The organism is Fusobacterium sp. JB019 (genome assembly GCA_030673965.1).
Classification (GTDB): Bacteria; Fusobacteriota; Fusobacteriia; order Fusobacteriales; family Fusobacteriaceae; genus Fusobacterium_B.
The window spans coordinates 1-46904 of the sequence record JAUTCN010000017.1 but is presented as its reverse complement, the minus strand read 5'-3'; the positions used below and the strand labels follow the sequence as shown (position 1 = coordinate 46904).

Annotated in this window: 30 protein-coding genes and 1 pseudogene; 7 read left to right on the top strand and 24 right to left on the bottom strand. The window is 28.6% G+C overall.

The annotated features are described in order from the left end of the window. A partial coding sequence (locus Q7K47_08925; GenBank protein MDP0507321.1) for a hemagglutinin repeat-containing protein occupies positions 1–3245 on the top strand: 3245 nt, incomplete at its 5' end. A gap of 35 nt (positions 3246–3280) precedes the next feature. Here Q7K47_08925 and Q7K47_08920 read toward each other — a convergent pair. The 11 genes and pseudogenes from Q7K47_08920 to Q7K47_08870 form a co-directional block, all read right to left on the bottom strand. Next, positions 3281–3889 carry a copper homeostasis protein CutC gene (locus Q7K47_08920; GenBank protein MDP0507320.1) on the bottom strand — a complete coding sequence of 203 codons (609 nt, stop codon included), beginning with the start codon at positions 3887–3889 and terminating at the stop codon, positions 3281–3283. Positions 3890–4054: 165 nt separating this feature from the next. Beyond that, positions 4055–4585, bottom strand: a complete 531-nt coding sequence (locus Q7K47_08915; protein MDP0507319.1) for a transcription repressor NadR — start codon at positions 4583–4585, stop codon at positions 4055–4057. Positions 4586–4607: 22 nt separating this feature from the next. After that, a complete protein-coding gene (gene nadC, locus Q7K47_08910; GenBank protein MDP0507318.1) occupies positions 4608–5459 on the bottom strand; it encodes a carboxylating nicotinate-nucleotide diphosphorylase in 852 nt (283 codons plus the stop codon). 1 nt (position 5460) lies between these two features. After that, positions 5461–6675: an L-aspartate oxidase gene (locus Q7K47_08905; GenBank protein MDP0507317.1), complete on the bottom strand. Its 1215-nt coding sequence runs from the start codon at positions 6673–6675 to the stop codon at positions 5461–5463. Then, a pseudogene (gene nadA, locus Q7K47_08900) lies at positions 6658–7563 on the bottom strand (quinolinate synthase NadA). The gene Q7K47_08905 and the pseudogene nadA overlap by 18 nt, the downstream one beginning before the upstream one ends. A gap of 135 nt (positions 7564–7698) precedes the next feature. Beyond that, entirely contained in the window at positions 7699–8475 is a 777-nt protein-coding gene (locus tag Q7K47_08895; protein MDP0507316.1) for a carbon-nitrogen hydrolase family protein, read from the bottom strand. A gap of 9 nt (positions 8476–8484) precedes the next feature. After that, positions 8485–9498, bottom strand: a complete 1014-nt coding sequence (locus tag Q7K47_08890; GenBank protein ID MDP0507315.1) for a biotin-dependent carboxyltransferase family protein — start codon at positions 9496–9498, stop codon at positions 8485–8487. Beyond that, positions 9499–10182: a 5-oxoprolinase subunit PxpB gene (pxpB, locus tag Q7K47_08885; GenBank protein ID MDP0507314.1), complete on the bottom strand. Its 684-nt coding sequence runs from the start codon at positions 10180–10182 to the stop codon at positions 9499–9501. 9 nt (positions 10183–10191) lie between these two features. Then, positions 10192–11418: a divalent metal cation transporter gene (locus Q7K47_08880; GenBank protein ID MDP0507313.1), complete on the bottom strand. Its 1227-nt coding sequence runs from the start codon at positions 11416–11418 to the stop codon at positions 10192–10194. An 18-nt stretch (positions 11419–11436) separates the two neighbouring features. After that, a complete protein-coding gene (locus Q7K47_08875; GenBank protein MDP0507312.1) occupies positions 11437–12189 on the bottom strand; it encodes a 5-oxoprolinase subunit PxpA in 753 nt (250 codons plus the stop codon). Positions 12190–12388: 199 nt separating this feature from the next. Further along, a complete protein-coding gene (locus tag Q7K47_08870) occupies positions 12389–13069 on the bottom strand; it encodes a TetR family transcriptional regulator (GenBank protein MDP0507311.1) in 681 nt (226 codons plus the stop codon). Between the two features lie 253 nt (positions 13070–13322). On the opposite strand from Q7K47_08870, the gene Q7K47_08865 reads away from it, so the two are divergent. Genes Q7K47_08865 through gltS form a run of 3 tightly spaced genes read left to right on the top strand, consistent with a single transcriptional unit; the run spans position 13323 to position 16039 of the window. After that, positions 13323–13871: a HutD family protein gene (locus Q7K47_08865; GenBank protein MDP0507310.1), complete on the top strand. Its 549-nt coding sequence runs from the start codon at positions 13323–13325 to the stop codon at positions 13869–13871. Between the two features lie 20 nt (positions 13872–13891). Then, positions 13892–14788, top strand: a complete 897-nt coding sequence (gene hutG / locus Q7K47_08860) for a formimidoylglutamase (GenBank protein ID MDP0507309.1) — start codon at positions 13892–13894, stop codon at positions 14786–14788. Between the two features lie 27 nt (positions 14789–14815). After that, the gene (gene gltS / locus Q7K47_08855; protein MDP0507308.1) at positions 14816–16039 is read left to right on the top strand and encodes a sodium/glutamate symporter; all 1224 of its coding nucleotides are present in this window, start codon (positions 14816–14818) and stop codon (positions 16037–16039) included. A gap of 81 nt (positions 16040–16120) precedes the next feature. Here gltS and Q7K47_08850 read toward each other — a convergent pair whose 3' ends face one another. The 9 genes from Q7K47_08850 to hutG (Q7K47_08810) all read right to left on the bottom strand — a co-directional run bounded on the left by Q7K47_08850 (position 16121) and on the right by hutG (Q7K47_08810) (position 28077). Continuing rightward, positions 16121–17197, bottom strand: coding sequence for a BMP family ABC transporter substrate-binding protein (locus Q7K47_08850; GenBank protein ID MDP0507307.1), 1077 nt, complete (start codon positions 17195–17197; stop codon positions 16121–16123). Positions 17198–17225: 28 nt separating this feature from the next. Further along, a complete protein-coding gene (locus tag Q7K47_08845) occupies positions 17226–18179 on the bottom strand; it encodes an ABC transporter permease (GenBank protein ID MDP0507306.1) in 954 nt (317 codons plus the stop codon). 3 nt (positions 18180–18182) lie between these two features. Further along, the gene (locus Q7K47_08840; protein MDP0507305.1) at positions 18183–19241 is read right to left on the bottom strand and encodes an ABC transporter permease; all 1059 of its coding nucleotides are present in this window, start codon (positions 19239–19241) and stop codon (positions 18183–18185) included. After that, positions 19238–20770, bottom strand: coding sequence for an ABC transporter ATP-binding protein (locus Q7K47_08835; protein MDP0507304.1), 1533 nt, complete (start codon positions 20768–20770; stop codon positions 19238–19240). The genes Q7K47_08840 and Q7K47_08835 overlap by 4 nt, the downstream gene beginning before the upstream one ends. Before the next feature lie 118 nt (positions 20771–20888). Then, positions 20889–22151 carry an imidazolonepropionase gene (gene hutI / locus Q7K47_08830; GenBank protein ID MDP0507303.1) on the bottom strand — a complete coding sequence of 421 codons (1263 nt, stop codon included), beginning with the start codon at positions 22149–22151 and terminating at the stop codon, positions 20889–20891. A gap of 77 nt (positions 22152–22228) precedes the next feature. Then, on the bottom strand, positions 22229–24256 hold the full coding sequence (locus Q7K47_08825) for a urocanate hydratase (protein ID MDP0507302.1): 2028 nt from the start codon (positions 24254–24256) through the stop codon (positions 22229–22231). 16 nt (positions 24257–24272) lie between these two features. Continuing rightward, entirely contained in the window at positions 24273–25808 is a 1536-nt protein-coding gene (gene hutH / locus Q7K47_08820) for a histidine ammonia-lyase (protein MDP0507301.1), read from the bottom strand. A 28-nt stretch (positions 25809–25836) separates the two neighbouring features. Next, the gene (locus Q7K47_08815) at positions 25837–27141 is read right to left on the bottom strand and encodes an SLC13 family permease (GenBank protein ID MDP0507300.1); all 1305 of its coding nucleotides are present in this window, start codon (positions 27139–27141) and stop codon (positions 25837–25839) included. Positions 27142–27180: 39 nt separating this feature from the next. After that, positions 27181–28077: a formimidoylglutamase gene (gene hutG, locus Q7K47_08810; GenBank protein ID MDP0507299.1), complete on the bottom strand. Its 897-nt coding sequence runs from the start codon at positions 28075–28077 to the stop codon at positions 27181–27183. A gap of 260 nt (positions 28078–28337) precedes the next feature. Here hutG (Q7K47_08810) and Q7K47_08805 point away from each other — a divergent pair, with 260 nt between their 5' ends. The 3 genes from Q7K47_08805 to Q7K47_08795 all read left to right on the top strand — a co-directional run bounded on the left by Q7K47_08805 (position 28338) and on the right by Q7K47_08795 (position 31758). After that, positions 28338–29471, top strand: a complete 1134-nt coding sequence (locus tag Q7K47_08805) for an ROK family protein (GenBank protein MDP0507298.1) — start codon at positions 28338–28340, stop codon at positions 29469–29471. Positions 29472–29490: 19 nt separating this feature from the next. Next, positions 29491–30459, top strand: coding sequence for a low temperature requirement protein A (locus Q7K47_08800; protein MDP0507297.1), 969 nt, complete (start codon positions 29491–29493; stop codon positions 30457–30459). 243 nt (positions 30460–30702) lie between these two features. Next, on the top strand, positions 30703–31758 hold the full coding sequence (locus Q7K47_08795) for a hypothetical protein (protein ID MDP0507296.1): 1056 nt from the start codon (positions 30703–30705) through the stop codon (positions 31756–31758). A 60-nt stretch (positions 31759–31818) separates the two neighbouring features. Here the strand turns inward: Q7K47_08795 and Q7K47_08790 are convergent, their stop codons facing one another. From Q7K47_08790 to Q7K47_08775, 4 genes are all read right to left on the bottom strand, one after another. Then, the gene (locus Q7K47_08790) at positions 31819–35460 is read right to left on the bottom strand and encodes a hypothetical protein (GenBank protein ID MDP0507295.1); all 3642 of its coding nucleotides are present in this window, start codon (positions 35458–35460) and stop codon (positions 31819–31821) included. After that, positions 35460–40802 (bottom strand): hypothetical protein, encoded by a 5343-nt coding sequence (locus Q7K47_08785; GenBank protein MDP0507294.1) that lies wholly within the window; start codon positions 40800–40802, stop codon positions 35460–35462. The genes Q7K47_08790 and Q7K47_08785 overlap by 1 nt, the downstream gene beginning before the upstream one ends. Before the next feature lie 236 nt (positions 40803–41038). Next, on the bottom strand, positions 41039–41902 hold the full coding sequence (locus Q7K47_08780) for a hypothetical protein (protein MDP0507293.1): 864 nt from the start codon (positions 41900–41902) through the stop codon (positions 41039–41041). Positions 41903–41923: 21 nt separating this feature from the next. Further along, the coding region (locus Q7K47_08775) for a hypothetical protein (protein MDP0507292.1) at positions 41924–46904 on the bottom strand (4981 nt) is incomplete at its 5' end.

Here is a 46904-nt window from a genome sequence, read left to right as displayed (position 1 = left end):
TAGATGTTGGAAGTATGACAGTTTTAGCTAAAAAAGATGTTAACTTAGAATCTGTAAATATGGATGCTACTAATACTCTTAAATTTATGGCTAAAGAAGGAGATATCAATTCAACTTATGTTCAAGATGAAATTAAAACTTCTGCTGAGCAAGACACAATTTCTGTTGGAGCAGGAGTTAGTTACACTGCTGAAATTTTAAGTCTTGCAGAAACAGTAAAAAAACAAGTAGATTATACTAAAAACTCCGAATATTCTAGTTTTAATGATAAAAATGAATCTGCAACTGCAGGAGATAAAGCTGCTGAAATTGCTGCTAAAACTGCTGAAATGGGAGGTGCAATCTCTAAAGTAGTAGGAGGAAGTATTCTTAGTGGAAGTGTTTCTGTCGGTGTATCTTCAAGTCATTCAGAAAAAACAACTGAATCAAAGAAAGCTTTAGACTCTGAAATTAATGCAAAAAATATCATAATGTCAGCAGAAAAAGGAAAAGTTGACTTAAAAGGTATGCAAATGGAAGCTACTGAAAATTTAGGAATTAAAGCAAATGAATTTAATTTAGAAGCTTCAGAGAGTGAATATAATGAAAAAGAATCTGGATATCAATGGGATGTTACAGTTAGAGGTTTAGCATCTGTTAATGCTTCAAAAGGTGCTGATGTCGGTGCTGAAATAGGATTCTCATCAGCTACAAATAATGCTTATGTAAATTCAAAAACATATAACAATGCAACTCTTAAAGGTAAAAATGTAAACTTAGATATAACAAATAATGCTAATTTAAAAGGTGGAAACATTGAAGGAGAAAATGTAGCTGCAAATATTGGTGGAAATTTAAATATTGAAAGTGTTCAAGATACATTAGAACAAAGATTACATTCTACAAATGTTGATGTTATTACTGGTGTAAGTGTTGATATAACAGGAAAAGTTAGTGGTAGTGCACAAGTTGGTGCTACTTATGGTAATATTCATGAAGATAAGGCTTGGGTTAAAAAACAAGCAGGAATTACAGGTGGAAATGTAAAAGTTGACGTTAAAGGAAATACTAATTTAAAAGGTGGAGTAATTGCAGCAGATGATGGAAACTTAGATTTTTCTACAGGAAGTTTGTCATATGAAGATTTAAAAGATAAGCATGAAAGAGATGGCGGGTACGCTGGAGTTGGAGCTACTTTATCATTTGGAAAATCAGCAAAAGGATTTGAAAAAGGAATTGGAGGAGTAGACGTTAAAGGTGGAAGAGTAGAAGGATTCCATAAAGCTCAAACTGTAAAAGCAACAATAGGAGCAGGAAATGTAACAGTTGGAGGGAAAAAACTAGAAGATACAGGATCTGGAATTAACAGAGATACCGATAATTCTATAGTAACAACTCAAGATAAAAAACATTTTAAATTTGATCTTGATTATACAATTTCACCAAATGATTTTAGAAAAAGTAAAGATAGTAAAACATTAAGAAAAAGAAATGATGGTTCTGATAGTGGTATCGATTCTCCAAGAAACGTTAACCTAAAAAAATCTTCAACAACAACAGAAGTTTCACCTTATAAAATAATTAAAACAGAATCAAGAAAAACTGTTAAAGATATACCTACTAGTAAAACAGTTAGCACTAAAGAAATTTCTACTAGAGTAGGCACTAAAACAACTACTATAAAAAGAGAAGTTGCTGAAATAGGAAAACCAGAAATTGCAACAAAGAAAAATACTTTTATAAAAAAACCTGGAACTGAAAGAATTTTAGATCCTAAAACCGGAAAAGTTCTTACAGATAAAACTGGAAAAGAAATCACTCTAGGAACTTTAGAAAAAAATGCAAAAATTATAAAAGATCAAGAAAATAGAAGATGGAAAGAAACAACAGTTGAACTTAATGACGGAAGAAAATTAGCTTTTAAAGAAAAACAATTAAAAGTAAGTGAAGAAGCTAAGAAAGATGTTGGAGCTATAATCCCAAAAGATGGTTTTAAAACTGACTATAAACATGCTGTCATCCTAACTGAAAATAAAAAACCTATCATAAAAAAAGAGATAGTTGATATGCCTCCTATTTATACTGATAAAAAATCTAATAAGCAATTTACTACAAAAGATTTTGAATCTAAAAAATCATTTAATAAAGATTTAGGAAGAGAAGCTGTAGACATAGGAAGTCATAAATATCTTGTAAAAGATAGTAATTCTGATTTAAAGATAGTTAAAGTTAAGACTTCATTCAAAGATAAACAATATTTAGTTGATCCTAAAACTAAAAAGGAAGTAACTAAAAAAGATTTAGAAAAAGCACCTTATATTAAAGAAATCAATGGAAAAGGAATTAAAATATCAAAAGATAGATACTTCAAACTAAATGATAATAATGAAATTACTATCGTTCAAAAACAAAAAAGTTATTCTATTGAAGGAGAAAATTTTGATAAAAAATTAACTTCTAAAGAATTTAAAGCATTAAAAACTAATCCAGAATTAAATGGTAAGATTATGAAATTAGACAACGGTGATTTATTAGTTTTAAATAAAAATGGAAAAGGTTATGTAACAACTAGAGATACTTTAGAAAGAAAAATTATGAAAGATACCGTTGATACATTAATTAAAGATGCTTTAAATAAAAAAGATTCTACACAATTAAAGAAAATACTTGAATCAAATAAAGATAATTCTTTATTAAGTGAACAAACTAGAAAAGATTACGAGGCTTTATACAAAGGATCAAATAAAAAAGATTTCTTAGAAAAAGTTAAAAATTATGATGAATCTAAAAATTCTAAAAATTACATTGATGATGAAACTGGAAGAATTTTTGATTTAGAAAAAGATAAATTTGCAGAAACTAAAGAATTAAAAGAAGTTATAAGAAAAGATAGTCAAGATGAAGAAATTAGAAAAACTACATATAAAAAAGATAAAGATGGAAATTATCAAAAAATATATGATAGTGTTCCTGTTCACAAAAAATTTAATAAAGAAAAATCAAAAGAAACAAAAGAAACAATAGAAAAGAAAATTAATAAAAATGAAAAACTAGTTATAGATAAAGAAACTGGTGAAGTTAAATACTCCGAAGATAAAATGATTCCTCATTGGAATTTCTTTGAAGGAAAGAAAAACTGGGTAGTTGTTAAAGGTTTCCAAAAATTAATGGAAAAATTTAAAGGTAAAAATAAAAAAGAAGAAGCTTCTCATGAAGAAGTTAACAATATTTTAGTTAATGAAGAAACAGAAACTACTCATCTATAAAAAAAGTAAGACCTATTTATAATAGGTCTTATTTTTTATAATATTTTTCTTCCATGATATTCTGAAGATTTTATTTCCTTGCTAACCTCTTCAAAATTATCCTTTGTTATTTTCCCGCATACTATAATAGGCATATCTTTTCCTGCTGCCTGTATCATTTTATTTAGAATTTCTTTCCCTTCTAAAGCCGTTTCTCCCTTTCCAGAAGATAATATTCTTGAAACCCCAGCTGCCTTTAATTTTGGTATTTCCTTCACTGGATCTTCAATTTCATCAATAGCTTTATGAAAAGTTACCTCTAAAGGACTTGCTAATTCTATGAATTCCTTCAATGTGTCATAATCTATTTCATTTTCATTTTTTAATATTCCTATTACTATTCCATCTACTCCTAATCCCTTACAAAGTTTGATATCTTCTTTCATGATATCTATTTCGTAACAAGAATAAATGAAATCACCCCTCCTAGGTCTAATTAATGAAAAAACTGGAATCTTTAATGATTCTACACATTTTTTTATAGTACCATAAGATGCTGTTGTTCCCCCTTCATCTAGATGATCACAAAGTTCTATTCTGTCTGCTCCTCTACTTTCTGCCATTTTCCCCTGTAAGAAAGAGCCTACACAAACTTCTTTTAACATTGCACCCCCTCCTTAACTATATACGTTATAAATACGATTTCCTACTTCTATTTTACATTAAAATCTATATTTTTGCAATTTTTAAAATAAAAAAGATAAATCTTAGTTTGCCTTAGCATTCATTAGATTTATCTTTCTGTATGATTTTTATATCTTTATATCTTTCTAAAATTTTATTTTTTCTTCAGTTATCAAATATCCTTTTCTATCTAATTCTTCACAAATTAAATCCAAAGTTCCCTCATCCTTAGCTCTTATTGTATGAGAATGTCTTCCAAAAGTTAAGTTTTTAAGAGGTACTGCTTTTCCTGAATTTAATTCTTTTAAAAATTTTTGAACTTCCATTCTATTGCTTATATTTAACTCTGCTCTAAAATGTCCATAAACTTTATGATCAATAAAAACATCTTCCACTATTCCACCCATATCTACAACTGTATTAAGTTCATCTTCAATTTGAGCATCTGTATGGAATACATTTATAACTCTACCAGGTATATCTAAAATTAAATTATGAATCAAATAACCTCTTGAAGTTGAAATAATATTATAATCTAGTGCCCTTAAAAGAGCAATATCTTGGACAATTACTTGTCTACTAACTCCTAGTACTTTTGATAAATGTCCCCCTGATAAAGGCTTTTCAGTTCCTTTAATTAACTCTATTATTTTATCACGTCTTTCATTTCCACCCATAATATCTCCCAACCTTTTTTTACTATATTCTTTGAAGATTTTTTAAAGAAATATCCAGTATTTTAGCTGAATGAGTTAATGCTCCACTGGAAACAAAATCAACCCCACATTTAGCTATTTTCAATATATTTTCTCTTGTTATATTTCCTGAACATTCAGTTTTTGCTCTTCCATTTATAAGTCTTACTGCTTCTTCCATCATATCTTCATTCATATTATCTAACATCATAATATCAACACCAGCAGAAATAGCTTCTTTTACCATTTGTAAATTTTCCACTTCAACTTCTATTTTTTTCACAAAGGAAACATAGTTTCTTGCCATCTCAACTGCTTTTTGTATACTTCCAGCAACTGCAATATGATTATCCTTTATCAACACACCATCTGATAAATTATAACGATGATTATTTCCTCCACCTACTCTAACAGCATATTTTTCAAAAATTCTCATATTTGGAGTTGTCTTTCTAGTATCTAGCAATTTTATACTTGTCCCTTTTAATAATTGTACCATATCATTTGTGTAAGTTGCAATACCACTCATATGTTGTAAATAATTTAAAGCAACTCTTTCTCCTGATAAAATTATTCTTAAATCTCCTTTAATCTCTCCTATTATCTCACCTTTTTTAAGCTTATCTCCATCTTTGAAATTCATTTGAAACTCTATATTTTTATCAAGTAATTTAAAAACTCTTTTAAAAATTTCAATCCCTGCAAGAATACCATCTTCCTTTGCAATAAGTTCCCCTCTTCCTAAAAGATTTTCTCTAATTATTGAATTTGTAGTGATATCCTCAGAAGATATATCCTCTTTTAATGCAAGTAAAATAAGATCATCCACATTTAAATTTTCTGTAACTGTATCCATTCTATTCCCCTTCCCTTAATATTGTTTTATTTTCTATATCTTCCACTGCATTTTTTGAAAAAACTAAAGTTTCAAGCAAAGAATTACTAGCTAATCTATTAGCACCATGAACTCCATTACAACTAGTTTCACCAACTGCATATAAATTTTCCATAGAAGTTTTACTATTTAAATTAACTTCGATTCCTCCCATAAAATAATGTTGAGCTGGAACTACTGGAATCATTTCCTTGTTTGGATCATATCCTTCTTCTCTACATTTTTTTAATATATTTGGAAATCTTTCTTCTAAGCTTATCCCTCTTTTTTTAATAGGTCTCATATCTAACCACACATGTTTTGATCCATCTTTTTCCATTTGAGCAAGTATCTTTTTAGTAACATAATCTCTTGGTTTAAGTTCCTCTACAAATCTTTCACCATTAGCATTATAAAGTAGAGCTCCTTCCCCTCTAACAGATTCTGAAATTAAAAATCTTCTTCCCTTTTCTTCTGAATATAAAGTTGTAGGATGAACTTGAATATAATCTAGGTTCTTTAATCTTATATTATGTTTTTTAGCAATTTCAATCCCGTCTCCTGTTAAATGAGGATAGTTAGTTGAATTTTTAAAATTCCCTCCTATTCCGCCGCAAGCCAAAATAACATTTTTAGAATATACCCTTTGAATTTCACCATTACTATCCTTCATAACAATTCCATAACATATATTGTCTTTTGATATTAAATCAACTAAAGTTGTATTTTCTAATATAGTTGTATTTTTTCTATTTTTCACATTACCTAGTAATTTTCTAGTAATTTCTTTTCCTGTAATATCTTTATGATAAAGTATTCTAGATTTGGAATGAGCTCCCTCTCTAGTATATTTAAATTCATCATTATCTTTTTCAAAACTAACTCCATAAGAAACTAAATCTTCTATAATTTTAGGAGATTTTTTTATCATTTCCCTTACAGAATCCTTATTATTTTTATAATGCCCTGCCTTCATTGTATCTTCAAAAAAGCTATCAAAATCCTTTTCATCCCTAAGAACACAAATCCCTCCTTGGGCTAAATAAGAGTCACTTTCCTCTAATTTTGTCTTAGTAATCATAAGTACTTTCTTATCTTTATCTGCATTTAAAAGAGAAAAACAACCTCCTGCTCCTGTTCCAACAATTATTAAATCATATTCCTCTTTAAATTTATTTTTATCTCCTAATTCTAACATTTTTTCCAAAGAAGAAGATGCTTTTTCTATAATCTCTTTTTCTAATTTTACTTCTGTAGTATCATTTTCCAAAGTATTTAATAATTTATCTATTGTAATTTTTTTCATATTTCTACAATTAAAATCTTCCTTTGCTAAATAAAACTTTTTATTAGGAGCCTTTTCTTTTAATTTATATAATATTCCTGATTCTGTCCCTATAATAAATTCTTCAAAGGGAGAGTTTACAGCAAAATCTATAATTCCAGAAGTACTTCCTATATAATCTGCCAATTTTAAAATTTCATCTTCACATTCAGGATGAGCTAAAAATTTAGCATTAGGATATTTTTCTTTTGCTTGTAAAACCTGTTCTTTTTCTAGGCTTGCATGAACTATACAAAATCCTTTATTAAATATAAAATTCTTATCTGGTATTTTTTTAGATAAATGAGTTCCTAAATTCTTATCTGGTATGAAATATATATTTTTATTAGGTAGAGATTTAACTATCCCTTCTGCATTTGAAGAAGTTACACAAACATCCACTAAAGCCTTAGTTTCAGCTGTTGAATTTATATAAGAAACAACTGCTAAATCATCATATTCTTTTCTCATTCTTTCTATCTCTTGCAAATCTACCATATGTGCCATTGGGCAACTAGCATTTTTTTCTGGTATTAATATTTTTTTATCTGGACTAAGTATTTTTGCACTTTCTCCCATAAAATCAACACCACAAAATACTATTGTCTTTTCCTTTAAATTTTTAGCAACCTTGCTCAGGTAAAAAGAATCTCCTATATAATCTGCAATCTTTTGAATCTCTTCATCCACATAATAATGAGCTAATATTACAACATTTTTTTCTTCCCTTAACCTTCTGATTTTTTCAAGTTTACTTTCCATTTAATTTCTTCCCTCCACTTTATGTTTTAACTGACTATACACCTGTCTTGTCACATACTGAGTATAGCACATTTCTTTTTTTAAAGCAAAGAAAAAAGGAATGAATCTTAACTTAGATTCATCCCTTTACATTTACTATCCTATTGGAATTTCTTTTTTAATCTTATCAATATACTCTAAATCTATATGATAGTATAATATCCCCTCTTTTTCATCTAACATCTTTTCTATATTTCCCCAAGGAGAAGTTACTATAGAATGTCCATAAGAACAATATGAACTCTTTTCATCCCTTGCTGGAGCTGTTCCAACCATGAATATTTGATTATCTAAAGCTCTTCCCTTAAACAAAGTTTCCCAGTGAGCAGGACCTGTTGTCATATTAAAAGCTGCTGGAACAAAAATAACCTTGGCTCCTTCCTTTGCCATCAAAGAAGTTAACTCTTGAAATCTGATATCAAAACAAATCATTACACCCATTTTCCCAAACTTAGTTTGAAAAATAGTAGGAGTTTCTCCCTTTGTTAAGGTATCACTTTCTTTAAATTTTTGTCCCCCTTGAACATCAATATCAAAGAGATGAATCTTTCTATGCTTTCCTATTTTCAATCCTTCTGGAGAATAAATATATGATGTATTATATATTTTTCCATTTTCTCTTTCTGGCATTGATCCAGCTATTAAATAAACCTTATATTTTTTTGCTAAACTAGCTAAAAATCTATCACTTTTTCCATTTTCTTCCTCTGCATAAATGGGGAAATTTTTAGTTTCATAGGGGCAATTAAACATTTCAGGTAGCATGACCAAATCAACATTTTTACTCGCTGCTTCTTTTATTTTTAAAGCTGCTTTTTTCATATTATCATCTTTTTTTTCTAAAACTTTCATTTGAATCAATGCTACCTTCATACTCCACCTCTATTTAATTCTTTCTATTTCCACTTCACAAGTTTTACCATTTAAAATTATTGAAAAAGATTCTTTTTTGCTTCTTATTTCATAAGAGTCTTCAGAAAAAATAAGTTCTTTTTCTTCCCTCATTAATCTTATAGCCTCTTTTTCATCAACTTCTTTAAATTTAACCTTTGTTCCTGGCTTAGCTTGGGCTAATTTAGATAAATCAACTGTTATTACATTTCCAATTTTTGTATATCCACCAGTTGTTTGTCTATCTGCCATCATGATTATAGGTTGTCCGTTTCCTGGAATTTGTATAGCTCCAAAAGTTATTCCATCTGAAATTATATCTGCTCCATCAACATGCTCAACTTCTGGTCCTGAAAGTCTAATTCCCATTCTGTCACCATCTTTAGTAGTAGAATAAGTTTCTCTAAAGAAAGTTTCTATTCCAGCTTTTGTAAAATAATCCTGTTGTTGTCCAAGAATTACTCTTACTTCTATTTCACCTAAAGCTTTAGGAACAAATTCTTCCTTAAGCCCTTTAGTTTCTTTTTTTCCAAGAAGTTCAAATATAGAAAGAGTATCGTTAACCATTAATTTTCTTCCTGAAAATCCACCTATTTTTGCTTTTAAGTTTGTAGATCTACTATTCATTACAACTGGTACATCTATCCCCCCTGAAAAAGCAATATAGTTTCTAAGACCTGATTTACAAAATCCCATCTTTAATTTATCTCCAGCTTTAACTTCATAGGAATTCCATAATTTTATCTTCTCATCATTTAGGAAAACATCACAGTCTCCACCTGTCACTGAAATCAAAGTATCTTTTAAAAATTCTCCTGATATTCCTTTTAAAGTAGTCTCTATAACAGCAGCGTTTTCATCATTTCCAACTAAAAAATTTCCTATTTTAGCTGAATATTCATCCATAACTCCTGAACAAGAAACTCCATATCTTTGATATCCATATCTTCCTAAATCTTGAATGGAACTTAAAAGTCCACTATCTGTAATTTTAAAAGTTTCCATCTAAGCCTCCTTTCCTTTTAATTTTAAGTATTCTTCCTCTGTAATAGCCACAAATTTAATATATTGACCTGCCTTTAAAAGAAAAGGTTTTTCACTATTTGGATTAAAGAAATCTAGTGGTGATCTACCTAATAATTGCCATCCACCAGGACTTTCAATTGGATAAACTCCTGTTTGTTCCCCTGCTATTCCAACTGACCCTGCTGGAATTTTTGTTCTAGGTTCTTTTAGTCTAGGAGTTGCTATTTTCTTATCCATTCCTCCTAAATAAGGGAAACCTGGAGTAAATCCTAGCATGTATACTAAATATTCTCCTGAAGTATGAATTTTTATAACTTCTTCTGTAGTTAAATTGTTATGAGCAGCTATATTTTCCAAATCTGGTCCATATTCTCCACCATAAACAACTGGTATCTCAACTATTTCTTTTTCAATATTTTCTGTATTTTCATGTTCAAAATTACAATTTATTTCAACTATTTCTTTTATCTCTTCAAAAGAAACAATTAAAGGATTATAATAAACTATTATAGATCTATAAGTTGGTAATAAATCTTTAATCCCTTTTATATTTGCATTATCTAAAAATTCTGTTATTTTCTTTAATTTAAAATTGATTATAGGAAATATTTCATTTCCTAATTCTATAACCAAAGATGAATCCCCAGCCTTTAAAAATTTCATAAACTCCCCCTAGTTAAATATTTTCATTATATTTTGTAAAGATAACATTCCTGCATATCCACTAGCTACAACTACTATCCATCCAAGAACAGTTAATAGTTTTGAATGCTTATATTTTCCTACTATTTCTTCTTTTCTAGATCCTAAAAGTACAATTCCTAAAGTTAAAGGTAAGATCAATCCATTTAAAGATCCTGCAAGAATTAATAATACAACTGGTTTCCCAATAAATGCCATTACAACTGTAGAAAAAGCAATAAATCCAATTATAAATTTATTTTCATTTTCCATAACTGTTTTTGATAAAGTTTTTAAGAAAGAAACAGATGTATAAGCTGCTCCAACAATAGATGTTAATGCTGCTGAGAAAATTACTAGTCCAAATATTTTATATCCAACTATTCCTGCTCCTGCTCTAAATGCTGATGCAGGTGGATTAGATGGATCTAATTTAAATCCTGTTGAAACAACACCAAGAACTGCTAAGAACAGCATAACTCTGATTATTGCTGCAACTGATACTCCTAAGATAGAACTTTGATTAATTTTATCTAAATTCTCAATACCTTTTGTATTAGCATCAACAAGTCTATGAGCTCCTGCAAAAGTAATATATCCTCCAATTGTTCCTCCAAGTAAAGTTATTACAGAAAAGCTTAATGCTCCGTAACTTTCTGGTAAGATAGCATCATGTAATGCTCTTCCAACTGGTGGATTAGAAGATATTGCAACATAAGTCATAACAACTATCATCATAGCTCCTAAAACTTTTGTAAGTCTATCCATTATATTTCCCATATCTTTTTGTAAGAATACAAAAGCTCCTAAAGCTCCTGCTAATAACACTCCAACTGTCGTATTCATTCCAAATAATACATTTAATCCTAGAGCTGCTCCACCTATATTTCCTATATTGAAAGCAAGTCCTCCAAGAGCAACTAAAAAGGCTACAAAATATCCAAGTCCTGGAAATACTTTATTTGCAATATCTTGCCCTCTCATTCCTGAAACACAAATAACTCTCCATATATTTAACTGAACAATTATAGTAGCTATTGTAACCATTAATATTGCAAAGGCAAAATTAGAATTAAATCTCTCTGTAAATACCGCTGTTTGAGTTAAAAATCCTGGTCCTACCGCTGAAGTAGCCATAATAAATGCTGCTCCTATTATTGCTCCTTTATTTTTTTTATCCTTCGTTGCATCTATTTTAGCTGTGTTAGTTTTCGTCATTTGTATCCCCCCATTATTTTATAAAGATGATATTTCAATTCCTTCTTTCACAAGTGCTTCTCTTATATTTTTAGCAAATTCCAAAGCTTCTGGATTATCCCCATGGATACATATAGATTGTGGTACTAAATCAATATCTTTTCCATTAATACTTTCAACTTTTCCTTCTTTTACCATTCTAATAACTCTTGATATAGCTAAATCTTTATCATGAATTACTGCACCTTCTAATGCTCTTGAAACAAGAGTTCCATCATCATTATAGGCTCTATCTGCAAATACTTCATTTGCAACTTTAATCCCCACATCTTTTCCTGCTCTTATCATTTCACTATTTGCTAGCCCCATTAAGATTAAACTATCATCAACTTCTTTTATAGCTTCCGCTATAGCTAAAGCAAGATCATAATCCTTTGCAGCCATATTATACATAGCTCCATGAGGTTTAACATGTTGCATTTTTAATCCTTCACTTTTACTAAATGCAAGTAACGCCCCTACTTGATATTTAACATAAGATTTTAATTCCTTTGGTGAGACATTTAAAGTTCTCCTACCAAAACCTACTAAATCAGGAAATCCTGGATGAGCTCCAACTGCAACATTATTCTTTTTTGCTAACTCAACTGTTTTCCCCATAACAACTGAATCCCCAGCATGCCATCCGCAAGCAACATTGGCAGAAGAAATATATTTTAAAACTTCTTCATCCATACCAATTTTGTACACTCCAAAACTTTCTCCTAAATCACAATTTAAGTCAATTTTCATTTTGTAGCCTCCTCAATATTAAAATTTTTACACCCACATGGTTTAAGTATACCCCATGAATTGGATTTTCTGATAAATTTTTTAAGTATTATATCATATAATTTTTAAATAGCAACTCTTTTTTTTATTTTTTTTATATATATACCTTGAATAAAAAAACACCCTCTTTAATTTCAAAATTAAAGAAAGTGTTTGATATCTAAACTAATCTATAAGGAATAGAGAATATTTTTCCATCTGAATATGTTACATTTTTCAGATTAAAAATTATCTGTTCTTTTAAAGTTTGTACAAATTTTGAAGGATAATATCCAGTGGATGACTTTATAAAAGCCTCCTTTTGGATAGGATCTGGATTAGCTAGAGGATAAAATCCAATTATAAAGCATCCTAAAACTTCCATAAATTTCCTTATTTGTTTTATAGTTAACTCTGGAAAAGCTAATTTAATAATGGAAAATAATTCATCCATACAACTACTAAAATTTTCCTTAAATTCTATGAGCTTTTCTTCAGATGCATTCTTTTCAAGTACTGTATATAAAATAGAATACAACTTTAAAAACCTCACATGAGCATTAATTGTTTCTGCCATTATATCTGAAAATTTATCAACTTCTTTTGAAAATTTACGATCAATATTTGCTTTTAAATTTTCTAAAAGTTTTCTAAATTCATCAACTAAAACCAGCAAATAAATCTCTTCCTTAGAAGAAACATATTTATATAAATTTCCTCTTGTGAATTTAGTTTCTTTAGCTATTTCTGCAAGGGTAATATCCAAATATTTTCGTTTATCGAATATTTTTATAGCAGCATCCTTTATCTGCTGCACCCTTATTCTTCTTTGTTCTTCATTTTTAACTCTTTCAAAATCCATACATTACCCCTCGAATGTTTTTCTTATTATAAACTTTGTTTGTTATAATTATAGCATAAATCAGAAAATAAGCAAAACATGTTTCCTATTAATACATACCATTTATTTTTTATATGATAAATCCTCTTTTTCTACAAATTTCTCTTGTTTTTTTAAAAATAAAATGCTATCATAAATTATCTTAGTAACACGGTGTTACTTAGAAAGCTGAAAAATCTATATACAATATAAATTTTATAGAAAGGGTGGTTATATGCTTAAAATATTATCTGAAAACCAAGGAATAATTAGCAAATGGAGCGGTGGTATAACTAAACAACTATATATTTATCCTGAAAATTGCGACTTTAAAAAAAGAGACTTTAAATTCAGAATAAGTACTGCTACTACTGAGCTAGAGGAAAGTATATTTACAAAATTTGATAACATGAATAGGGTTATCTCAGTACTTAAAGGGAAAATGGAATTAAATCATCTGGATCATCATCATATTATATTAAATCCTTATGATATTGATCATTTTTCTGGAGACTGGACAACTAATTCTAAGGGAAAGGTCACTGATTTTAATTTAATTATAAACAATAAGGGCATTGGAGATTTTTATTTTAAAGAAATTGCTAATAATGAAATACATAATCTAAGCTTTAAAAATAGAATCTCTTTTATTTACGCCATATCTGGTGAAATTTTAATTAATGATTCTATTTTAAAAACTGGAGAAATTGCTATTTTTGATGAAGAAGAAATTAATTTTAAATCTGAAAAAGCAAAATTATTTTATGGATATGTAGAAATTTAAAATAAATGGGGGAGGACATTATGAATACATTATGGAATGGAAGATTCGATAGTAACGAAGAAATGGATTTAAGACTTTGGCAAATAATAAAAGATGCTAAAGATATGAAAGAAAACTCTGGTTATTGTTTTGTAGGATATGATACAGATGACGGAGTTAAAAGAAATTTAGGAAGACCTGGTGCTGAAGGTGGATCTGATTCCATTAGAAAAGCTATGCAATCTTTTCCAAAAATTGATGATTTAGAAATTTATGATTATTATAATCTTTCTAATAGAAAATTAGAAGAGGCACAAGAGGAATATTCTAACAAAATAGCTGATGTTATAAATAAAAAGAATTTTCCAATTGGACTAGGTGGAGGACACGATATAGCTTATGGTTCTTACATGGGAATAAGAAAAGCTTATCCTGATAAAAAACTTGGAATAATTAATTTTGATACTCATTTAGATATGAGGCCTTACGAAGATGGAGTTAGCTCTGGAACTTCATTTAAACAAATATTAGATTCTGACAAAAATGCTAAATATTCAATTATTGGATTCAAAAAACAAGGAAATACAAAACGTTTAATTGAAACAGCTAAAAAATATAATTCTTTAATTTTAGATGAAGAAGAAAAAGAAGAAATTATAATTAAAAAATTAAAAGAATATTGTGATAGTGTGGATATAATCTATATCACTTTCTGTATGGATGTGTTTGACGCAGTTTATGCACCTGGAGTTTCTGCTCCAACTATTTTAGGACTTGACCCTAGAAAGGGACAAAGAATTTTTCAAGAAATTCTAGAAACTAAAAAAGTTGTATGTGTTGACTTTGCTGAAGTTAATCCGAATTATGATATAGACATGAGAACTGCTAAATTAGTTGGGGTTTTAATATACAATATGATGTTAAATTCCAAAAAATAAATAATTTAAGTTTAGAGGAGGAAAAATATGAATTTTAGCTTTAATGACCTGGGAATACTTTTTAATTTCGACATGGTTGGAACTGTTGCCATTGGGCTTATATCACTTTACGTTGGAAAAGTTTTAAAGAAGAAACTTAACTTTTTACACAGATTTGGAGTGCCCGCTGCTGTTTTAGGTGGACTTTTATTTGCAATATTTCATTTACTTATAAGAACTACACATATTGGAAGCATCCAATATAACAATGCTTTCCAAACACCATTTATGGTAGTTTTCTTCACCACTATTGGTTTAGGATCTTCAATTGATGGTCTTAAAAAAGGTGGAAAACTTCTAATCTTCTTTTGGCTTTTAAGTGGATTCATGACTCTTATGCAAACAGTTATTGGTGTATCTGTTGCTAAGTTTACTGGAATTAATCCTCTTCTTGGAGTTCTTGCAGGATCTGTTTCAATGTCTGGAGGGCACGGAGCAGCTGGAGCTTTTGGACAAACAGTTGAAGGTTTAGGAGTTACCGGATCTCTTACAATGGCCCTTTCTTCCGCTACTTTTGGACTTGTAGCTGGTGGATTACTTGGAGCACCTTTAGCAATTAGTTTAATAAAAAAATATAAATTAAAACCTAAAGATGTTGTAAATGAAAATGAAGTTGGACTTAAAATAGATATTGATAAAAAAGAAATAAATCTTAATTCTATGTTAAGACATATATCAATGCTTGCTATTATTATGACTGTTGGGATTTCTCTTAGTAATCTTTTAAAACATAGTTTTAACTTAGCTTTACCTTCTTATGTTGGAGCAATGTTTTGTGCAATAATATTCAATAACTTAAATATTAAACATCAGTGGTTTGATATGGATAGAAATTTAATAAATATAATCGGAGAAACTTCTCTAAACATATTCCTTTCAATGGCTTTAATCTCTTTAAAACTTTGGGAATTAGCAGCTTTAGCAGTTCCTATGATTATAATTCTACTTTGCCAAGTTACATTTATGTTCCTTTATACAAGATTTATTGTGTTTAGAGCTATGGGTAGTGATTATGACGCTGCAGTTATGGTATCAGGAATGTGTGGATCTGGACTTGGAGCTACTACAAATGCAATGATTAACATGGGAGAAGTTAGTGGAAGATATGGATATACTGTAAATCCTTATTTAATAATTCCTCTTACTGGGGCATTTCTAATTGATATTTTCCAAATGCCAATCATTATCACTGCAATTAATCTATTTAAATAACTTTAGTATTACCCCTAAGTTGTACTAAAAAATCTCCTTGGATTATTCCAAGGAGATTTCTATTTATATATAAATATCTTTTTATTTAACTAATTCAACTTGTACTTTGTCTACTTTTAAACCTGTTACTTCAGGAATTAAATTTGTTTGAATTTCAATTTCATTATTAGCTATTTTATCATATATCATATCATAATCATCTTTAGTAAATTTCTTAAATCTAGAAGTTTCCATTGGAAGACCTACGTTACCACTTTCAGCACCTAAACGTAACATTTGACCACCTGGGAATTCTCCTTTTTCATATAAATTAAGAATATCATGAACAGATTTTCCTAAATTTTTCATTGAAGAAGTTATTACAGATTCAGATTCACTTGATTGGTCAACGTCAACACCGATCATTGCTTTTCCTGCTGTTTCAGCAGCTTTCATTACAGAGTTTCCTGCTCCACCTGCACAAGCAAATATTACATCAGTATCTCCATTATACCAAGAAGCTGCCTTTGCCATATTTTCAGGAGAAGGTCCAAAACTTCCTAAATAAGTATATTTAATCTTAACATCATCAATTCCTAATTCTTTAGCTGCGTAATCTGCACCTTGAACATATCCATAACCAAAGTTTACAACTGGAGGAACTGCAATTCCACCCATAAATCCTAAATTTCTATATCCATCTTTAACTGCTGCATATCCTGCTAAGAAACCAGCTTGCTGGTCAGCATAGAAAACTGCAACTGTATTATCTTTAATATCATATTTATAGTTTCCTGAATGAGGAGCACCATCTAATATAATAAATTTAACATCTGGATATTCTTGTTGTAAATTCCAAACTGGATTTTCAAATAAGAACCCTGGACAAACAACAACCTTTGCACCACCCTTTATAGCAAGTCTCATACTTGTCATATAAGCTTCATCAGATTTTTCTATTGGCTTATAATATTTTGCTGGTAAATGTTTTTCTTTAGTATAAGCTTGAACACCTTCCCAAGCTCCTTGATTAAATGATTTATCATCTATTGTTCCAACATCTGTTACTAGAGCATATTCATAAACTTTTGTTTTAGAAGCTCCACCTTCTTCTTTTCCACCACAACCTACAAATACAACAGCTAAAATCATTGACATAAAACATAAGATTTTTTTCATACATTCCCCCTTTATATTTTTAATGTAATTAACGGCTTCCTTTATCATATGGTATACCTTCTGCTCTTGGTGCTTGAGATTTCTTAGAAAAGAAAACTAAAACAACTAAAGTAGCAATATAAGGTGCCATTTTATATATTTCATTTGGAATAGGTAAATCTTTTAATATAGGTATTCCTGAATATGTACTTGAAACTGTTTTCATTATCCCAAAGAAAAATGCAGCTATAAATATTTTATTACTTCTCCATTGACCAAATATTAAAACAGCTAAAGCTAAGAATCCATATCCTGCAACAGAGGCATCAAAATTAGTAGATGTTGGTATTACAAAGGCTATTCCTCCTATTCCAGCTAATATTCCTGAAATAAAAACACCTGCATATCTTATTTTATAAACATTTATACCAACAGAATCTGCTGCTTGAGGATGTTCCCCGCAGGATCTAAGTCTAAGACCAAATCTAGTATATTTAATTACAAATGCAGCTACTATAAATATTAAAAAACCAATATATGTAGTTATATAGGCATTTTGAAAAAATAATCTTCCCACTATAGGAATACTTCCAAGTACTGGAACCTTAACTATATGAAACTTATCCACAAATTGAATATACTGAGTTCCACCAAAAGTTCTTGCTATAAATATAGCAAAGGCTGGAGCAAACATATTAAGAGCAGTACCACTTATTACTTGATCTGCCTTTAAATTTATTGAAGCAAAAGCATGGAAAAGAGCAAATACTCCTCCAGAAAGTCCTGCCACAAGAACAGCTAATATTAATAATAATTGTGGATTCATAGCATCATTATAAGAAGATATAAAGAATACACTTACAAAAGCTCCCATTATCATTATTCCCTCTAGTGCGATATTAACAATACCACTTCTTTCTGAATACATTCCCCCTAAAGCCACTATTAAAAGAGGAATGGAAAAAAACATTGTTTGTTGAACTAAAAAATATAATATACTCATAATTTATTTCTTCTCCTCTCTTCTTGTAATTAGTCTCTTTAACACAGCTCTAAATAAAAGTGAAAATGCACCACAATATATAATTACAGAAATTATCATATCAATAACTTCAGGAACATAATTATAAAGTTGTAAATAATTTCCGCCAACTATAATATGAGCTATAAATATTCCAGAGAATAATATTCCAATTGGATTAGAAAGACCAAGTAGGGCAACTGATATCCCACTAAAACCTTCTGGGGCAATTATATCTACAACTTGTAAATATTTCCCACTACCTGCTAGATATAATAAAGCTCCACCAATTCCTGCAAGAGCACCTGCAATTGTCATTGAAAGGGCAATATTTCTTTTTGAATTAATTCCAGCATATTTAGCTGCGTCTTTATTCTGACCACAAGCCTTTAATTCATAACCAAAGGTTGTCTTTTCTAATAATATATACATAAGAATTACAAATAACAAAGCTATAAATATTCCTATATTTAAATTTCTTGCTCTAAACAAAGTATTAAGACCAGCTTTAGGTATTAAAGCTGTGCTTGCAACTGGTAAAGATTGATTTCTTCCAGAATCATATATATTTCTAAAAACTAACATATTAACAAAATACATTCCTATATAATTCATCATTATAGAAGAAATAACTTCATTTACATTAAATCTTGCCTTTAAAATTCCTGGAATAAATCCCCAAATAGCACCTGCTATCCCTGCAGCAATTAAAGCAACTACCCAGTGAACTGGTCCTAAAAAGCTTCCCTTTATTCCAATATAAACTGCAACAAAGGCTCCTAAAGTAAATTGACCAGAAGCTCCTATATTAAACAATCCTGTTTTAAAAGCAAAACCAACTGAAAGACCTGTCATTATTATAGGTGTTGCAAGATAAAGTACCTGCCCCACACCTGATATACCATTTGAAAGTCCTCCTGCTAAAATAGTTTGAAATCCTGCAATTGCATCTTGTGAATTTGTGATAAATAAAATTATTAATCCAAAAACCAAACCAGCAATAACAGCAAGAAGTGAAGAAGCAAAATTAACTAACTTTTTCATTTAACATCCTCCTCTCTTTTAGAACCTGCCATATAAAGTCCTAATTCATTTATTGTTGTTTCCTTTGGATTTTTATTTGCTACAATTTCCCCATCATGCATTACAAGTATCCTATCACTTACATTCATAATTTCATCAAGTTCCATGGAAATTAAAAGAACTGCTTTTCCATTATCCCTTTGTTCTATCAATTGTTTATGTACAAATTCTATGGCTCCAACATCTAAACCTCTCGTTGGTTGAACAGCTATAACAAGTTCTAATTCTCTACTTAATTCTCTAGCTATAATTGCCTTTTGTTGATTTCCACCAGACATTCCTCTAACTATAGATTTTTCTCTACTGCTAGATCTAATATCAAATTTATCAATAAGTTTAACAGCGTAATCTTTCATTCCTTTAAAATTTAAAAAACCATGACTTTGAAACTCTGGTTTATAATAACTTTGAAGGGCTAAATTTTCTTGTAAAGTATAATCTAAAACAAGACCATGTTTATGTCTATCCTCTGGTATATAAGATAACCCATGAAGATATCTTTCTCTAATACTTTTATGAGTTATATCAATATCTTTTAAATATATCTTCCCATTTTTAATTGGAAGTAAACCAGTAAGACCAAAAACAAGTTCCGATTGACCATTTCCGTCAACACCTGCTACACAAACAATTTCTCCTTTTTTAACAGAAAAATTCACATTTTTTACAACTAATTTTTCAGAAAGGCTTGATTTCATTGATAAGTCTTCTACCTTTAACACTGTTTCACCTAATGTTACTTCTTTTTTTTCAATATTAAAATCAACCTTTCTTCCAACCATCATTTCTGACATTTCTTCCTTAGTAGTAGAAGAAACATCTATTGTCCCAATATATTTACCCTTTCTAAGAACAGTACATCTGTCTGCCACTTCTTTTATTTCGTTTAGTTTGTGGGTAATAAATATTAAGGATTTCCCTTCACTTGTAAGTTGCTTCATAATTTTCATAAGTTCTTCTATTTCTTGGGGCATTAACACTGCTGTAGGTTCATCGAATATAAGTATATCATTATCTCTATAAAGCATCTTTAAAATTTCTACTCTTTGCTGCATTCCAACTGTTATATCTGAAATAAGATCATCTGGATTTATTTGAAGCTTATATTTTTCACTTAAAGCTATAATTTTTTTCTTAGCCTCTCCCATTTCTAATTTTCCATTTTTTACAGTCTCCATTCCTAAAACTATATTTTCTACAACTGTAAAATTATGAACTAATTTAAAATGTTGATGAACCATTCCAATACCCAGTCTATTTGCATCATTTGGATTGTTAATATTTACCTTTTCACCATTGATCTTTATTTCACCATATTCTGGCTGATATAGACCAAATAAAACACTCATAAGAGTTGATTTTCCTGCTCCATTTTCTCCCAAAAGAGCATGAATTTCTCCCTTTTCTACTTTTAAAGTTATATCATCATTAGCTTTAAAAGTTCCAAATATTTTAGTTATGTTATTCATCTCTATTACATATTTTGACAAATTTTTCACCTACCCTATCTGTTTTTTCCCTTCTAAGCTAATTATACCATATAAATAAAAGAATTTCTTTTCCTAAAAGAAAAAGAAATTCTTAAGTACGTATCTTTTTTGAAATTAATTAAGCATAGAAAATTTTTCCATCCTTCACAACCTGCTCTCCTAGCTTATACACATCTTTCACGTGATTAATTCCAATATTATAGAATATATAATTTAAGTTTTTCACATCAAAAATCACAAAGTCTGCATTTTTACCAACTTCCAAACTTCCTATAAATTCTTCTTTTCCTATTGCCTTTGCTCCGTTTATTGTTATCCCTTTAAATATTTCTAATGGAGTCATTTTTATTTGAGCTGAAGCAATATTCATAACAAGTTGAATATTTTCACATGGACAAGATCCAGGATTATAATCTGTAGAAAGAGCAACTGTAACTCCTGTATCTATCATTTTTCTAACTGGTGCGTAAGCTTTTCCTAAATTAAATGAAGTAGCTGGAAGTATATTAGCTATTACATTATTAACATGTAAATCCTTAATTCCTTGATCACTAACTGCCATTAAATGTTCTGCGGAAATTGCTCCTAATTCTCCTGCTAACTCAGCTCCCCCAAGAGAAACTATTTCATCAGCATGGATTTTCAGTTTAAATCCACATTTTTTTGCTTCATTTAATATATGTCTACTTTCTTCAACATTAAAAACACTATCCTCACAGAAAATATCACAAAATTCTGCTAAATTTTTCTCCTTTACAATAGGTAACATTTTTATAACTTCATCTATATATCCCTTTGGATTTTCCTTATATTCTTCAGGAACTGCGTGAGCTCCTAAAAAAGTTGAAATGACATCAATAGGATGATTTTCATTTAATCTTTTACTAGTTTCTAACTGTCTTAATTCTGTTTCTAAATTTAATCCATAACCACTTTTACTTTCAACAGTAGTAACACCAAAGGCAAGCATTCTATCTAAAACATCAAATGATTTTTTATATAACTGCTCATCTGTAGCTTCTCTGGTATGTCTTACTGTACTTAAGATTCCTCCCCCTTGTCTTAATATTTCCAAATAAGGAACACCTTTTATCTTAAGAGGTAATTCATTTTCTCTAGATCCATAATGAACTAAATGAGTGTGGGAATCTACTAACCCTGGAGTTACAACTTTTTTCTTAGCATCTATTAATTTTGTACTTTCTTCTATTAAAGTTTCAGGAGCATTTCCTTCCCCAAGATCTAAAATTTTTCCATCACGAACTGCTAAATAAGCATTGTGTAAAACTTCTATATTTTCCATATCTCCTATAGATTTTTTTTCAAGTTCCTTTGATGTAACCAAAGTCCCTATATTATATATAACTAAATCAGCTTTCATATATCCTCCTCCTATAATGGAATAAGAGGCAGAAATATTTCTGTCTCTTACCCCTGTAATTTTGGTTTATTCTATACCTATTTTATCTTTTCATCAACTAATTTTTTAATTAGTTCTTCATTTGCAATATAAGGAAGTGTAATATGATCTGTTCCTCTATTATCTTTATTGTATTCAATTGCAGTTTCGATAGAATGAATATTTCTAGCCCAAGCCCTTCTTGCAACTCCACCCATTACATCCCAAGGCATAGCTTGCATAAGAATTTCATCAACTCTATGACTTCCATCAAGAACCATTCCAAATCCACCATTTATTGATTTTCCAATTCCTACTCCTCCACCATTATGAAGAGCTATCATTGACATTCCACGAGCAGCGTTTCCTGCAAAACATTGAGTTGCCATGTCTGCCATAATATTACTTCCATCTTTAATGTTTGAAGTTTCTCTAAATGGAGAGTCAGTTCCTGATACATCATGATGATCTCTACCTAACATAACTGGTCCAATTTCTCCGTCTCTTACCATTTTGTTAAATGAAAGAGCTATTTTAGTTCTACTCATAGCATCTTGATAGAATATTCTTGCTTGAGTTCCAACTACTAGTCCATTTTTATCTGCATCATGTATCCAAATATAGTTATCTCTATCTTGATATCTTCTGTTTGGATCAACTAAATCAAGAGCTGCCTTATCTGTTTTTAATAGATCTTCTTTTTTACCAGATAAACATACCCATCTAAATGGTCCGTAACCATAGTCAAATAATTCAGGTCCTAATATATCTTCAACATACGAAGGATATATAAATCCACCCTTATCATCTCTACCATTTTTAGAAATTTCTTTTATTCCAACATCATATAAAGCTTTTAGGAAACTATTTCCATAGTCAAAGAAATATACTCCTTTACTAGTTAAATTTTTAATAACTGCATAATGTTTTTTCAAAGTTTCATTTACTAATTCATTAAATCTTTCTCTATCTTCTCCAAGTAACATTGTTCTTTCTTCAAAAGTCATTCCAACTGGACAATATCCTCCATCATAAACAGCGTGACAAGAAGTTTGATCTGACAATAAATCTATATGAACATTATTTTTATCTGCATATTCTAATAAATCAACTATATTTCCATGGAAAGCTATTGCATATGGAGTTCTTGATTCTTGTTTTTCCTTTGCAATTTTAAATGCATCCTCAGGACTTTCTGCTATTTCATCAACCCAACCTTGATCTAATCTAGTTTGGATTCTTGATCTATCAACTTCAGCTATGATTCCAACACCCTTTGCAATTACAGTAGCTTTTCCTTGAGCTCCGCTCATTCCTCCAAGTCCTGAAGTAACAAATAATTTACCTGCTAAATCTCCATCTTTTGGTACTCCACAGAAAAGTCTTGCAGCATTTAATATTGTTGAATATGTTCCGTGAACTATTCCTTGAGGTCCAATATACATCCAACCTCCAGCTGTCATTTGACCATAGTTTGCAACTCCTATTGCAGCTGCTCTAGCCCAGTTATTGTAGTCATCAAATTCTCCAACCATAAGAGCATTTGTCATAACACATCTTGGTGCTGTTGGTTTTGATCTAAATAGTCCTGTTGGATGCCCTGAAGCTACTACTAAAGTTTGATCTTGAGTTAAATTTTCTAAATATTTTTTTATTAATCTATACTGCATCCAGTTTTGACAAACTTGTCCAGTTTCACCATAAGTTACTAACTCATAAGGATATAATGCTATTTCAAAATCTAAGTTATTTTCTATCATAACTTGTATTGCTTTTCCTTCAACACATTTTCCATTATATTCATCAATAGGTTTACCATATATTCTTCCTTCTGGTCTAAATCTATATCCATAAATTCTTCCGTGTTCCATTAACTCATCTAAAAATTCAGGAGCTAATTTTTCATGATATTCTTCTGGAATATATCTTAAAGCATTTTTAAGTGCTAATTCTATTTCATCTTTTTCTAAATGTACAACTCTTTTTGGTGCTCTTCTATATTGTGGATCCATCTTAGGAATATAATCTGGAATATCTTTTGCCTCTAATTTAATTGTCATAGTTTTAAAAATTTCTTGGTTTATCATATTATTTCTCCCCCTTTTATATTTTTAATTCTCCAATTTCTTTTTCAACTGTTTCAACTATTTTATTTTCTTTTATTAATTCTTCAACTGCATCTATATCTATATGCATTACTCTATCTGTATCATAATGAGCAACTCTTTCTCTTACAAGTTTATAAGCTTCTTTTGTTCCTGCTCCAAGTCCAGATTCTGCTTTTCTTAAATCAATTCCTTGGCAAGCACTTAATATTTCCATTGAAATAACTTTTCTTGCATTTCCTAAAATTTCTCCAGCTTTTCTTGCTGCTATTGTTCCCATTGAAACATGATCTTCTTGGTTAGCTGAAGATGGAATTGAATCAACAGATGCTGGATGAGCTAATACTTTATTTTCTGATACTAAAGCTGCTGCTGCATATTGAACTATCATAAATCCTGAATTTACTCCACCTTTTTCAACTAAGAAAGCAGGTAAACCATAGTTTAAATTAGGATTTACTAATCTTTCAAGTCTTCTTTCAGCTACATTTGCCATTTCTGATATTGCTATTCCTAGGAAATCAAATGGAAGAGCCATTGGTTGACCATGGAAGTTTCCACCAGATATAACATCATCTGTATCACAGAAAATAATTGGATTATCTGTTACTGCGTCCATTTCTGTTTCAATTTTTTCTCTAACATATTCTAATGTATCTTTACTTGCTCCATGAATTTGAGGAATACATCTTAATGTATATGGATCTTGAACTCTTAATTCACCTTGTTTTGTAGTATTTTTACTTCCTTTTAATATTTCTCTAAAGTTTGCAGCTGTTCTTATTTGTCCTGCATGTCCTCTTACTTCATGTATTCTAGGATCATAAGCACAAGTTATTCCATTCAATGCTTCCATTGTTAGTGAACCTGCTAAATCTAAATGTTTCATTAAGTTTATTGCATCATAAGCTACGTGAGCTCCAACTGAAGTCATTACTTGAGTACCATTTATCAATGCTAATCCTTCCTTTGAAGAAAGTTCTGGAAGAATTGCAACTCCTGCCATTTCCATAGCCTTTTTACCTTCCATTAATTCACCATTGTAATATGCTTTTCCCATTCCAAGCATTACTAGAACCATATGTGCTAGAGGAGCCAAATCTCCTGACGCTCCAAGGGAACCTTTTTCTGGAATATAAGGTGTTACACCTTTATTTAACATTTCCACCAATGTGTCCACTGTTATTTTTCTTGCTCCTGAATATCCTTTAGATAAGTTTACTACTCTTAGTAACATAATTCCACGGGCCATATCAATTGATAATGGGTTTCCAACTCCACATGAGTGACTCATTATTAAATTCTTTTGTAATTGTCCTGTTTCTTCCTTTGATACAATTGTATCAGAAAATTTTCCAAACCCTGTAGTAATTCCATAAGATACTCTTTTTTCTTCAACATATCTATCTACTAAAGCTCTTGCTTTAGCTATTTTTGCGTAAGCTTCATCTGACAATTCTACTGTATATCCTTTTCTTGTTACATTAATAAGATCCTCTAGTGTTAATTTTCTTTCCCCTATTACTAATTTCATAAACTTATCCTCCTTAAATTTATATTATTTAAAAAATTAATGCTCCTATCATTCCTGCTATAAATAGTGGGATATTAAAGTGTAAGAATGTTGGTACACAAGTATCCCAAATATGTTGATGTTGTCCATCTACATTTAATCCTGAAGTTGGTCCTAAAGTTGAATCTGATGCTGGAGATCCTGCATCTCCTAAAGCTCCTGCTGTTGCTATTAATATAATAATTGAAGCTGGAGAGAATCCTAATTTTAAAGCTAGTGGACAATAAATAACTGCTAGAATTGGAATTGTTCCAAAAGAACTTCCTATTCCCATTGTTACAAATAATCCAACAAGTAACATTATGAAAGCACCTGCAACCTTACTAGTTCCTATTACAGCAACTACACTTTCAACTAAAGCTGGAATTGCATTAGTTTCTCTAATTACATTTCCATATCCTGCTGCAACTAACATTACAAAGGCAATTGCTCCCATTATTAAAACTCCACCATTTAATAATTCATCAATTCCATCCCATTTAATAACTCTAAATGCTGCCATTAATCCAAGAGCAACTATTGCTCCAAGAGGAAGTGAACCTGTACTTAATTGAACTACAAATGCTAAAGCTGCTGCAACTAATGTTATCCAATGTTTCTTTTCCATTTTTTCTGGAATTTCCTCTGCTTCTTCAAAACCTTTTAATGGTAAATCTTCATAATCTCTCGGTTTTCTATATGATAAAAATATTGCTATTGCAAGCCCTACAAACATTGCTATACCTAATATCCAGTTAGCTCTCCAAACTTGACCTAAAGTAACAGTATAACCATTGGCGTTTATTTGATCTTTTATTATTGTTTGGAAAATTAATCCAAATCCTACTGGTAAAACAATATAAGGAGTTTTTAAACCAAATGTCAAAGCACAAGCCATTGCTCTTCTATCTAATTTTAATTTATTCATTAATTTTAATAATGGTGGAATTAAAATTGGTATAAAAGCTATGTGAACTGGAATTAAGTTCTGTGAAAAACAAGTTATGAAAGCTATTAATAATAACAATACAACTTTTCTTCCACTTACTATTTGTGAAATTTTCTTAGACATTATTGCAGCAAGCCCTGTTTGATTTATTGCTACAGCTAATGTACCTAATAAAATATAACTAAGTGCAGTTTCTGAATTTCCGCCCATTCCTGAAATTAAAAATCCCATTGTTGCTGAAACCCCTAAACCAGACATCATTCCTGCTACTAAAGCTGCTAATATCATAGCTATCATTACATTTAATTTTAGTAAGCAAAGAATACTCATTACAACCACTGAAACGACTACTGGATTAAATAACATATGTACCTCCCTTTATTTTTTTAGCTTTCGCTAAGTTAACTAGCTACTTTTACTTTGAACAATTTCATAAATTATATTCCCTGCTAATTTTGCAGTTCTCATGTCTATATCATAATATGGATTAACTTCTGCAATATCTGTAATTTCTACTTTTTTTGTTTCTAAAATTTTTCTTAACATTTTTATTGCTCGCTTCCCTTCTAAGCCTAATATTGTTGGTGCTGAAACACCTGGTGCTATACTTGCATCAAATACATCCATACAAAATGTAACTTGTAATATGTCTACACTGTCAGCAAATTTTTGAATCTCTTCATATATATATTCATCTGAATATTCTTCCTTTATTATTATAACTCCTTTTTTTCTCGCTTCTTCCCTTAATCTTTCAGTATTTCCTATATCCTTATATCCTATTATCATATATTTTGCTTCTTTATCAGAATCTAATATTTGTTTAAAAGAAGTTCCTGAAGTTCCTCCCTTTGAATAATCTCTCATATCAAGGTGAGTATCAAAATTTATAACTCCAATTTTTTTATTAGGATAAGCTTTTCTAAGTCCTAGATAAGATCCATAAGCAATATCATGTCCCCCACCTAAACCAATTGGGAAATTTTTCTTATCTAAAACAATTTTTATCTTATCAGAATATTCTTCCTGAGCTTCTTCTAATTTTTTATTTTCTAAATTTCCAAAATCATACAATTTCACATTTTCAATAATTGGATAAGATTTCATAGCACTTCTAATTGAATTGGATCCTTTTTCTGCTCCAGGTCTTCCTAAATTTCTTTTTACCCCATCATCTGTATCATATCCAATAAAGCAAACTCCACTTTCCTCTTTCATTTCAAAGGCAGTGGTAACTATTTGCCAAAATCTTAAATCTTCTTTTTGGAAACTATCTAATCTTCCCTTCCAAATTTCCTTCATATATCTCCTCCAATTTTTAAAATGACTTTAAAAATTATCTAAAAAAAAACTTAAATTAATAATTTAAATAAAACCAATACTTTTTAAATTATTAAAGTCATTTTAATTTCTCTTAACAACCTAAGGATAGTTTTTTTGCTTTGAAAAATCAAATATAAGAAATATATGGATAACATTTATAATTTCAATGCTATTTTCATACATAATTTTTGTATGAATGTATATTTTATGCTATTATTAATAAAAAGGAGGAGATGCTTATGTACCAGAAAAAAGCACAAGAAAATAACGAGACCAATGCTTTTAGATATATCTTTTATTCCAAAAATAATTTTGTAATTAATGACATTTCTGAAAATTTAGACATTAGCTTTCCAACAGCAAAAAAGATAATCAATAATTTCTTAGAAAAAGATATTATCTTTGAAGAAAAAAAAGTTGGAAATGGAGTTGGAAGAAAAGCAATGGAATATTCCTTTAATAATTTTTTCTGTTATTCTATTGGAGTTAGACTAACTAAAAATAGAGCTACTATCCTTCTTACAAATGCTAAGGGAATTATGATTAGAGAAAAAACTGAATATTTTCTTGATAGTGAAGAAATACAAAATGAATTTTTAAATGTACTTAAAAGTTTCCTAAAAGAACTTCCTCTTAAAATCAAAAAAAAATTAATTGGTATTGGTATTTCAGTTCCTGGAATCGTCAGTACAGAAAATGAATTTATTGAATTTAGTTCTCAAACAAAGGTTCATCTTTCTTTTATTGATAAAATAAAAGAAGAACTGAATTTCCCTGTATTCATGGAAAACGAATCTAACTTAGCTTCCATAGCTGAAGGTTTTTTAACAAAGCATTCAGATTGTTCTCTTTTTACAGTACTTACAATTAATGATTATGTTGGAATCAGTAATTTTCAACAAGAAAATTTAAGCAAAGATTTCTATTTTAAAGCAGGTAGATTACATCATATGATAGTTGAGACTAATGGTAGAGATTGTGAGTGTGGATCAAAGGGATGTTGGGGATCTTATGTTTCAAATAGAAGTTTACTTTTAGACTTTAAGAAAGTGTTTCCTAATATTAAAAACTTTAATGAAATATTTTGTATGAAATATATGGATACGAAAAAAGGACAAGAAATATTAGACAACTATATAAAATATTTAGCTGTAGGGATTAAAAATATATTGTTTTTTTCAAATCCTGAAAAATTAATAATTTCAGGGAAAATTTGTTTTCATAAAGAAACTATTAAAAAAAGACTTTTAGATGAAATATATAAAGACCATATATTTTATAGAGGGCCAGAAACAATTGCTTTTTCTAGCTTTAATGATAACTCAATAGTTATAGGAGCTGCAATGTTTCCTATTATAGATACTTTATTTTAAAATTTAGGAAGTGGTGACTATGTTTAAAAAATACAAAGAAACCATCAAGCATTTAGAACACGATTCCTTAAGAACCGCTTCAAAACTTGAATTATTCTTTGACTTGGTTTATGTTGGATTAATTAAAGATTTATCTCATTTTTTCTTGCATGATGTGACTTTTACAAAATTTATATGGTTCATTTTATTATTTAGTGGGCTCTGGCTGAACTGGCTTAGTATGACCTATTATCATAATAGATTTGGAATAGCTCATATTAAAAATTACACCTTAACATTTATAAATATGCTTGCTATACTTGGAGTTGGAAGATTTGAATGTGCTTTTAAAAATCAAAATTTAATTGCTATTATCTTAAGTTTACTAGCAGCTAAAATATCTCTTTTAATTCTTTGGAGACAAGCTGCTAAGGACAATGCAATTCATAAAAGATATTTACATCACACTTTAGTTACACAAGATATCATAATTGTTTTAATATTTATATCTTTATTCCTTGAGTTTTCTTTGGCAGCTTTATTATTATCTTTAATTTTAATCATTGATTTTGTAAATCCATTGTTAACATTAGAAGAATATAAAAAACTTCCACTTATAGATGAAGAACATATGAATGAAAGATTTTCTTTACTTATGATTATTATTTTTGGAGAAGGAATTATAAGCCTTTTAAATTATTTAGTTAAATTAAAAACTATGAGTAGTTCCACTTTATTTTTTACATTTCTTATTCTTTTTTCAATATTTATTTTATGGTTATCTATTGAAAAATTTGTATATGAAAAATCATTTAGTTTAAAACCACTTTTCACTTGGATATGGTGGATGATTCAACTACCTTTAATGATATCAATAGTTTTATTTGAAAAAATTATAGTTGAGCTTTTTGAGCATCATTCAATTATAAATTATGCTCATCTAGGTATTATGCTTGGAATAATAATTACTTTAGTAGTAATTGAAAATAAGATAGGAGACATTGATTAATGTCTCCTATCTTTTATTAATTTTATTCTCCTTTCACAAAAAATATGTAATTTAAAATCACACACCTCCAAATCCCATCTGAAGACTTGTACAACATTTTCAACACATTGCATTATTATATTTTTAATTAAATTACAACTTCAAAAAGTTGACAGCGTTATAAAAAGGAGGTATACTCGGATTAAGTTAAGGGTGTAATTTATTAAGTAACTTATTTTAAATTTTTTAAAGGAAGGGATTATTATGAAAAAATTAACACTTTTGTTCGTGGCTTTAGTAGCCGCATCTGCAACTTATGCAAAGGAAGTTATGCCTGTAGTTGAACCTATGGAAATGGCTCCTAAACTAAAAGTAGAATCTATGGGTACTTTTATTAATTATTATGATTTAAATGCTGATATTAGTACTAACCAAAGATTTAATATTGACAAAGATTTAAAAAGAATCGAGTATGGAATCACAACTAATTTATCTTATGGTGATGATTGGACTTTTGATATTTTAGCTAGTGAAAATTATCTTAAAGGTCTTGGTGGATTAGTAGATTATATTAAGGGTTTTACTTCTGGTCTTAACAACGACTTCTCATCTTATTCTTCAAAACTTATTGTTGGAGCTTGGAGACATTATGATAATTTTGCAATAGGTGCCGAATGGGCTCATGGTAATAATTTAGGAGATTTTGAACTTTTATCTTCAGCAATTGGAGATGCTTGGAAACAAGATATATTATCATTAAGAGGTAAATATAGTTATCCATTAATGGATGGACATTTGTTAGGTTGGGCTGATTTGAAATATGGTATGGTCAATGATACAGTAATGAATCTTTTTGTTCCAATACCTAGTGAAGTTTCTAATAGCTATAAATATTATGAAATTGAAGGAATGCCTTTAGCTTATAAATATGGTCCTATTACTATTGGATATTATATGAAACATAGAGAATTTGATAATTTCTTAGATGCTAAAATGACAGAACAACAGTTAAAATTATGTGCTGACATATATTCTAATGAAAGACTTTCTATTTATGGAGAATATACATTTGGTTTAAGAATGAAAGCTGATATAGATGTGATAGATACTTATTTAGATGGTAAAGTTTTAGATGCTGGAGATAGACAAAAATTTGCCATTGGAGCAAAATATGCTATTAATGAAAGCTTAATGTTAAATGGTGATATTTCATATCAAGAACTAGAATATGAAACTGATGGTCCTCTTGCTCAAGCTCAAAATGTAGACAATAAGTTTAAAGAAACTAAACTTTGTGTTGGTTTAACTTATATGTTCTAATATAAATTATAATAAAATTCCAAAAAGCCCCTCAGTGTAATACTGAAGGGCTTTTCTCATTTAAAACTTTCCTATTAAATTAACAAACCAACCATTTGCCTTATAATCTAGAACTTCTAAATTATCGTCATAATTTGTGAAATTATAACCTATTCCTAATTTTACATTTGTATTGAAATCTTTATACATTCCTAATATAAATCCATCTTCTATATTATCTGATATTTCATCTTTCAATATATGATATTCTGCAAATATTTCATAGTTATATATTAAATCATAACTTGTTTTAAAAGCAAATAAATTATTTCTTGATTCTACATAAACACCTTTTGTTCTATTTATTCTTTCTTTTTCTTGACGAAGAGCATATTTTAAACTAAAATTCAATTTTTGATTTAATTGATATATACCTTCAATAGATACAACGTGAGCTTTTACTTCTCCATCATCTTTTGATTGCATTTCTGTACCTAAATCTTCTAAATACGTATAATTTGTCAGTACATTTAATTTATCCATATATATTGGTCTATATGCAAATCCTATTCCAAATTCCTTAAATGATGTATCTTCTTTTTTAGTAAAATCTGTAAAATAATAGTTTAATTTACCTGTAAATGTTAACTCATCATTTAAAACATATTTTCCTTTATTTAATATACCCCATTGATCTGTCGTCTCTTTTGGCTCTCTATCTTTTCTGTACTCTAGCTTATTTTTTAAATAAATTTTATCTTTTTCATATCTTGAATAGATACTTATTGAATCTCTTTTTATATCTCCAGTATCTTTTTCTATGAATCCTTTTTCATATGAAGTACCTAATGTTAAATAATCATTAGCTCCATAATTTATTCCATACACTTCTGTTGTTCCATCACCTTTAGTTGAATCTATAAATTGATTTTCATGATATAGTTTTGATTTATCATTTAATTTATAGGATTCCCCCATCGTTAATGTATTTTTATTTTCTGATACTTCATTAGAAGATGTATAACCTAAATACATGTCATGCTTTGGAGTTCTAGAATAATTTCCTTGAATTTTTCCATAGTCTCCTCTATCACCAGTTGAACCACTCATTGATACATTAACTTTATCATTTACTTTAATATCTGAACCTATAGTATATAAATTATTTGATGAATATTTATCATCTTTCCACAATTGTGTTTGAGCACTTGCATTTAAATTTACTCTATCATTTAATTCATATTCACCCTTTAGTCCAAACAAAGTAGCTTTTCCTATATAATCATCTGCATCTGGATTTGACATATTATTTTCTTCATATTTTGTTTCTCCTGTTATTGTTAGTTTATCATTAACAATATTTTTTAAAGCAATAGATCCATTAACTTTTCTATTATCACTTGTTGATGTTTTTTCATCATAATATTCGTATGAAGAAATTAAAGAAGTCTTATCAGAAATATTATATGTTCCTTTTAATCCATAGTTTTCATATTCTGTAGTACTTTCTTCTGAAACATTAGCAAATCCTTTTTCTTTTATTCTAGCCCATGTTTCTATTTTATCGTCTGATTTAAATTTACCATTTAAATCTTTTAAAGATAACATTCCTTTTAAATTATATGCATTTCCTGATGATTCTTTAGATAATATTTTATTATTTGTAAAATTAAGACCACCATCTAGTGATACTGTACTAGATAATGTTTGTTCTCCTTCTGACTTAACAGCCTCTAATTTTAAATAACTATTATCACTTAATTTTAAAGTGGTATTTACTCCCATCATTTCATAATCAGAAGCATCCCTATCTTCTCTTATATATGTTCCACCTAAAGCTACATTATCATTTATCCAATAATTTTGTGTTAATCCATAAGTTAAATTATCAAAATCATTTCCATAACTATAGTATTCATAATCTACATTTAAGTAATAGTTATAATCTCCATTTATATTACTTTTTATTACTTCATTTGTACTATCCTTAGCAATTTGAGAAAGAGGTTTTTCTAATATTAATCTTCCTAAAAAATTATCCAATTCATAATCCGTACCATTTTGTAGCTTTACTCTGCTTATTCTTCTACCTGTATTTTTATCCTTTACATCTAACCAAACTTGAGCTGATCCGCTTACTATATCTTTTTGATTTAGATAGTATAAACTACCCCCTGTTCCAAGAAATTCGTTATGATTATATAAAGTATTTGGCTCTGAAGCAAACATAACCAATTTATTTTTGCTATCTCCAAATTTATTATTTTTTAATGATTTATAATTTAAATAAGCACCGTATAAACTTCTATTATAATTAGAAAAATAATTTTCATTCAATTTAGTATCATAATTTCCCCAAATAGCCTTACTTTTATTTTTCTCTAATTTAATATAAACCTTTCCTTGAGTATCAATATCTGAATAAACTTTAGAATCATCACCATAGCTATCATAAATTTGGTAATCATCTATTCTTGTCAATACATTTTCCTGTTCTCTTCTTTCTAATCCATCAAGTACATTTTCGATCTTTTCATCTTTTGTATCAACATGAACTGTTAATTTCATATCTTTAGTTTTTTGCTTATGATAAATAGCTATTCTTCCACTATCAAAATGTCCAGATTCATAATTTTTATCATTTTTAGTTAAAGTATCATTTCCATCAACTTTATTTTGTCCTATACTTAAATCTACAAGACCTGTTGTAAAGTTATAACTATCCTTAACTTTAATATTAAAGTATTCTTGATAAACTTTATCATTTAAATCTAGAGCTAAAACTTGTATTTCTTTATCTCCTGAAGAATAGATATTTTCTAAAATAAAGCCTCCATTATTATCAGCAAACACTTCTAATTCTCCAACTTGAACTTTTTTGTTAGCTGGAAAATTCTTACCAATAACTTTTACTAAAGCTCCATTTATAAGAATATCTTGTTTCTTTAAGTTATTTGTATTGTCTATTTCTTGAATTTTAATATCTTTTAATTCTTTTAAAATCTCACCTTTTTTAGAATCTTCAAATATTTCTATTTTTCTAGGATTAGTTATATCAAAATTACCTTTTTTATCATAAACTTTTAATACATAAGTTAACGAATTTCCATCAATCATTTTTTTACTTAAGCTTACATTAATCGTTTCCTTATTTGGTAAAGTTTCTCCTTTTATAATTGATAAAGGTTTTACTAAATTAGTATCCTTTTCTCCATAAATTAATATCTCATATTTATTGATATAATTACGATAATTTGAATAAATATAGAAACTTAATGTAGTTTCGCTTCTTAACATTTTATCTTTTACAGATACTATATTTAATTTAGGAACTACATTAAAAGCATCTACTGTAGAATAAATATAGCCCCCATTTTCCATATAACCTGATGATTTATATTTTGTTTGATTAAATGCTTGAGCTTTTTTCTTGCTATACATCAATGGGTATTTTTTCTTTTTCTTAATTCTTTCTAAATCTTTTTTCTCTAAATTTTTAGAATAAGAAGAGACTTTATTTTCAGTAGCTTGAACTTTTAACATTTTTTGTTTCTTTCTCTCAGGAGAAACTATTTGAATGTTGCTCGAATCTTTCAATCCTTTTTCTTCGTAAAGATTATTTACATAATCTTCACTTGTATTAAAATAAAATTTCTGAGCTGCAGCAGGTGTTTGAAGTATTATCAATAGAGATAATATGTATAATTTTTGTTTTCTATTCATTACATGTCACCTCTCTTTCCTGATAATTGTTCATTTGGAACAACTACTCCAAAATTAAACTTTGAAATAGTTCTAGTTCTTCTCATTACCTTAGGATTTTCTGTTGTTATATATGTTCCCATAGGAAGACTATCTAAATCTAATTTAATTAAATAATTATTTGTTTTTTCTCCTTTTAAGACAGGAACATGAAATCTTCCATAATTATCAGTTTCTATAATCAATCCATCTATTGTCATTAATCTTGCTCCTGGAATCCCTTCTTCATTTTTACCTTCATTTTTTATTTCAATTCTTTCTAATCCATTTTTTGTTTTGATTCTATTAATGACTATCTTTTCTCCTGTTAATCCTCTTTTTTTATCTTTTATATGTTTTACTAAAGATTTTCCATTTGATTTTAAAATTAAATTTGTTCCAGCCTTAGTATTTAATTTTATTTCACTTAATAGATTAGTTCTATTTTTAAACTCTATAATTACTTTTTCACCTGGCTTTAATTCTTTTAAAACAAATTTAGGAGTTACTACTTTTCTAAACTTGTTTCTTGTTAAGCTTATTGGTGATTTACTTGGATTATCTATAACTACTTTAACTTCTTTAGCTATAGCACTATCTTGATAACCATCTTCATCAATATCGTTAAATACTTTTCCAATTATTGAACCTGAATCAAATAAAGGATCAGTTATTATATCTAATCTATAAGTTGCTATATTAGATACAACTTGATTAGAAAAAGATTTTACCATTGCTGTATTTATTGCTTTTCCATCTTTAACTCCTAAGCCCACTTTCAATATATAAGATATTTTTATAGTTTCTTTTGCTTTTATTTCCAAATTGCTTCCGTTTAAAGTATTAAAAGTTAAAGTATCTCTTCCTAATGGATGAATTTCTGCCTTTGTATTATCATTATCCGTAAGTAGTGAACTATCTTTCATATACTCAAATCCTGGAGGTAAAACATCTACTATTTTAATATCTTTCATTTGTACACTATTAGAATTATATATACTTAAAGTATATTTTACAAAGTTACCTCTTTTAGCTTCTGTTTTATTCGCCGTTTTGGTAACTACTATTCCTTCTTTATTAATTTTAGAAGTTGCTGTTGCTTCTTTTTTTATCTGAGTTAAATCTTCTGTTACATAAACTGTATTGCTAAAATTATCATCTATTATATCTTTATTAGTTAAACCAGTCACAGTAAATATAATTGAATCTCCAGATGCTAAATTTACATTCTGAGAACTTAAAATACTTAATGGAGAATTATCTGCTGGTCTTAAACTTGAATGAGCTGAGTCCACAGTCCATGTCCAATTTAAAAATACTTGTTCTTTTAAACCTGCTGAAGTATTTCCTTCAATTCCCAATATATTATCTTCTATTTTTAAATTTTTAGCTTCTGTACTACTATTATTTGTTATTTTAATTGTATAAGTTAAATTTTCTCCCATAGCCACATCTGCTCTATTAGCTGTTTTTTCTACTGTTAATTCTGGAATAACTATTGTTGGAGTTAATCTATGCTCAACAGCTTGAGCTGAATTATTTAAATAAGATTTTGAATCAATTATTATTTGTTCATTTTGAACAAATGAAGGTAAATCATTTGGTTTAGCTTTTATTTCAATAACTATAGTTTCATTTGCTAATATTTCTGGTAACTCTAATCTTCCATTAGTAAAACTTGTTGGCCAAGAAATTCCTGTTTTATTAACATTTGTTTCTTTATTATAAATTCTTGAAATTACAACATCTTTAAATGCTTTTTTATTTTTCGAATTTAAAGTATCCTCAATATCACTTAAAACTTTAACATTTAATAAATTTAAATTTGTTCCTTTATTTTTAACTTCTATATTATAAGTAAATTCTTCGTCTAACATAATTTTATTATTAGAAAGAGTTGTTACAACATTAGAAGTTATATCCATTCCCTGTATAACACCTGTTAAAGCATTTAAAATATGAGAATATGTATTCCCATTTACTGTAAATAAATTCGTAATAACTTCCCCATCACTAAAAGATATATTAGATTTAACTGTTGGTTTTATTTGAACATGAGCATCCTTTCCTGCTTGAATTTTGCTGATTACTATTTTTCCTTGAACTGCATTGTATGTAAATGGTATTGGAGTAGACGTTGTACTATCTACTATAGTTATTCTATCTGTTGTTAATGGCTTAAAGAAAACTAACTCATTTTTACTATTAACTATTTCTGTAATTTTATCAATAATTATAACATCATTAATATCTAAAGAAGAACTGTTAGTTATATCTATAGTATAAGTAACTCCTTCCCCTACTTCTATTATTTTGTCTGAATTATCAGTAGTTACATCAGTAGTTACAACTAAATCTGGAGAATCTACTGCTATACTTTGGGAAGCTGTCCCTATTTTCCCAAATATACTTACTGTATTTATTATATTTTCACCACTTGATAAAGTTATATCTGAACTTCCTTTAATATTTGCTCTAACTTTAATTTGAACTGTACTAGTCTTTGGTAACGTGAAAATAAGAGCATTTATATCTCCTGTATATATAACATCATTCACACCATTTTTTACTGAAATTAATTGTACATTTTCAAATACTTTCTCATTATTTGCATTTCTTATTTCTTCTATTTCATCAATTAACTTTAAATTTACGGCATCTGTTGTTGTACTTATATTTTGTATATCTATTGTATAATCTACTAAAGTTCCATAAGTTAAATTAGGAGTTGTAGATGACATACTTAAATTAATTTTAGAAAAATCAAATTTATTAACTGTTTCTAGAACATTTTTAGTTAATAACTGCCCTGATAATCTTAAAGCTTGAGCTTCTCCTTGAATATTTATGCTTCCATTATTAAAATTATCAGTTGTTATTACATGTGTCAAAGTAGAGGAAATAGCAATTTCATTAGGATTTATTTGTGTCTTATCTAAAGTTACACTATTTGTATTAGTCAAAGTATCTTTTAACTCTAAGCCTGATAAAACTCTATTTCCTATATTCTTTAACTCATAATGATATTTTAAGTTAATCCCTTGATTAGTAAAATTAGCTCCTTCTTCTATAACTACTTTCAATTCATAATCATCATTTAAATCTCCAGTAACTATACTATTTTCTATTTTTGCAATAGAATCAAAGCTTCCTACATCTCCCTTTATTAAAAAATCATAATTAACTTCTCCGTTATTTAAATCACTAGCTTCAATTATTCTAATATATTTATCTGTAGCTATTTGAGTGGTTCCTATATTTAATGCTGATATACCTAAATCTATCTCATTATTTGAATCAAGAGGATCAACTAATTTTAGATTCTTTATCGTTCTTTTACCTGTATTTTCTATTTGAAAACTATATTTTATTTTATCTCCTATAGTTGAATATTGATTTCCTGATATTAAAGAATCACTTGAGTTATAAACAAGAGGATTTACTGTTATTGAAATTTCTTTATTTAAAGATGTTTCATCTATTGAAATATTATTATTTTCTTGAACTGTATAAACATCTGATCCTATCTCACCTTTTAAAAATATTGTAGTATTTAAATTTCCTTCATCTATATCATCTTGAGTTACAGTATACTGAAAACTTCCCGTAGAAATTGCATCTTTTCCTAAAGAAGTAGGAGTAAAATTACTTACTAATCCTAGTTTAGTAGAAGAAGCTTTAACTCCTGCAAAAGTTCTATCATTAGCTGGTAAATTATTTAAATCTTTATTTCTAATAATTACCGCTTCTAAATTTCCTAAAGTTGATGATTTTATATTTTTTATAGTTAAAGAATAATTAACTATATTTCCTAAAGCTTGTATTTTTGTGTTGTCTGAACTTCCAGTAATTGTATTTGTAACATTTGTTTCCATAGCGGATACTTCACTTGAAACCGTTGCAAATGTTAAAGATTTTTCTAAATTTCCGCTATCATCTATTGCAATAGCATTAATAATTATCTCATTATTAAGACCATTGCTATTTTTTTCTGCATCAGTAAGTATATATTCATAAGTTATTTCTTTACTAGCTCCAACTGCTAAATTTCCAGAAATGTTTATTAAAGTACCTGGAGTCTTTGTGTTTTTATATGTTAAATTTTTTAGCTCTGTTCCACCTGTATTTTCAATTTTAAATTTATATGTATATTTTATAGTCCCATCAGATTCTATTGTAAATCCATCTTTTGGATCTGAGTAAGCTACTTCTGTTACTGTGTAATCCATTGGAGAGTATGTTACTCTAGATTCATAGGCATCTGTATATTCTGACTGTGAAGAAGTCCCATAACTAGTATATCCTTTTATAGAAGTAGTATTAATAATCTCAGTGTTAGTAACATCTGAAGAAGTCGCTGTTCTTGTTCCTGTTACAGTAACTGTTCCTCCTGCAGGAATAGTTAACCCTGTTTTTCTATAAATGTTTCCTGAATAATTAGTCCATCCATCTCCTGAAAAATCTATTCCTGTATTACTGCTTAAATCTAAATTACTTATTGTTTCTGTACCTCTATTTCCTATAGTAACAGTATACGTCAAGCTTGTTCCTAATCTATATTTACTAGGAGAAACTGTTTCTGTTATTGTTAAAGGATACTGGCTTTCTGGGATTGTTGCGTCTACTTGAATATTTCTTATTCCTTGTTTATTATATGATCCTCCTGTTGAAGCTGTATATCCAAAATAAGCCATATTTTGATGGTTTGCATCATTCCCTGTATTTATTTTAGCTAATAAATCTTCTCCTCCACCATTATAGCTTCCTGTTACCCCTTTAAGTGAGTAACTTAACGTTTTTGTAGAAGCATTCCAATTAATTATAATCGAATGCCATGCATTATCTTCTATATTTCCTAAATCTTTATCACTTATACCTACTGAACTTCCACTTTTAACAAAAGCAATATGATCTGTCGATATAGAATCTTTATCACTGTTATACCATGTATCTATTTCAAGACCAAAAGTATTTGGAAAATTAGCACTTTCATATCCTAATCCTCCTCCTGTATTACCTATTACATCATTTTTATCTTCATATGGTTTGAAAAAGAAAGTTACTCCATCTGCTCCATTAGCATCTTTATCACCCATATATAATTCTGCCTCTATTCTAAAATTCTTAGATAAATCTACCATTTTATTTGACCAAATTGCTCCAGCTTGATTTAATGAATTTTGAGTAAATATTAATTCATTTCCTTGCTTTGTCGAACTTCCATAATAGTTATAGTCACTAAAATTTCCACTTATAACTACATCTGCTGCTAAAATTCCTATTGTAAAAATCATAAATAAAAAAAACACCAATTTTTTTTTCATTTATTCCCTCCTTTTTTAAACCCAAACATTTTAAATTTCAATTAACTTTTTTATTTTATTTTTATTATCACAAAAATAATACTAATTGTATAGATTAATTAATTAACTAAACCTTTCGAAAGTAAAAAAAGTTTTTTGCTTGTTATTTAACCTTAATTAAGTAAAATAAGAAAAGCCCCTGATTAACAGGGACTTTCCTTATTTATGTTTGAGTTGCTTTTGGATGGCTTATTTTTTTAAAAGTTTTTTGATAACTCATTACCTGCTTTAAAAGCTTCCTCTTCTACAGGTTGTCTTCTATATTTTTTTAAGCTAACATCTCTTAGATACATTTTATTATTTATATAAAATATATCTGCTTGATCTTTTATTCCTTGAATAATAAAATCTTCTCTATTTTCTACAAACCTAGCTTGTTCTTGATGCGTTAATTCATGAATCAATGAATTTAATATATCTTTATTATTTTTCTCTCGTGAATGAAGAAAACTTAATGAAGGTTTTGAATATATTTTTATTAAATTTTTACTTTTATTATAATTTCCTTCATATTTATTAAATAATCCAATACCATCTTCTATTTCTAATCTAGTTTTAGGAACCTCCATGCCTGTTATTTCTTCAAATATTCCACGTTTGGTTCTCTCAACTATTTCAAATAATTCTGATATCTGCCTTCTATTTCCAGATAATTTTCTTTCCATTATTCTTTTAAATTCATAATTTGATTCTAATTTTTCTCTTAATGTATCATTTAATTCTTCTCTTAAAGATAGATAGTCTTCAGAAATTTTTTCATTTAATGCTTTAAATATTTTATCTAAAGATTTAGATTTTTTAGAAGTTATTTTTCCTAAATGCTGATGAGGCAATAATTTTTCACCTTCTTTTTGGCGATTTGAATATTCTAATAACTCTTCTCTATCTTTTTCTTTTTTAGATAAATCTAATAAAGCTTTTATTAAATGTTCTTTTGGTAATTCTTTTGCTCTTTTAGCTATATTTTCTAATCTCTTTTCTGGACTATCTATCCCTCTTGATTTTTCTTCTTTAACTTTTAAACTCTTTGATGATTTTAAAGTAATTTTTGATTTTTTCATTAAAGTTTTATCTAACTCTATTCATTTTTCATTTGAAGTTAAATCTCCCTCTAGCTTTATATCATCTAAATCAACTGGTTTCGGTATTTCTAATAAAGATTTAATTTTAGGACTTCTTTCTTTTAATTCTTTAATTTGTTTATCTAAATTTTCTAAAATTAATCTTTTGTCATTTTCACCAATTTCTCCTTCTAATCTTTTAAAGTCTTCAAAAGTTTTTAATATTTCATTTAATTCTTTTTTTTCTTTAGAAGATAACTTCTTTTGTAGATTTTCTTTTTCACTAACTTTATCAACCATATTTTCCATTTCATCTTTTGCTATTTTTGCATCAAATTTTTTGTTTTCAAATGGATTTTTGTCACCTTTAGATAATTCTTTAGGTCTATTTATTCCTACATAACCTATTTCTTCTCTAATGGCTTTTTCTAAATCTTCTTTTGTAATATCTTTTTCAGCCTTAGCTTCTTGATCTTTTGTAATTTCTTTTTTAGTATCTTCCAATTGATCCTTTGATTTTTCAATTCTAGTTAATAAATCTGTATCTAAAATTTTATCTCCTATTTGATCTAAACCTTTTTTGGTAACTCTTTCATTCTTTCTTGTATCTCTTTCTAAAAGACTAGCCTTATAATAATCTAAATTTTTAGAATCATAATTTTCACGATCATATTTAAAAGCATCATAATCTTGTTTTAAATCTGCATTTTCAGATAATTTTTTATCTTTATAAAGATTAGCTTGATATTTATGACCTATTTCATGATCCATTACTGCTAGTTTTCTGCTTATACCCAACTCTTCTGCTATTTTAACTTCATTTTTAACATTATTATGTAACCCATCTGCAGGACGATAACCTTCTTTAACTCTTTCTCTATTCATTTCTTCTGAAGGTATTATTTTTAAGTCTGCATTGTTAGATTTTCCTCTTTTAGATGCTTCATCAAATGCTTCTTGCTTTTTTATAGCAAAATCCTCTATTAATTCTGTTTCTTCTTTTTTAGTCATTCCTGTTAAAGCATCTATAACTCCTCCTTCTAAATCTGCTCCATCAGTTCTTTTCTTTAACATTTTAATTGCTTTAGGATCTTCCGCTATTTTTTGAATATATCTTACATTTGTTGCATCTTTTAATTTTTTCCAATTTTCTGAATTCTCCAGAGATGCAACTTTATCTATTTTTTTTTGCATCTCAGGAGTATTTGGTTTTTTTTCACCTTCTTCTTCATTTGCTACTGCTGAATGTCCATTATCTTTTTTTTTTTTAAATATATCTTTCATTTTTTGAATTAGACTTTGAGAAGATTTTTTTGATTCTGATTTTTCAGCCTCTTCTTTTGATTTTGGAATATTTACTTTAGATGCTTTTTTAGCTTCTTCTGATTTTGCATCCAAATAACCTTCACCTTTTTTTAGTGCTTCATTTGTTGTTTGTTCTTTTATTAATTTTTTAGGTTTTGATACTGAAATATCTGATTCTTTTTCAATTTTATAACCTTTTTTCTCCAAGCCTTTTTCTAATTTATCTTTTATTGCATTTTCACGAGAAAAAGCATCTTTTTCTATAGGATTTGTTCTATAGTTTATTAAGTCTTTAGAATCATTTAATTCTGATCCGTATTTCATTAATTTTCTATCGTCTTTCAATCCTAATCTTTCTGCTGCTGCTTTATCTCTTACTAATTCTGTTTGTTCCTTATGTGTTAATTCATGACTTAATGTTTTTAATCTCTGAATCGCACTATTTGAAGCTCCTTCTAAAGATGTTTTTGGAGATTCTTTAGTGTTAATTCTGATTTTATCATTTACTATTTCATCATCTTTTTTACCTAGTATTTTTTTATCTTTTAAAGCTTTTTTTATTTCTTCTGGTGTTTTCCCTTGTGCTTCTAAAGATTTTTTATACTTATTTGCTGCCTCTGTACTTATGAAAACTCCTCTTTCATTGTCTTTCTTACTTAGAGTTTTTTCTAAAGGACCTATCTTAACTTCTTTTTTAGGTTTAATTCCTGTAACTTTTTCAAATGCTTCCATTCTATATTTTACTATTTTCTCTGCATCTTCTGAAGTTATTCCTTTATCAGTTCCATCAGCTTTTTTGTATTTATTTCCTGCTAAAGTCTCTGCAAGTTTTTTATCAGCTAATACTCTTTTAGTAAATTCTTTGTCTATTTTTCTCTCTATTTCTTTATATTTTGCACTTGTTTCTATAGAGTTTTGTAAAGCACTTACTAACCATTTTTCAGTATCATCTAATTTTTTTGTTCTTGCTTTTTTCGTTAACTTTTTAAGTTCAGCTAATCTTTCTCCTTGAGTCAAATCTTTTAATTCTTTTCCGTACTCATTTTTAAATACATCATTTATCATCGCATCTTCAGCTTCTGCCTTAGTTTTTTGCTCTGATTTCATCTGGTCATCTGACTCTTTTATTTTTGACTTAACTTTATCCGCATTTAAATTTTTTCCTTGCATTTCATTAACTTCTACTTTTGTTTCTTCTGATTTTTTTTCTACTGGCTTTAATGCTGCTTTTGCCTTTGCCAATGTTTCAGGAGTTAATCCACCTGATTGTTGCGAAGTTAAAGATTCGGCTTCTTTTTCCAATATAAAGTATACAGGTTCATCTTTTTTTACAGTAGAATAATCATTATCACTAATAACTTTAGGAGTTACATCCTCACCTAATCTGTTATATGTACCATCTTCTGCTACTACTCTATCATAAGTATTATCTATAACTTTAGGAGTTGTATCCTCACCTAATCTATTATATGTACCATCTTCTTCTCCTAATCTATTATATGTATTATCATCACCTATTGTACTATAAATTGATTCTTCATCTGATGATATTTTTCTTGGTTGACCTTGATCTGGAGTTGCTGGTAATGGTCTTCCGTAATTAGGTCCTGCGCTTTCATATAAAGGATTATCTATCATTTCATCATCCGATTCTTCATTCACTTTTTTTATTTCAACTTTTTCTGAATCTATTTTTGTTTTTTTATTCCAAGGTAATCTACTCTTAATAGCATCTTTTAACTTAGTAAAAGTTGATTTTGTTTCTTTTTTAACAATATTCCCATCACCATCTATTGTACTATAAACTGATTCTTCATCTGATGATATTTTTCTTGGTTGACCTTGATCTGGAGTTGCTGGTAATGGTCTACCTGCATTAGCATCTTTTATTGTACTATATCCTGATTCGTCCTCATCTGTTGCTTCAGCTTTTCTCATTGCTGCTACTTCTGCGTCAGCTTTTGGATCTTTTTCTAGTACAAAGTAAGGATTTGTTTCTTCAGATTTTTGTTGTCTTTCTGCTGCTTCTCTTTCTGCTGTTTCTGCTGGAGTTTCTAATCTAAAGTATCCATTTTCTTCTCCACCATCTGTTGGTCTTTTTACTTCTGTTTCATCTGAATTAACTCTATTGTAAGTATTATCTACTACTTTTGGAGTTGTATCCTCACCTAATCTATTATATGTACCATCTTCTTCTCCTAATCTATTATATGTATTATCGCTTACTGTTTTAGGAGTTGTATCCTCACCTAGCCTATTATATGTATCATCATTATTTCTTGAAGTTGAACCTTCTTCAGTTGGAAGTGGTGGTAATGGTCTTCCTTCATTAGGATTTCTTGTAGAAGTTGCAGGTTCATCAGTTTTCACTTCTTTTTTACCAAACAACTTTTTACCTACTTTATAAACAAACCAGTCTTTTCTTCCTTCCCAAACATTCCAAGTAGTTTTTGTTTCTTCTAACTTAACTTCTCCTGTTTCTTTATCAACTTTAATTTTCTTTTCAGAGTCAATCTTATATTCAACTTCTTTATCTGTCTCTTTTTTCTTTTTAAATTTATCAGTATTTAAATTGAATATTCTTCCTGTTTTTTCATCTAAATAATTCCCTTCAGAATCTTTAGCTTGATTATATTTTTGAACTCTGTCTATAAAATCTTTATTTGATAATTTTTTATCTAATCCACCTTGATTTAAAGCTTTTAGATCTTTTCTCATTTGTTCTGGTAATTTAGTATTATCTTTACTTTGAGCAATTATCTCTTTTAATCTATTTGCATCATTTCTAGAAATTGCATCATTTATCAAAGTATTTACAGTTTCTGTAGCTACTTTAGCCTCTAGTTTCTTTCTATTAGTAATATAACCATTTCCATCTTCTTTCATTACTAATAATTTGTCATTTCCTAAATCTACTACTTTTCCTTTTAATTCAGGATTTTCTTGTAAAGTATTATAGTCAGCTTCTGTTAATTTTTTGTTAAAGTTATCTCCAACAATTTCAAATTCTTTCTTTTCAACTGTCTTTATTTCTGCTTTTTCAACTTGGCCATCTGCATTTAAAACATAGTATGTATTATCATCTATTTTTAAAGCTTTTTCGCCTATTTGGTCATTTAAAGGAGCATTTTTTATATCTTCTGGACTTACTTTTCTATTTAAAGTTTGATCAAATACAACATCTTTAGGTTCCGCAACAAACTCTTTGATTACTATTTCACCATCTTCATTTAATTTAAAGTATCTTCCATCTTCTATTTTTACACCTTTTTCACCTAATTCACTATTAAAATTCGCTGTCTCTAACTGCTCTTTTGTAATTTCTTTACGAGTTTTAGGATCAAGTATATGATCTATTTTAGTTTCAGTTTTTTCAATAGTTACTATTTTTATTTGACCGGATTCGTCTTTTACAAAATATCTTCCGCTTCCTGCTTCTGTCTCAACAGCTTCTTTTCCTAAATCTACATTATATCTCTTTTGAATATCGAAATTCTCAGTTTCTATCTCTCTTCCTGTTACTGGATCTTTAACACTTTCAGGTCTTTCTTGTACTTCTTCTCTTTGCAGTACTTTTATTTCTCCATCATCATCTTTATAGAAGTATCTCTCATTTCCTAAATCTACTACTTTTTTACCTAATTCTGGATTATCTACTGCCTTTGAATCAAAGTCTTTTTCTGTTATACTTTCTCCT

Bases quoted from the DNA above. Each gene is read 5' to 3' on its own strand.
- Q7K47_08920 (MDP0507320.1), bottom strand. From the start codon at position 3,889: ATGTTAAAAGAAGTTTGTGTAGGCTCTTTCTTACAGGGGAAAATGGCA.
- Q7K47_08915 (MDP0507319.1), bottom strand. From the start codon at position 4,585: ATGGGTGGAAATGAAAGACGTGATAAAATAATAGAGTTAATTAAAGGA.
- nadC (MDP0507318.1), bottom strand. From the start codon at position 5,459: ATGGATACAGTTACAGAAAATTTAAATGTGGATGATCTTATTTTACTT.
- Q7K47_08905 (MDP0507317.1), bottom strand. From the start codon at position 6,675: ATGTTAGAATTAGGAGATAAAAATAAATTTAAAGAGGAATATGATTTA.
- Q7K47_08895 (MDP0507316.1), bottom strand. From the start codon at position 8,475: ATGAAGGTAGCATTGATTCAAATGAAAGTTTTAGAAAAAAAAGATGAT.
- Q7K47_08890 (MDP0507315.1), bottom strand. From the start codon at position 9,498: ATGGAAACTTTTAAAATTACAGATAGTGGACTTTTAAGTTCCATTCAA.
- pxpB (MDP0507314.1), bottom strand. From the start codon at position 10,182: ATGAAATTTTTAAAGGCTGGGGATTCATCTTTGGTTATAGAATTAGGA.
- Q7K47_08880 (MDP0507313.1), bottom strand. From the start codon at position 11,418: ATGACGAAAACTAACACAGCTAAAATAGATGCAACGAAGGATAAAAAA.
- Q7K47_08875 (MDP0507312.1), bottom strand. From the start codon at position 12,189: ATGAAAATTGACTTAAATTGTGATTTAGGAGAAAGTTTTGGAGTGTAC.
- Q7K47_08870 (MDP0507311.1), bottom strand. From the start codon at position 13,069: ATGGATTTTGAAAGAGTTAAAAATGAAGAACAAAGAAGAATAAGGGTG.
- Q7K47_08865 (MDP0507310.1), top strand. From the start codon at position 13,323: ATGCTTAAAATATTATCTGAAAACCAAGGAATAATTAGCAAATGGAGC.
- hutG (MDP0507309.1), top strand. From the start codon at position 13,892: ATGAATACATTATGGAATGGAAGATTCGATAGTAACGAAGAAATGGAT.
- gltS (MDP0507308.1), top strand. From the start codon at position 14,816: ATGAATTTTAGCTTTAATGACCTGGGAATACTTTTTAATTTCGACATG.
- Q7K47_08850 (MDP0507307.1), bottom strand. From the start codon at position 17,197: ATGAAAAAAATCTTATGTTTTATGTCAATGATTTTAGCTGTTGTATTT.
- Q7K47_08845 (MDP0507306.1), bottom strand. From the start codon at position 18,179: ATGAGTATATTATATTTTTTAGTTCAACAAACAATGTTTTTTTCCATT.
- Q7K47_08840 (MDP0507305.1), bottom strand. From the start codon at position 19,241: ATGAAAAAGTTAGTTAATTTTGCTTCTTCACTTCTTGCTGTTATTGCT.
- hutI (MDP0507303.1), bottom strand. From the start codon at position 22,151: ATGAAAGCTGATTTAGTTATATATAATATAGGGACTTTGGTTACATCA.
- Q7K47_08825 (MDP0507302.1), bottom strand. From the start codon at position 24,256: ATGATAAACCAAGAAATTTTTAAAACTATGACAATTAAATTAGAGGCA.
- hutH (MDP0507301.1), bottom strand. From the start codon at position 25,808: ATGAAATTAGTAATAGGGGAAAGAAAATTAACACTAGAGGATCTTATT.
- Q7K47_08815 (MDP0507300.1), bottom strand. From the start codon at position 27,141: ATGTTATTTAATCCAGTAGTCGTTTCAGTGGTTGTAATGAGTATTCTT.
- hutG (MDP0507299.1), bottom strand. From the start codon at position 28,077: ATGAAGGAAATTTGGAAGGGAAGATTAGATAGTTTCCAAAAAGAAGAT.
- Q7K47_08805 (MDP0507298.1), top strand. From the start codon at position 28,338: ATGTACCAGAAAAAAGCACAAGAAAATAACGAGACCAATGCTTTTAGA.
- Q7K47_08800 (MDP0507297.1), top strand. From the start codon at position 29,491: ATGTTTAAAAAATACAAAGAAACCATCAAGCATTTAGAACACGATTCC.
- Q7K47_08795 (MDP0507296.1), top strand. From the start codon at position 30,703: ATGAAAAAATTAACACTTTTGTTCGTGGCTTTAGTAGCCGCATCTGCA.
- Q7K47_08790 (MDP0507295.1), bottom strand. From the start codon at position 35,460: ATGAATAGAAAACAAAAATTATACATATTATCTCTATTGATAATACTT.
- Q7K47_08785 (MDP0507294.1), bottom strand. From the start codon at position 40,802: ATGAAAAAAAAATTGGTGTTTTTTTTATTTATGATTTTTACAATAGGA.
- Q7K47_08780 (MDP0507293.1), bottom strand. From the start codon at position 41,902: ATGAAAAAATCAAAAATTACTTTAAAATCATCAAAGAGTTTAAAAGTT.